This window comes from Brucella daejeonensis (genome assembly GCF_014199265.1).
Classification (GTDB): domain Bacteria; phylum Pseudomonadota; class Alphaproteobacteria; order Rhizobiales; family Rhizobiaceae; genus Brucella; species Brucella daejeonensis.
Map to the genome: position 1 here is coordinate 57,672 of NZ_JACIJG010000014.1, position 46,018 is coordinate 103,689.

A 46,018-nucleotide genomic window follows, 5' to 3' on the forward strand; every position below is an offset into this window, starting at 1 on the left:
CAGTTCTTTCGGTAAGCCATAATGCAGGCCATGCGCCTGCCAGTGCAGCGCGAAAGCACCTTCGCTTGCCGCCTTCGAAAACGCTGTCTCATCGAGGCTGTCGTGATCCTCGGTGCCGGGCATTTGCGGGCGCGTGATGACACGGCGCACAAAATGAAAACGCGCGTCGCCTGCAAGGGCGGCGCGCGCTGCGTCCATGATCGTGTCCTTGCCGGCCCCGCTGGGGCCGACAACCGCGACGAAACAGCCTTTCGGCTCCTGATTTTGCACTTGCATCACAGCACCCGCTCGCCTTCGCGCCAGACGGTACGCACCACCGGGATCGCGCCATTGGTGCGCACGCGCACCAGATCGGCGCGCTTGCCGAGAGCGATTTCGCCGCGATCGTCCATGCTCACGGCATCGGCCGGGTTCTTGGTTACAAAGCGGATCGCGTCCGGCAGGGCAACCGGGCGTTCGCCCGAAGCAAGACCGAAAGCCGACTGGATCAGGCTGAACGGAATATAGTCCGATGACAATATGTCGAGGCTGCCATTGTCCACCAGATCGCGGGCGGCGATATTGCCGGAATGCGATCCGCCGCGCACGATATTCGGCGCGCCCATCAGAATCGAAAGGCCAGCTCCCTTGGAGGCAACGGCTGCTTCCATCGTGGTCGGGAATTCAGCGATGCGCACGCCATGATCGAGCGATTCATCGACATGGGTGCTCGTGGCGTCGTCATGGCTTGCCAGAACGATGCCGCGCGTTGCAGCGAGATCGGCAATGGCGCGGCGATGCCTGGAGGCATAGGCATCCGAATCCGCCATACGCTTGTCGCAATGCACCCGGAATTCCTCGTCGGTGAGTTTCATCTTGCGCATGTAATAGGTGCGATATGTATCAAGATCAACGAATTGACGCTGACCGGGCGCATGATCCATGAGCGAGGCAAGCTTGACCCGGTCGTCATTCTCGAACAGCGCAAAACTTTCCAGACAGTCGGCGGCGGAAACCTCACAGCGCAGGTGCAGGAAATGGTCGGCGCGCAGCCGGTTTTCACGCACGCCGCTTTCAATCGCATCCGCCAGAAGGCGCATGTCACGTCCGTCGAAATCCTTGTCATAATCCGAACCGACGCGCATGGCATCGAAGACAGTCGTGATGCCCGAAGCGGCAACCTGCGCGTCATGCGCCTGCACGGCGGCATCGACATTCCAGCGTACTTTCGGGCGCGGCGCATAATGGCTTTCGAGTTGATCTGTGTGCAACTCGATCAGGCCCGGAATGACGTAATCGCCATCCATGTCGTCGCCAACGTGGGTGTTGCCCTGATCGATTGCCGCGATCTTGCCGTCGCGGATCAGGATCGAGCCGGAGACAACATCGTCGGCAAGCACGATGCGTGCGTTTTTCAGAACGATTTCATTAGCCATTGGATAGCTCTTTCAGGACCGCATTGGCATTGGCGGGTGTTTCATATTTCGCGAGGAAGGCTTCGATATCGAGCGCACGGAAATCATCGAGCGCATCGCGCAGGCGCTCGTGGCTCCAGTCCCACCAAGCGAGCCGGTCGAGACGGTTGCCGGTCGCGGCATCGAAACGCTCGCGGATGAGGCGCGCAGGCACGCCGCCGACAATCGTATAGGGCGCGACGTCCCGGCTGACCACCGCACCGGCCCCGATAACGGCGCCGTTTCCAACGGTCACGCCCGGCAGAATCGTGGAACCGTGGCCGAGCCAGGTATCGTGGCCGATCACCACCTTGTTGCCGCGCCGCCAGTCGAAAAATTCAGCCTCGTGCTCGGCATCCGGCCAGTAGTCCCCTGCCCGGTAGGTGAAATGATGAAGCGTGGCGCGCCACATAGGGTGCTTGGTCGCATTGATGCGCACATGGCTGGCGATGTTGGAGAATTTTCCGATCTCCGCGCACCACATCTCGCAATCGATGCCGAGATAGGAATAATCGTCCAGCGTCACTTCGGAAATGCGGCTGCGTGCCCCCACTTCCGTATAACGGCCAAGCTGGCAGTCGCGGACTTCTGCCGTGGCATGAACCAGAGGTTCGACGGAGAGTTTGGTCATGCGTGCCCCCTCGGAGAAAATGCCGTGACATCGATGATGCGATCCGCCACTTCTTCGCGCACATCCTCGTCGTGGAAGATGCCCAGCATGGCGACGCCTTCGGCCTTTTTGGCCCGGATGAGTTCGACCACGACGGCGCGGTTTTTCGCGTCGAGCGAAGCGGTCGGCTCGTCAAGAAGCAGCACCGGATGATCGGTGATGAAGCCGCGTGCAATATTGACGCGCTGCTGTTCGCCGCCGGAGAAAGTCGCGGGCGGCAAGGCCCAGAGCCGTTCCGGCAGGTTGAGCATGGCGAGCAGTTCGCGCGCCCGCTTCAGGGCCGCTTCATGGTCGGTCCCACGCGCGATCAGTGGTTCGGCAACCACATCGATGGCCGCGACACGCGGCAGCGTGCGCAGGAACTGGCTGACATAGCCGATCGTGTCGCGCCGTACCGCCAGAACCTCACGCGGGTCGGCAATGGCGAGATCCACCATTTCGTCGCCGTGGCGGATCAGGATCGTGCCGCTATTCACGGCATAATTGCCATAGACCATTTTCAGGATCGAGCTTTTGCCCGCACCCGATGGCCCGCCAAGCACCGCGCATTCACCGGCCTTGAGTTCAAAGTTCACGCCACGCACGACCGGCAGTTCGATACCGCCCTGCAAATGCATGGTGAAGGTTTTCGCGACATCCGATACAGTCAGCGGAGAGGATGAGAGAGACATTTTTCACCTCGTGCATGTTTCATTGATTCATCAAGAACATACGGTAATTATCTGTTTATACTTGGAGAATTGAAGACACGAGCAATTGCGTGTATGGCGCCTGCGGATCATCGAGAACACGGTCGGTCAGCCCCTGTTCGATAATATGGCCGTCTTTCATGACCATGATGCGATGGGACAGAAGACGCGCCACGGCCAGATCGTGCGTGACAATGATGACCGAAAGGCCAAGATCGTGAACCAGACTGCGCAAGAGATCGAGAAGACGCGCCTGCACCGACACATCAAGACCGCCGGTCGGTTCATCCATGAACACAAGTCGCGGTGCGGTGACGAGATTGCGGGCAATCTGTAAACGCTGGCGCATGCCGCCCGAAAAGGCGCGCGGCTGATCGTCGATACGGTCGGCGGCAATTTCAACGCGGCCAAGCCATTGCGTGGCGTTTTCGCGGATATTGCCATAATGGCGCTCACCGACCGCCATCAGGCGTTCACCGACATTCGCGCCCGCCGAAACCGTCATGCGCAGGCCGTCCGCCGGGTTCTGGTGCACGAAACCCCAATCGGTGCGCATCAATAGACGCCGTTCCGCCTCGCCAATTCTGTAGAGGTCACGGAATTCGCCGTCGCGCATCCGGTATTCAACCGTGCCCGATGTCGGCTCCAGCCGTGTGGCAAGACTGTTGAGAAGCGTCGTCTTGCCGGAACCGGATTCACCGACGATGGCCAGCACTTCGCCCGGCCACAGATTGAAGGAAACATCCGCGCAGCCACGGCGATTGCCGTAGAATTTGGACAGGTTGTTGACACGCAGCAGAGGTTGCTCGTTCATTTTACAATTTCCTTGGCTGCGGCCTGATTGTAATTGGCTGACAGATGGCCAAAATGGCCCGCAGCCTGACGTTCTTCACAAAAATCGGTGTCGGAGCAGACGAACATCGAGCCGCCGCGATCATCGAGCACGACTTCATCCAGATAGACGCCCTTGGCGGCGCACAGCGCGCAGGGTTCCTTGAACTTCTGCACCTCGAACGGATGATCCTCGAAATCGAGGCTGACGACCTGCGTATAGGGCGGCACGGCGTAGATGCGCTTTTCGCGCCCCGCGCCGAAAAGCTGCAAGGCTGGCGACATATGCATTTTCGGATTGTCGAATTTCGGCGTCGGCGACGGGGCCATGACATAGCGCCCTTCGATCATCACCGGATAATCATAGGTCTTGGCGATATGGCCGTGACGCGCAATGTCTTCATACAGCTTCACATGCATGAGGCCATATTCGGCGAGCGCATGCATCTTGCGCGTTTCCGTTTCACGCGGTTCCAGAAAGCGCAAGGGTTCGGGGATCGGCACCTGATAGACGATCACCTGCCCCTCGGTCATGGGATATTCTGGAATGCGGTGGCGGGTCTGGATAACCGTTGCCTCGCCGGTATGGGTCGTGACGGCGACATTGGCGGTCTTCTGGAAAAAGGCGCGGATCGAGACGGCATTGGTGGTGTCGTCCGCACCCTGATCGATGACCTTCAGCACATCGTCGGGCCCAAGGATCGAAGCCGTGACCTGCACGCCGCCTGTGCCCCAGCCATAGGGCATCGGCATTTCGCGGCTTGCGAAAGGCACCTGATAGCCGGGAACCGCAATGGCCTTCAAAATGGCGCGGCGGATCATCCGCTTGGTCTGTTCGTCCAGATAGGCGAAATTGTAATGGGCCAGATCGCTCATTCTGCGGCTTCCTTTGTCTCTGCCTCAGCGTGCGTTTGTTCATATTCCGCGCGCATGCGGCGGATGAGTTCGAGTTCAGCCTGGAAATCCACGTAATGCGGCAGTTTCAGATGTTCGACGAAACCGGTTGCCTGCACATTGTCGGAATGCGAGATGACAAATTCTTCGTCCTGCGCGGGCGCGGTCACGTCGGTATCGAATTCACGCACGCGCAGCGCGCGATCAACGAGCGACATGGACATGGCCTTGCGTTCGCTCTGGCCAAAAACCAGACCGTAACCGCGTGTAAACTGCGGCGGCTGCTTGGCCGAGCCCTTGAACTGGTTGACCATCTGGCATTCGGTCAGTTGCACCCGGCCAAGAGAAATCGCAAAGCCCAGTTCCGGCACGTCGAATTCAACCTCGACCTCGCCAATGCGTATCTCGCCGACGAAGGGGTGGTTGTTGCCGTAGCCGCGCTGCGTGGAATAGCCGAGCGCCAGCAAAAAGCCTTCATCGCCACGCGCCAGCGCCTGCAAGCGCAGATCGCGTTCCATGGGATAAGTCCACGGCTCGCGGGTCAGATCACCCGGTTCGTGGCCTTCCGGCAGCGAGCCATCGTCTTCGATCATGCCGTTGACGCCCAGAATATCGGTCACGCGGGGCGTTTCTTCCTTCTCGGCTTCGCGCAGTTCCGGTTCGGGAACGGCGACATCGCCAGCCAATGCCGGATCGAGAAGACGATGCGTATAGTCGAAGGTTGGCCCGAGCAATTGTCCGCCCGGCAGATCCTTGTAGGTCGCGGAAATACGCCGTTCGATCAGCATATTCGCGGTTTCCATCGGACGCGAATAGCCAAAGCGCGGCAAAGTCGTGCGATAGGCACGCACGAGGAAGATCGATTCGATCAGATCGCCACGCGACTGGCGCACGGCAAGCGCCGCCAGTTCGCGATCAAAAAGCGAACCTTCGGCCATGACGCGATCAACGGCCAGTGCCAGTTGCTCTGCAATCTGATCAAGACGAAGGGCGGGGACCGCACGGTCACCCCGGCGACGATCATCGAGAAGACGGTGGGCATTGCGGATGGCCGTTTCGCCACCCTTTACGGCAACATACATTTTCAGCCCTCTCTCTTTACTTGCGCATGATCTCTTCCGAAAACCGGTTCCCACTTTTCGGGATCATGCTTCTGAAGGGTAATGCGCGTCGTGCGCGGCAGGGCCGCGACGGCGCGATCGCAAACCAGAACAAGATCAACGCCAAGCGGATATTGCGCGCCGTTTTCACGCCATTGCCCGGCAAAATCCTGCGGCAGACCGGTCACATGCAGGCTGCGTTCGCCGTCGATGCCGGGGCCTTTGAGTACAAAGCCCTGCCCGTCGGTCAGCGAGCTGACCGCAAGAACCACCGTAGTCGAACGGTCGGGAAACTCCGGCTCGCCTTGCGAAAAATCCGCGAAAGCCGGCAGCAACGATACGTCGCTTACCAGTGCGAATTGTGCGATTGTCGAATTGTCGATGCGCGGCGCGCCGGTATGGAATGTCAGCCAGGCGGTTGCATTTTCATCCGCAGCAATGGTGCTGTCGCACCAGAAAGTCGCGTCGTGATCGAGAAGCGTCACTGCTACCACGCCCAGTTCCTGTGTCAGCGGCTTTGGCGGATTGGCGGTACGTTCCAGCGGATAAATGCGGCCCGGATTGGCCATGGCGTGCATGATGGCATGAAATGCCGCTTGTGCATCCGTCACCGGATTGGCGAACCCGCCCTCGAATGCAGGAGTAGTATGGAGCATCAGTTGTCTCCCCGAACCATTGTGAAGAAATCGACCTTGGTGGCGGCCGCTTCGCTGCGTATCGTGTTGTCGGCTTTGTCGATGCGCTGGCGCAGGACGTTCAGTACCTTTGTCTCCACCGCCTCGCGATGCGCATCATTCAGCCAGAGCGCATCGAAAAGAGCAGCAAGCCGTGCCTTTTCCTGATCGCGGCCAAGCGCATAGGAATGTCCGACCGAACCGTCGGCCAGTCGCACCGTGGCGCGTGTAACTGTCGCTTCACCGACATTGAAAGGAGAACCGCCGCCGCCGATGCGCCCGCGCAGCATCACCAGCCCCGTTTCCGGGCCGCGCAGGATCTCGAATTCGGGCTTGTCAGCCCAATCCTGCCAGAACGCTTTCAGTTCCTCGCCGCTTGCCTGCGCCAGAGCCGCCATGCTGGACTGACGCGCCGTCTCCATCGCATTTCCGTTATGCAAGGCAGTTGCTCCGCCTTTTCCCGTACTTTGCCCTATAGTGTGCATGCGTTTGCCTGCCCTGTTTGATCGCGTTGATTTGGTTATCCGTATTGTCTATTTATATAGACAACTATACAATAATGATATAGTTATACCCTGCCAGTGACAGGATGATGACAATTGACGACAAAGGCATTGATGAAAAAGATTGGACGACTTGAGAGAAATAGCGGCGTGGCGATCTGGCGGCAGATTGCCGATGAGATACGCGGCGACATCATGGCCGGAAAGCTACAGTCGGGCGCACGGATGCCAGCCGAGATGGAACTGGCGACACGTTTCGGCGTCAATCGGCACACGGTGCGCAGCGCTATCGCCGCCCTGACGCAGGAAGGTGTATTGCGCGCAGAACAGGGGCGCGGAACCTTCGTCGCCAATGCGAAGCGCCTCACCTATCAGATTGGACGCCGCACCCGCATTTCGCAGGCGCTTGCCCTGCAAGTCGGCGAAATGAAGGGCATACTGCTTGGTTCCCATATGGAAAAGGCGCCCGCCGAGGTGGCGCTGGCGCTGGCAATCGACCCCGGTTCGGAAGCGTTGCGGCTGGAAACCATGCACAGCGCGGACGGGAATCCCATATCCATCGCGACACATTGGGTGGACCCGGCAGCTTTTCCTTCATTCAAGGAAGACTATGCCGCCAGCGGTTCGATAACGTCCGCCTTCAAGGCTGCGGGCGTCGGGGATTATCTTCGAAAATCGACTGTCATATCCGCCCGCCATGCAGACCCTTATGACCTGAAACATCTCAAGCTTTCACCCGGCGCCATCGTGCTGACGGCCCGCGCCGTCAATATCGATACGTCAGGAAAGCCCATCCAGTATTCATTGACGCGGTTTTCGGCCGACCGGATGGAATTCGTGATTGAAAACGACTCCATGGAATAATAAATTAAAACAAATAGTTATTAAAGAATTCCAACTATTCGGTATAACTAAAAAAGCGGGCGTTTGATGCGCCCGCTTTTTTCAATCAAAATGGAATTTCGTCGTCGAGATCGCGGGAGAAACCGCCGCCACCGCCGCCCTGATTGGACGGGCCGGACGAACCGAAATCACCGCCGCCACCGGAATAATCCGACATCTGGTTACGATTGCCGCCGCCACCGAAGGAGCGGCCCTCACCGCCGCCTTCGCCGCGGCTGTCGAGCATCTGCAATTCACCGCGGAATTTTTGCAGTACGACTTCCGTCGAATAGCGGTCATTGCCGTTCTGGTCCTGCCATTTGCGGGTCTGGAGCGCGCCTTCGATATAGACCTTGGCGCCCTTCTTCAGATATTGCTCGGCCACCTTGGCGAGGTTTTCATTGAAGATGACGACGCTGTGCCATTCCGTGCGGTCCCTGCGTTCGCCGGTCTGGCGGTCGCGCCAGCTTTCCGACGTCGCAATACGCAGATTGGCGACCATATCGCCTGAATTCAGGCGGCGAATTTCCGGATCGGCACCAAGATTGCCGACCAGAATGACCTTGTTGACGCTACCAGCCATCGAAAACTTACTCCGGGTCTCACATGCACGCTCCCGTCGCGACATCCTTTCGCGGACAAGAGGTGCTTTCCAAAAGAAAGGTCTGGCGCAAGAACGCGCCAGCACCAGAAACTCGATATTTACCTTACAGGACTGGCTCGACAAGCGCTCAGCCCGACACAGCGAATTCATCAATGTCCACAGAGTTTATGTTCCTGTTTTGTTCAAAATGCAAGCTTTCGCCATGAAAAAGTCTGTCCTTTGCCATAATTCAAATGGGGTTTTGCACTCTCTGAGGTGCGAATAATGCGCTTTGCCTTATTTGAGGGCCTGAAACCGCATTTGCCTTAATTGGCGAAAGCCGTTTTCGAGCGCATTTTTTACGACATCCGCGCAAAGGGGATCGGGACGCGATGACGGATAAGGAATAGCCCTCTTGAAACCCGTCCGCCCGACATGAAAAGCCCCGCCGCTCACTGTTTCTTTGGCGCGCGGGGCTTGGGGTTGAGCAATGCTCGGATGTCGGCACTAATTCGTCGACAAAATCTTTCGGAAATCGAAGGCGCACGGCCATTCGCTCTCCGCGCATGTCTAAATTTTCGGCAATCGCAGTTTCAATCAACGAGGCATCGTTCCTTGCGAAAAGATGCTGCCGCGACGGAACCCGATTGTCCTTTCATTTCCATGAAAGCGACATAACCTAGTCAGGTGGACTCATGCTCCTTTACCTCCCTACTGGGTTTCTCGCTTCCTGCGGACCTCTTGCCGATGTCGCGTCATCCCACCGCGTCACCTCTCCGCCATCAGCGAGCAGGATCAGTCTGCTCCTGTCAGTAGTGACAGTCAACGCTCTTGCGTTCACATTTCGTATCGCCTATCAGAAGGCTGGTTGTTCGATATTTGTTCTCCGATAGCAGGAGTTCATACGAACGATTGACAGGAGACCCCTTCTTCTTGGAAGGTCCCACCCCATATAATGGAGCGGCGCGACGTATCCTCACAATCGGCGCCCGACTATCCATGGCACCATGATCAGGCAGGACGCGGAATGAGCGATCAGAAATTCATTTCCATACGTGGCGCGCGCGAACACAATCTGAAAAATGTCGATCTCGATCTGCCTCGCGACAAGCTGATCGTGATGACGGGGCTTTCCGGCTCTGGCAAATCCTCGCTCGCCTTCGACACGATCTATGCGGAAGGCCAGCGCCGTTATGTCGAAAGCCTTTCGGCCTATGCGCGCCAGTTCCTGGAAATGATGCAGAAGCCGGACGTGGACCAGATCGACGGCCTGTCGCCCGCGATTTCCATTGAGCAGAAGACGACGAGCCGCAATCCGCGTTCGACGGTCGGCACCGTCACCGAAATCTACGACTATATGCGCCTGCTCTTCGCGCGTGTCGGCGTGCCTTATTCGCCTGCGACCGGCCTTCCCATCGAAAGCCAGACGGTGAGCCAGATGGTCGACCGCGTCCTGACGCTGGAGGAAGGCACGCGCCTTTACATCCTCGCGCCCATCGTGCGCGGCCGCAAGGGCGAGTACAGGAAGGAACTGGCCGAACTCCAGAAGAAGGGCTTTCAGCGCGTCAAGGTGGACGGCACCTTCTACGAGATCGCCGACGTCCCCGCGCTGGACAAGAAATACAAGCACGACATCGACGTAGTGGTCGATCGTGTCGTGGTGCGCCCCGACCTTTCGACGCGCCTGGCGGACAGTCTCGAAACCTGTCTCAAACTTGCCGAAGGTCTGGCGGTTGCCGAATTTGCCGACAAGCCACTGCCGCTGGAAGAAACAGCCGGAGGCGGCTCGGCCAACAAGTCGGCCAACGAAACGCACGAACGCATTCTGTTCTCGGAAAAGTTTGCCTGCCCGGTTTCCGGCTTCACCATTCCGGAAATCGAGCCGCGCCTGTTTTCGTTCAACAATCCGTTCGGCGCCTGCCCGACCTGCGACGGCCTGGGCACGCAGCAGGCCATCGATCCGAACCTCATCATTCCCGATGAAACCGCCGCCCTGAAAGACGGCGCCATCGCGCCATGGGCGCGGTCTTCGTCGCCCTATTACAACCAGACGCTGGAAGCGCTCGGCAAGGCCTATGGCTTCAAGACCGGCGCGCGCTGGGCCGATCTTTCGCAGGAAGCCCGCGACGCCATTCTTTATGGCACCAAGGGCAGGGAAATCACTTTCCAGTACGATGACGGCCTGCGCTCCTACCAGACGACGAAGCCTTTCGAGGGCGTCATCCCCAATCTGGAACGCCGCTGGAAGGAGACGGACTCCGCCTGGTCGCGCGAAGAGATCGAGCGCTTCATGTCCTCGACGCCCTGCCCCGCCTGCAACGGCTATCGCCTCAAGCCGGAAGCGCTGGCGGTCAAGGTCGGAATGAAGCATATCGGCGAGATCACCGAAATGTCGATCCGCAAGGCCGATAGCTGGTTCCGCGATATTGACGGCAGTTTCAACGAGAAGCAGCGCGAGATCGCCGCGCGCATTCTCAAGGAAATCCGCGAGCGCCTGGAATTCCTCAACGATGTTGGCCTCGATTATCTTACGCTTGCGCGCAATTCCGGCACGCTGTCGGGCGGCGAAAGCCAGCGCATCCGCCTCGCCTCGCAGATCGGTTCCGGCCTGACGGGCGTGCTTTACGTGCTGGATGAACCATCCATCGGTTTGCATCAGCGCGACAATGCCCGCCTGCTCGACACGCTGCGCCACCTGCGCGACCTCGGCAATACGGTCATCGTCGTGGAGCATGACGAGGACGCAATCCTGACCGCCGACTACGTGGTCGATATCGGCCCCGCAGCGGGCGTTCATGGCGGCAAGGTTATCGCCCAAGGGTCGCCGCAGGATGTGATGGCCAACGCCAATTCGCTGACCGGCAAATATCTGTCGGGCGCGATGGAGGTCGCCGTGCCGGCGGAACGTCGCAAGATTTCCAAGTCCAGGCGTATCCGGGTCGTCGGCGCGCGCGGCAACAACCTGAAAAACGTCTCGGCGGATATTCCGCTTGGCACATTCACGGCCGTCACCGGCGTGTCGGGCGGCGGCAAGTCCACCTTCCTGATCGAGACGCTGTTCAAGGCCGCGTCACGCCGCATCATGGGTTCGCGCGAACATCCGGCGGAACATGACCGCATCGAGGGGCTGGAATTCCTCGACAAGGTGATCGATATCGACCAGTCGCCGATCGGACGCACGCCGCGGTCCAATCCGGCCACCTATACCGGCGCCTTCACGCCGATCCGCGACTGGTTCGCGGGTCTGCCGGAGGCCAAGGCGCGCGGCTATCAGCCGGGCCGCTTCTCGTTCAACGTGAAGGGCGGACGCTGCGAGGCCTGCCAGGGCGACGGCGTCATCAAGATCGAGATGCACTTCCTGCCCGATGTCTATGTGACCTGCGACGTCTGCCACGGCCAGCGCTATAATCGCGAAACGCTGGAAGTGCTGTTCAAGGGCAAGTCCATCGCCGATGTGCTGGACATGACGGTGGAGGAAGGCGCTGAGTTCTTCTCCGCCGTGCCTGCGGTCCGCGACAAGCTGGAAACGCTGGTCAAGGTCGGACTTGGTTATATCAAGGTCGGCCAGCAGGCGACGACGCTTTCGGGCGGTGAAGCGCAGCGTGTAAAGCTTGCCAAGGAATTGTCGCGCCGCGCTACGGGCCGTACGCTCTATATTCTGGACGAGCCGACCACCGGCCTGCATTTCCATGACGTGGCAAAGCTGCTTGAAGTGCTGCACGAACTGGTTGAACAGGGCAATACGGTCGTGGTGATCGAACACAATCTGGAAGTCATCAAGACGGCTGACTGGGTGATCGATCTTGGACCGGAAGGCGGCGACGGCGGCGGCGAAATCGTTGCGGTGGGACGCCCGGAAGACATTGTCACGGAAAAGCGCTCCTATACCGGACAGTTCCTCAGGGAACTGCTGGAACGCCGTCCGAAGCGGAGTTCGGAAGCCGCCGAATAAGATAGTGCGATTGCGGATGAAGCCGGGCCAAGCCTAGTCGGGTTTGAAGTTCCGGTAGATATCATCCCGTGTCTGCGGCACGGCAGATATGCCACGCTTGCGCCTTGAGGCCAGTGTCTGGTTGATCTGCACCGTGCCGCGTTCGAAGGCCAGCGCACAACCGCTTAGATAAAGCAGCCACAACCGTGCTTTTCGATAGCCGACTTCTGCTATGGCCTTCTCGAAATTTGCATGAAGGCGTTCGGCCCACAGACGGCAGGTCCGGCCATAATGTTCGCGCAGATTTTCCACATCGTGGACCTCGAAGCCGTGGCCTTCGAGATTACCGACGGTCATGCCGAGATGGTCAAGCTCGCCGCCGGGAAAAATATATTTGACCAGTGCGAGATGTTCGGCACTCTTGCGTTTGAACGCCTTCTTGTCGCGCTTCATCCGCCGCGTAATTGCATGATGGAGATAGAGCCCGCCGGGCTTGAGCAGCTTGTTCACCGTGCTGAAATATGTATCGTAATTGGCGATGCCGACATGCTCGAACATGCCGATCGAGCTGATCTTGTCGAACTGTTCATCCAGCTCGGTATAGGACTTGACGTGGATGGTAATCCTGTCCTCCAGACCTGCGGCCTTGATCCGCTCACGCGCCAGTCTGGTTTGTTCCTCCGACAATGAAACACCGACGCCGGTGACGCCGAAATTCTTCGCGGCATAAATCAGCATCGCGCCCCAGCCGCAACCAATGTCCAGAAGCCTGTCACCCGGCTGCAAGCGCAGTTTGCGGCAAATCAGCTCCAGCTTGTCGGCCTGCGCCTGATCGAGACTGTTCGACCAATCGGTGAAATAACCGCACGTATAAACCATACGCTCATCAAGAAAGAGGTTATAGAACGCGTTGGAGACGTCGTAATGGTGCGTTATGGCTTCCTTGTCAGAGCCGCTGACGAAAGGCGATTTGCCGTCGATGCGCTCATCCTGCTTCTGCTTGCCTGCCAAAAGCAGGGCGGGAACGTCTTTCAGCAATTGCCATTTGGGCAATGCCTTGATGCGTTGTTTCAGATTCCCATCCGTGCGGAGTTCCGCCAGATCGAAGATCGTGCCGTTCTTGATGTCGATCCTGCCCGACGTCCAAACGTCAATCAGTGAATCGTAATTGGGCTTCAGCACGATCTGCCGAACAATCGAGGGATCCTTGATTTGAAGTGTCGGACCGTTGAAAGCGCCGATCACGCTGCCGTCCCATAATTCAACGTTGAACTGCGGGCGAAGCGTTTCAACGATGGTTCGAATGATGCGCACCGATTTCGACTCTGCGGTCATTGGCCCTCACGGTTTCGATCTGAATTTCCGCAAGGCTATATGACCCAACCATCCGTTGTATAGGGTCATCAAGTAGATTTGAGCGCATCGCGAACAGTGCATAACGCCTTCACAACGAAAAAAGCCCGGCTGAACCGGGCCTTCTCGACAGCCATTCGCGGCGGAGCCGCGATGGCCGGAATTTTATCGTCACGATCCGTTCGAAGAGCTTGCACCCTTCGGATCGTGATTAGCCGTTTACGGCGTCCTTCAGGCCCTTGCCGGCCGAGAACTTCGGCACGTTGCGCGCCGGGATAGCGACTTCCTTGCCGGTCGACGGATTGCGGCCGGTCGAAGCAGCGCGGTGCGAAACGGAGAAAACGCCGAAGCCAGGCAGGCGGACTTCTTCGCCAGCCTTCAGTGCGCCGGAGACAGCAGCGAGCACAGCGTCAACTGCCGTGCCGGCATCAGCCTTCGTCAAACCGCCCTTTTCCGCAACTGCGGCAACCAATTCGTTCTTGTTCATTGGCATTTCCTTTCTTTGTCTACCGGAACGGATAACGTGACCGGATTGGGGGGAGTTTATTCAAAACGATTTACAAACCAAGCCTGTCAATGCGAAAAAACCCCGGAAAACCGGGGTTAAACACAGAAATGCCGGGCAAATTGCCCGGCATTTCGTTTGTCAGAACCGTATTGGCCTTTTAGTGGGCCATCGGAGCGCCTGCGTCCTCGTCGACCGAAGGCACTGCTGCCGGGGTTTCCGGTTCGGTCCATTCGATCGGTTCGGGCTCGCGAACCAGAGCGTGCTTCAGCACTTCGCCGACCCGCGAGACAGGCACGATTTCGAGACTGTTCTTCACATTGTCCGGAATGTCCGCCAGATCCTTGGCGTTTTCTTCCGGGATCAGAACCTTCTTGATACCGCCGCGCAGTGCCGCGAGGAGCTTCTCCTTCAGTCCGCCGATCGGCAGAACCCGACCGCGCAGCGTAACCTCGCCCGTCATCGCGATATCCTTGCGGACCGGAATACCGGTCAGCACGGACACGATGGCCGTGACCATGGCGATACCGGCGGACGGACCGTCCTTCGGCGTCGCGCCTTCCGGCACGTGCACGTGGATGTCGCGCTTGTCGAACAGCGGAGGCTCGATGCCGAAATCGATTGCCCTGCTGCGGACATAGGATGCCGCAGCCGAGATCGATTCCTTCATCACGTCGCGGAGGTTGCCCGTGACGGTCATGCGGCCCTTGCCGGGCATCATGACGCCTTCGATGGTCAGAAGCTCGCCGCCGACTTCCGTCCAGGCAAGACCCGTGACGACGCCGACCTGATCTTCGCCTTCGGCCTGACCGTAACGGTACCGTTCGACACCCAGATAGTCGGAGAGGTTCTTGTCGGTGACATTCACCGACTTCTTCTTCGACTTCAGGATTTCCGTGACGGCCTTGCGGGCAAGGGTCATCAGTTCGCGCTCGAGGCTACGAACGCCCGCTTCCCGCGTATAAAGGCGGATGACGTTGCGCAGCGCTTCGTCCGTGACCGAAAATTCCTTCGGTTGCAGGGCGTGGTCCTTGATCGCCTTGGGCAACAGGTGCCGCTTGGCTATTTCCAGCTTCTCGTCCTCGGTGTAACCGGCGATACGGATGATTTCCATACGGTCCAGAAGCGGGCCGGGAATGTTCAGCGTATTGGCGGTCGTGACGAACATCACGTTCGACAGATCGTATTCGACCTCAAGGTAGTGATCCATGAAGGTCGCGTTCTGTTCGGGATCGAGCACCTCAAGCATGGCCGACGACGGATCGCCACGGAAATCCTGCCCCATCTTGTCGATCTCGTCGAGCAGGAAGAGCGGGTTGGACTTCTTCGCCTTCTTCATCGACTGGATGACCTTGCCGGGCATCGAGCCGATATAGGTACGGCGGTGACCGCGGATTTCAGCCTCGTCACGCACGCCGCCGAGCGACATGCGGACATATTCGCGGCCCGTCGCCTTGGCGATCGAACGCGCAAGCGAGGTCTTGCCGACGCCGGGAGGGCCGACGAGGCAGATGATCGGGCCCTTGATCTTGGACGAGCGAGCCTGAACCGCCAGATATTCGACGATACGCTCCTTGACCTTGTCGAGACCGAAATGATCGTCGTTCAGCACCTCTTCGGCGAAATTCAGATCCTGCTTGATCTTGGACTTCCTGCCCCACGGCAGCGAGAGCAGCCAGTCGAGATAGTTGCGAACAACCGTCGCTTCGGCCGACATCGGGCTCATGGAACGCAGCTTCTTCAATTCGGCCTGCGCCTTTTCGCGGGCTTCCTTGGAAAGCTTGGTCTTGGTGATGCGCTCTTCCAGTTCGGCTGCCTCGTCGCGGCCATCCTCGCCGTCGCCAAGCTCCTTCTGGATCGCCTTCATCTGCTCGTTGAGATAATATTCGCGCTGCGTCTTCTCCATCTGGCGCTTGACGCGGCTGCGGATGCGCTTCTCGACCTGGAGAACCGAAATCTCGGCTTCCATGAAGGACAGCGCCTTTTCGAGCCGCTCGCGAATGGAGAGGATCGACAGCATTTCCTGCTTTTCAGGAATCTTGATCGCGAGATGCGATGCAACCGTGTCGGCAAGCTTGGAATAATCGTCGTTCTGGCTGGCGGCGCCAACCACTTCCGGCGAAATCTTCTTGTTCAGCTTGACGTAGTTCTCGAAGTCCGAAACCACCGAGCGGGCCAGCGCCTCGATCTCGACGGCATCCTCTTCAGGCTCCGGCAGGGCCGCAGCATAGGCTTCGTGATAATCCTCACGGTCGGTGAACCTGGAAACCCTGGCGCGCGCGGTGCCCTCGACCAGCACCTTGACGGTGCCGTCCGGCAGCTTGAGAAGCTGCAGCACATTGGCGATCGTGCCGATTTCGTAAATCGCATCCGGCGCCGGATCGTCATCGGCGGCATTTTTCTGGGTGGCAAGCAGAATCTGCTTGTCCACGCCCATCACTTCCTCCAGCGCGCGAATGGATTTTTCGCGGCCGACAAAAAGCGGAACGATCATATGCGGGAAAACGACGATGTCACGCAACGGCAAAACGGCATAGAGCCCGTCCGAACCGCCCGCTTCAGAACCACCCAGTGGGGTCTTCTGTTCAGTACCCGTCATAACTCAAGTCCTTTCTCAGGTCTTGCGACCTGACTGCCACATCCGCGCCCCCTTTCATCACGAGGCAGGTCACGAATGTGCTTCAGTCCATAATTGGAGACCCCATCCCGGCAATTCAATAGGCCGTGCCGGGGGCCTCTCATAGAATCGTCACCTATCCTGCGCTGTCGCGCGCATTAGTACAATATCCAGCTTGTCCTGTACCCCGGTTGCTGCGCCTGCAATAGTGGCGGGATAGGCCCGACGCAAGCCTGGCACATAAAAAAGGCCGCTTTCGCGGCCTTTTTGGAAGAAAATCGCGACCGCTTATGCGGAAACGTTACCCTTTTCATCCTGCCGCTCGGCATAGATATAGAGCGGACGGGCGCTGCCATCCACAACATCGCCCGAAATCACGACTTCGCGAACGCCTTCCAGCGTCGGAAGCTCGAACATCGTGTCGAGCAGGATCTTCTCCATGATCGACCGCAGGCCGCGCGCGCCTGTCTTGCGTTCCACCGCCTTGTTGGCGATGGCGCGCAGGGCGTCGTCATGGAAGCTCAATTCGACATTCTCCATGTCGAACAGGCGCTGATACTGCTTCACGAGCGCGTTCTTCGGCTCGGTCAGAATCTGGACCAGGGCGTCGACGTCGAGGTCTTCGAGCGTCGCGATCACCGGCAGACGGCCGACAAATTCCGGAATGAGGCCGAATTTCAGCAGGTCTTCCGGCTCCAGTTCCTTGAACACGTCGCCGATGCGGCGTTCATCGACCGACCTGACGGTCGCGCCGAAGCCGATCGAGGTCTTTTCGCCGCGAGCGGAGATGATCTTGTCGAGACCGGCAAAAGCGCCACCGCAGATGAAGAGGATGTTCGTCGTATCCACCTGCAGGAACTCCTGCTGCGGATGCTTGCGGCCACCCTGCGGCGGCACGGAAGCGACGGTGCCTTCCATGATCTTCAAAAGCGCCTGCTGCACACCCTCGCCCGACACGTCGCGCGTGATGGACGGGTTGTCCGACTTGCGGCTGATCTTGTCGACTTCGTCGATATAGACGATGCCGCGCTGCGCACGTTCCACGTTGTAATCGGCGGACTGAAGCAGCTTCAGGATGATGTTCTCGACGTCTTCGCCGACATAACCGGCTTCCGTCAGCGTCGTCGCGTCGGCCATGGTGAACGGCACGTCGATGATACGGGCGAGCGTCTGGGCAAGATAGGTCTTGCCGCAGCCCGTCGGACCAACGAGAAGAATGTTCGACTTGGCAAGTTCGATATCGCCGCTCTTCGACTGATGGGCGAGACGCTTGTAGTGATTGTGCACCGCAACCGACAGAACGCGCTTGGCGTCCTGCTGACCGATGACGTAGTCGTCAAGAACGGTCATGATCTCCTGCGGCGTCGGTACGCCCTCGCGCGACTTCACCATGGAGGACTTGTTTTCCTCACGGATGATGTCCATGCAGAGTTCGACGCATTCGTCGCAGATAAAGACGGTCGGGCCTGCAATCAGCTTGCGCACTTCATGCTGACTTTTGCCGCAGAACGAGCAATAGAGCGTATTCTTGGAATCGCCGCCGCCGCCGTTGCTGACTTTGCTCATTGCAGTTTCCTTTCAATTAACCGAAACGAAACCCGTATGGCTCGCTCCGATCGTTTCTTCCGGTTCGGACCCGGCGCGGGCTTTGGAACACGCCGTCCGCCGATCAGGGCAACAAATACGCCTTGCCCTTTTATCGGGTCCTGTCGTCTCAGGTTGCCTGTTACCGCATGGTTCCCCGACCGCAGGAACCATTCGGCGACTTTTGCAGAACCTTCATCGACGGACAAACGAAAAATAGGTCCACGATAAAGATTCGGCATAATCTGGCCAAGTTTAGCGCCCCGAACCCCAACAGATGCTTAACGCAGGGCGTTAACCATCACGTAGGTGCAAGAAATGGGCCCCTTTTGTGGCGAGGAGCGCCAAAAATGGAAGCGAACCGGAAAATCCGGCTTACTTCGATTCGTCCTCGCTCACATCGCGGGCTTCGACCACCTTGTCGATGAGGCCGAATTCCAGCGCTTCCTGAGCGGTCATGAAATGGTCGCGGTCGAGCGTGCGCTCGATGGTGTCGTAATCGCGACCGGTGTGCTTGACGTAGATTTCGTTCAGGCGGCGCTTCATCTTGATGATGTCCTGCGCGTGGCGTTCGATGTCCGAAGCCTGGCCCTGGAAGCCGCCCGAAGGCTGGTGAACCATGATGCGGGCGTTCGGCAGCGCATAACGCTGGCCGGTGGCGCCTGCCGTCAGGAGCAAGGAGCCCATCGACGCGGCCTGTCCCATGCAAAGCGTGGAAACCGGCGGACGGATGAACTGCATCGTGTCGTAGATCGCCATGCCCGACGTCACCACGCCGCCCGGCGAGTTGATGTACATGTTGATCTCTTTCTTGGGGTTTTCGGCCTCAAGGAAAAGAAGCTGTGCACAGATCAGCATCGACATGCCGTCTTCAACCGGTCCGTTCACGAAAATGATGCGCTCTTTCAGAAGGCGCGAGAAAATATCATAGGCCCGCTCGCCACGGTTGGTCTGCTCAACCACCATCGGCACGAGGTTCATGACGGTTTCGATCGGATCTCTCATTATGGGCCTCTGGATATATTTTTGGCGAAGTGAATAGAGTTGAATCGTGAGTGTTCCATACATAGGGCGTTGCGCCCCTGTTTCGCAAGTGGCGCCGCACTCCGGTTCTCAGTCCCAGTCGGACTCCGGTTTTTCCGGCCTGATGCCGCGCTTTTCGTCCAGTGTCCTGCGGGCGACTTCCGTCAGCCTCGCCTCGATGTGGACCGAACCGTCTTCGAGGTTCTCGCGCTTTACATCGCTGCCATGCTGGTAGATCCAGTCGAGAAGATGCAGTTCGAAAGGCGAAAGCACGAGATCGACTGTGCCGAGAGCGCCTGCTATCCGCGTTTCGATCAGTGAAAGCAACCTGTCAACACCCTCGCCGGTGATGGCCGAAAGCGGGATCGGGCGCCCCTCCTCGCTGCCGGCCGCAGCAAGGCGAAGGGCGGCTTCCCGCGCGCTTTCATCGAGATTGTCGATCTTGTTCCAGATTTCGACCACGCGTTTGCGATCCTGCGGCTCGATGCCGAGCCCCGCCAGAATGCTCTCCACATCTTCGGCCTGCGCTGCGTTGTCCGGGTCGGAGATATCGCGAACATGCAGGATAAGGTCGGCTTCCACCACTTCTTCGAGCGTGGCGCGGAAGGCGGCGACCAGATGGTGCGGCAGGTTGGAAATGAATCCCACCGTATCCGACAGGATGACGGTTTCGCCATGCGGCAGGCGGATGCGGCGCAGCGTCGGGTCGAGCGTGGCGAAAAGCATGTCTTCCGCCAGGACCTCGGCTCCGGTCATGCGGTTGAAAAGCGTGGACTTTCCGGCATTGGTATAGCCGACGAGCGCAACGATCGGATGCGGCACCTTGCGCCGTTTCTGGCGATGCAGCGTGCGGGTGCGAACGACCGTTTCAAGCTCGCGCTTGATCTTCAGGATCTTGTCCTGCAACAAGCGGCGGTCCGCTTCGATCTGCGTTTCACCGGGGCCACCCAGAAAGCCGCCGCCGCCGCGCTGGCGCTCAAGGTGGGTCCAGCTTCGGACGAGGCGGCCCTTCTGATAGTTCAGATGCGCCAGTTCGACCTGCAACGCGCCTTCCTTGGTGCGCGCGCGCTCGCCGAAAATTTCGAGGATCAAGCCCGTGCGGTCGATGACCTTGACGTTCCATTCCTTTTCGAGATTGCGCTGCTGGACCGGCGTGAGGGCGTGATCGACGATGACCAGCCCTATCGCCTTCTCCTCCACCATGTCGGCGATCGATTCCACCTTGCCCGTACCCAAAAGGGTCGCCGGGCGCGGATTGGCAACGATGGCGATCTCGGCATGTTCGATATCGAGGCTGATCGCGCGGGCAAGCCCGGTGGCTTCCTCCAGGCGCGCCTCGCTGGAGCGCTGGAACTGGGGACGAGCGCCATCCTCGGCGGGGGCGCCGGCATTATATCGTTCCGGCAGGATGGGAACGATGACGGCTGCCCTCGTGGGTTCCGGTTCTAAATGTTCGAAACCCTTGCCGCCACCCGCTGGCATAGGGTCTTTATCCCTGGATTTGGACAATGTTTACTCCGAGGCGCGGAAATGCGTTATCTGCCATTGCAGATAAGTTGCCGCTAAAGCTGTTTCAAATGAAGACGCCCCGGATCGTTTTGAACATGACGGTTCAGACGGACAATATAAGTCCGAATGCCGTCAGGCATAAACAAGGCTGGAGCGTCATGACAGGCCGCCATCACGCTCCAACGGCAGTCGGAAAGCGTCAGGCTTCCTCGCCTTCGAACATCTGTACGGGCTGGCTTGGCATGATCGTCGAAATGGCATGCTTGTAGACAAGCTGCGAATGGCCATCGCGGCGCAGAAGCACGCAGAAATTATCGAACGACGTCACAATGCCCGTCAGCTTCACGCCGTTGATCAGGAAAATCGTCAGCGAAATTTTCTGCTTGCGGACAGAATTCAGAAAGAGGTCTTGCAAATTTTGCGATCGTTCAGCCATTGTTTTTATTCCTTTAATCGATCAGCAGCCAGCTCGCGGTGGGTTAAACGAACACGCGCATGTGCATAAATCAAGCACCGGCGCGCGCAAAACCGTTATCCGACCGCAATTGCTGTGGAAAGACAACTGCTTCGCCTTCCAGCTTCGGTTAACAGGATGGGAATCTTTGTGCAACCGGCAATTTCATGAGCGCCCCGCCGTTTCTTGGCCGCAAAGCCTGCGGCAATTCATTATATAGCGGCTGCAAGTATTTCATTTTCCTCATTTTTCATGAATGGAGCTACGCGATCCCGCGCCCACATGTAAAAACTGCCGGGCTGGAGAGACACGACTTCCTTATGCTTTTTATGTATATGGAAGCCGATGAAATCGGGATGATCCATCGGTTCGAGACCATAGGACGGGTCGTAGATCCGCGCCGCATCCTTGCCGACCCAGTAATAGAAATTCTCTCGCGGCGCCGCGCTCCCGAATATCCCGTATTTGCGGGCAAGGCGCGAGATACCGTCATTGCCGAAAACCGTGATGCCGATGGATGCAGGCGTTATTTCCTTGCCGATCAACCGATATTGAAGCGGGCGCAGCTTCCCCCGCCGGATTCCGAGCCAGCGCGGCAACGGATATGTTGCCGCCATATAGGCCTCGAACTCGCGAATGATCGGGTGGTCGTGCGGAAGATACAGCGCCGATACGCCGACGCGGAACCGATTCTCGCGAGCGAGATAGGGTTTGTCGGGATCGGGATGAAACTGCTTGAGCAGATAGACATCCGTATCCAGCCAGACACCCTGGCGATGCTTCATCAGCATGATGCGGAAAATATCGCTGAACTGGACGATGGTACGGCGCGAACGGAAGTCGGGATAGGCCGGATCGAGCCGCTTGAACGCCGCTTCGGGCAGGATTTCGGCCGCATCACGCAGTTCGACACCCGGCGGCACGTTCTCGACCGGCGCATAGGAAAACAGCTTGACCCTCTGCCCCGTCATGACCATCGACGCCAGACAGATGCAGTCGACCTCGCGCAGGCGAGGCCCATACCAGAAGGTGCAGATGTCCATGCTAGCCCTTTTGTGCCGGAATTTCAGCACAAGCTAACACAAGACTGTGATCAGAAAAATTCCAGACTGACGCGGAACATCTGTTCAACATGCTTTACTGCATCAGATGTTGCGAAAATGACGACACGATCCTTCGGCTTGATGCGCACATCGCCGTTCGGACGGATCACCTGTCCGTCCCGATAGATCGCACCGATTCGCAACCCCTCCGGCAGATCGAGATCGCGCAGCGGCGCGCCGACGAGCGAGGATGTCTCCAGGGCCTCGGCTTCGATCAGTTCGGCCTTGTCGCGATAGACGCTATAAACTTCCCGAATGCGACCGCGACGCACATGCTGCAAAATCTTGGAGATGGTGACGGCCTTCGGATTGATATGGGCGTCGATCCCCACCATGTGGGTAAAATCCTGATAGGCGACGGTGTTGAGCAGCGCCATGTTGGATTTGCAGCCCAGCCGCTTTGCCATGATGCTCGACAGGATATTGACCTGGTCCTGATTGGTCAGTGCGACCATCAGGTCGGCATCCTGGATATCGGCTTCCAGCAGCAGGTTCTGGTCGAGCGCGCTGCCGTGCAGCACCATGGTCCGCTTAAGCTGGTCGGCAATCGCGAAGGCGCGCTCATGCTCGCTTTCGATCATCTTGACGCGTGTGTTCCATTTGCGCTTCTCGATGGCCTTGGCCACGTAGAGACCGATATTGCCGCCGCCGGCAATCACGATGCGGCTGGCCTCCGGCTTTTCGTGGCCGAAGAGGGAGAGCGTGCGGCGGACCTGCTCGCGTGTCGTGACCACATAGGCAAGGTCGCCCGCATTCAGTTCGTCGGACGAATGCGGGACGAACAGGCTGTCATTGCGCACGATGCCGACGACGGTCGCGGCAAGGTCCGGGAAGAGATCGGTCAACTGCTTCAGGGGCGTGTTGATGACCGGGCATTCCTCAAGGCATTCGATGGCGAGGCCGATGATCTTGTCGTCGGCAAAGCGCAGCACGTCGGTCGCGCCCTGTAGCGCGATGCGGCGCAGGACCACCTCACCCACTTCGAGTTCGGGCGAGATGATAACGTCGATCGGCAGGTTTTCCCGCAGGAACAGGTCCTGATACTCGGCCCTCAGATAGGATTGGGCGCGGATGCGGGCGATCTTCGTGGGAACGTTGAACACCGAATGCGCAACCTGACAGGCCACCATATTGACCTCGTCGGACAATGTGACGGCGATGATCATGTCCGCTTCGTTGGCGCCGGCCGCGGCAAGGACGTCTGGTTGCGATCCGTGGCCGACAAATCCGCGCACATCGAGCGTGTCCCGCACGATCTCGACATGGCGCGGGGATGTATCGATGACGGAAACGTCGTTTTCTTCCGATGCGAGGCGCTCGGCGATACCGTAACCGACCTGCCCCGCTCCACATATAATTACCCGCATGACTGCTCCGTCCGCCCAAATTTAAATTTCATCATACGCCGAGCGACTTCAGTTTGCGATGAAGCGCGGAACGCTCCATGCCGACGAACTCCGCCGTGCGGGAAATATTGCCGCCAAAACGATTGATCTGCGCGATCAGGTATTCCTTCTCGAAACGCTCGCGCGCTTCGCGAAGCGGCAACGCCATGATGTGCTGATCGGATTCCGTCGGCGCGCGCGGCAGCGTATCGCCGATTTCCGACGGCAGGAGGTCCGCCGTTACCGGCGCTTCCGGGTCGTCGCCCCGCGCCAGGATCATCAGGCGCTCGACATTGTTGCGCAACTGGCGAAGATTGCCCGGCCAGCTATGGGCCTGCAGAACCGCCATCGCGTCGGAGCCGATCCTGCGCGGCTTGATGCCCGCCTGTTCCGCGATCTGGTTCATGAAATATTCGACCAGCGCCGGAATGTCCTCGCGCCGCGCGGCGAGCGGCGGAACCTGCACCGGAACGACGGAAAGGCGATGGAAAAGATCCTCGCGGAAGGCGCCTTCCGCGATCATGCCTTCAAGGTTCTGCGCGGTGGAGGAAATGATGCGCACATCCACCTTCACACGCTTGGTGCCGCCCACGCGCTCGAACTGCTGATCGACCAGAACGCGCAGGATCTTGTTCTGCGTCTCGCGCGGCATGTCGGCCACTTCGTCCAGATAGAGAATGCCGCCATGGGCTTCTTCCAGCGCGCCGACCTTGCGCTCGCCGCCGTCCATTTCCGTGCCGAAAAGCTCGATCTCCATACGCTCGGGCGTAATGGTCGCCGCATTCACCGTCACGAACGGCCCGCTCGCGCGGGTCGATTGTGCATGAATGGCGCGGGCGGCGAGCTCCTTGCCCGCACCCGACGGGCCGGTGATCATGATCCGGCTGTTGGTCGGCGCCACGCGCTCGATGGTCTGGCGCAACTGGTTCATGGCCAGCGACGCGCCTATCAGTTCCAGATGATCGCCCGTCCGCTTGCGCAGGTTCGACACTTCGCGCTTCAGCTTGGAGGTTTCCAGCGCCCGTTCCGCAACGAGGATCAGACGGTCGGCCTTGAACGGCTTCTCGATGAAATCATAAGCGCCGCGCCGGATCGCCGAAACCGCGGTCTCGATATTGCCGTGGCCGGAAATCATCACCACGGGAAGTTCGGGATGCTGCTTCTTGATCTCGTCGAGCAGGGCGAGGCCGTCCAGACGGCTGCCCTGCAACCAGATATCGAGAAATACGAGACGGGGAACGCGGTCGTTGATGGCCGCGAGCGCGCTATCGGCATCGAATGCAGTGCGCGTTTCATGGCCCTCGTCGCTGAGAATACCAGCCACCAGCTCCCGGATATCCGCTTCGTCATCAACAACAAGAATATCGGCTGCCATATCAAATCACCTGTCCAGCTATCTTTTTTCCGTCATTTCCCGCATCCCCGCCGGCATGACCGCCAGCGTCTTCGGGAAAGACCATACGAATCATCGCGCCCCGGCCTCCGTGAAAATCCACGGGCGCATCGTGCAGTTCGAGATGTCCGCCGTGATCCTCAACAATCTTGCGGACGATTGCGAGACCGAGGCCGGTGCCCTTCTCGCGCGTGGTCATGTAGGGTTCGAGCAGCTTCTGGCGGTCGTCCCCCGGCAGGCCCTTGCCGTTATCGATGACATCAACGACCAGTTGCTCCTGCGAACGGTAGGAACGAATGAGGATATGCCCCTCGCCGCGATTTTCCTTTGGAACCGCATCGATAGCCTCGCTGGCATTCTTGATGACGTTTCCGAAAGCCTGCCCGATAAGCCGGCTATCGAAGGAACCGATCAGCTTTTCGGCCCCGAAATCGTTCTCGAAGCGGATATCGCTGCGGCTCACTTCGACGAGGAATGACGATTCACGCAGCGCCTCACGCATATCCATATGCCGCATTTCCGGCTTCGGCATACGGGCAAACGCCGAAAACTCGTCAACCATGCGCCCGATATCGCCGACCTGACGGATAATCGTGTCGGTGCACTGGTCGAAAACCTCGCGATCCTCGGTGATCACCTTGCCGTAACGGCGACGGATACGCTCGGCGGAAAGCTGGATCGGCGTCAGCGGATTCTTGATTTCATGCGCAATGCGACGCGCCACATCGGCCCAGGCCGACGACCGCTGCGCCTGGACCAGATCGGTAATGTCATCGACCGTGACAACATAGGAATGATCCTCGGATTCCACATCTTCGACAGTCACCTGCACATTGAAGGTGCGCGCCACGCCGCCGCGCGTCATGCCGACCTGTTCGCGGTGCACGGTTTTCCCGGTGGAGCGGGCGACTTCGAATGCCTGTCCGATCTCCGGCGCGATGGCGCTCAACGACTTGCCGATCGCCTTGTCGGAAGCAACGCAGAACATATGCTCGGCGGAACGGTTCAGGATGGAAATGGACCCATCGGTCTCGATGCCGATGACGCCCGCCGTCACGCCCGAAAGCACCGCTTCGGAGAAGCGGCGGCGCTCATCGATCTGGTCCTTGGCCGAAATCAGCTCGTTGCGCTGGCTCTTCAGTTCCGCAACCATGTTGTTGAACGTGCCGGACAGCGCGCCCACGTCGCCATCCGACGAACGAACCGGAACGGAGACGTCGAGATTGCCCGCAGCCACATCGTCCGATGCGCCGATCAAAAGCCGGATCGGCCGCACGAGCCGGTCGGCAACGGCAATGCCGGTCCAGATGGCGGACAGAAGCACGATCAGCGTCAGGCCGAAATAGAGCAGCGCGAAGGCGATCTGCGTCGGAATGCGGTTCGCGTCCATCTCCTGATAACGCTGCGTATTCGCTTCCATCAGGTGCATGGCGTCGATGATCTGTGCGTCCACGGCCCGGATCGTATAGAGATAGACATCCGGTATTTCACGCATACGGATGATCGCGCCGACGAACTTGCTGTTGCCCGGAGGGATCACGACCGGCTTTCCGTCCGAAGCCGTCTTCAGGGCGTCTGCGGGCGCTGGCGGCAATCCTCTTTCGGTGCCGACATTGCTGGCGACGACCACTTCTCCGTCTTCGCGCACGAGAAATGCGCCGAGCAGGCCGCGTCCGCGTGCTTGCAGGGACATGAGCTGGATGAACCCGCCCCGGTCAAGACTGTAGATCGTCCGCTGTCCGTCGAGGTCCTGCAACATGGAATAGGACGTGCTTTGCAGATTGCGCCCGGTTTCGAGAATGTAGGATTGCGACAGGCTGCGCGATGAATTGACGATGTCTCGCGTGTTGGTGTCGAACCAGCGATCGAGGCCGAGATTGAGCGTGACCGAGGCGACGATCGCGACAACGATGGCAGGCACTGCGGCGATCAGCGAGAACAGCGCGACAATGCGGACATGGAGACGCGACGCGGCCTTGCCGAGCCTTCGCGCGGTGACGATGCGATAGACTTCGCGGCAGATCAGCAGGATCAGGAACAGGATCAGCGCCACATTGACGATGACAAGCGCCAGCGTGACCGTGCGGTCGGGCGTGATCGGCGTGATGCCTATGAGGATGGCGAATGAAATCGATGCCGTAATCAGTGCCGACACGACGGTGATGATGCCCGGCAAGGCGAGAAGCCTGCGCCCCTCGCCTCCCCGCGATGACCGGTTCCGCGACCCAAGGTCCTGTGATTGGTTCTCGCTATCCATATCCGCCGTCAGAATCGCTGCGTTCATGTTAACCATGCTACCCAATAGCGTTGCATCTATGCAACGCAATGTGGCGAAAATGCAACGTTATTGTGTGTGCCGTTACTGGCGGAAGGCGGTATCGTCTGGGCGAGCTTCAGAAATATCGGAGCGATAACGGCCGTTGGTCTCAGAGACTGTTCCAAAAGTTGCCATAAGCGGCTGCGAATGGCAATTTCTTGCGTTCCGATACTCGAAAAGCACTCGTTTCGCCACGGCCTGACGAATTTGCAACTGTAGTGTCAGGCGCGTTCCAGCGCGACGGCGATGCCCTGCCCGACGCCGATGCACATGGTGGCGAGTGCGTATTTGCCGCCATTGAGCGTCAGTTCCAGCGCAGCCGTACCGGCAATACGCGCGCCCGACATGCCGAGCGGATGGCCGAGCGCAATCGCGCCGCCATTCGAATTGACGCGGGCGTCATCGTCGGCAATGCCAAGCTCGCGCAGCACCGCAAGACCTTGCGAAGCAAAGGCTTCGTTCAGTTCGATCACGTCAAAAGCGTCGGGCGCAATGCCGATACGGGCGCAAAGCTTTCGGGTCGCGGGAACAGGTCCCATACCCATGATACGCGGCGGAACGCCAGCCGCAGCACCGCCGAGGACGCGGGCGATAGGCGTAAGGCCGTATTTCTTGACGGCAGCTTCCGAAGCGACGATCAGCGCTGCCGCGCCGTCATTGACGCCCGACGCATTGCCCGCCGTTACCGTACCGCCTTCGCGAAACGGGGTCGGCAGCTTGGCCAGCGTCTCGATGGTCGTGGCGCGCGGATGCTCATCCTTATCGACGATGACCGGATCGCCCTTGCGCTGCGGGATCGTGACGGGCGTGATTTCCCTTGCCAGACGTCCATTGGTTTGCGCAGCGGCAGCTTTCGCCTGGCTGCGGACGGCAAAGGCGTCCTGATCGGCGCGGGAGACATTATAGTCTGCGGCAACGTTTTCACCGGTTTCCGGCATGGAATCGACGCCATATTGCTTCTTCATCAGCGGATTGATGAAACGCCAGCCGATGGTGGTGTCAAAGATTTCTGCCTTGCGCGAAAAGGCGCTGTCCGCTTTCGGCATGACGAAAGGCGCGCGGCTCATGCTTTCCACGCCGCCGGCTATCATCAGTTCCGCTTCGCCAGCCTTGATGGCGCGGGCAGCGGCGATGAGCGCGTCCATGCCGGAGCCGCACAGGCGGTTGATCGTGGTGCCGGAAACATTGACCGGCAGGCCAGCCAGCAACAGCGACATGCGCGCGACGTTGCGGTTGTCTTCGCCAGCCTGATTGGCCGAGCCGTAGATCACGTCATCGACGGCTTCCCAATCGACGGACGTGTTGCGTTCCATCAGCGCCTTGAGCGGGATTGCGCCGAGATCGTCGGCGCGGACGGAAGAAAGCGCGCCGCCATACCGACCGATGGGCGTGCGGATAAAGTCGCAGATATAAGCTTCAGTCACGGCAGTTCTCACGATTCTGGCCTCACAATTCTGGAACAACGAGATCGGCCACGGGGCCATCGATATGCAGCGTTGCGCCGGTCATGGCCTGTAACTCTTCCAGTGTCATGGCCGCAAGCTTTTCGCGCAGGACAAAGCGGCCTTTGTCGATATTGATAACGGCGTGGCTGGTATAAATGCGCGTGATGCAGCCGACGCCGGTCAGCGGAAAGGTGCATTTTTCCACCAGTTTTGGCTCACCTTTTCTGGTGACGTGCTCGGTGATGACCACGACCTGTTTCGCGCCGTGGACCAGATCCATCGCGCCGCCGACGGCGGGCACACCCTTCGCACCGACCCGCCAGTTAGCCAGATCGCCATTCCGGGCAACCTGATAGGCACCGAGGATCGCCACGTCGAGATGGCCACCGCGCACCATGGCGAAGCTGTCGGCATGGTGGAAGAAGGAGGCGCCGGGCTTCAACGTCACGGCCTTCTTGCCGGCATTGATCAGGTCCCAGTCTTCCTCGCCTTCCGCCGGAGCCTTGCCGAAATCGAGAATGCCGTTTTCGGTGTGGAAAATGGCTTCGCGGCCTTCCGGCTGATAGCGGGCGACCATTTCGGGAAAACCGATGCCGAGATTCACATAGGCGCCATCGGCAATATCCTGCGCGGCGCGCCATGCAATCTGGGCGTTGGAAAGTTTTATATCCTCATGGGTGTTGATCGTCGTCATGCGTAGGTCACTCCCGCCCGAACGAGTTCCTCTTCCTGCTGCGGATTTGCAACTTCGATGATGCTGTCGACGAAGATGCCCGGCGTGATGACATTTTCCGGCTCGATGCCGCCAAGCGGCAGAATCTTCGAAGCCTGCACGATGGTCCTCGCCGCAGCCATGCACATCAGCGGATTGAAGTTGCGCGCCGCCATGCGGTAGGTCAGATTGCCGTGAACGTCCGCGACATGCGCCTTGATCAGCGCGAAATCCGCCTTGAGCCAGCGTTCCTGCACGTAAGGCCGACCGTCGAATTCGGCGATCACCTTGCCTTCGGCAAGCTCGGTGCCATAGGCCGTGGGCGTATAAAATGCCGGGATACCGGCACCGCCCGCGCGGATGCGCTCGGCCAGCGTTCCCTGCGGTACGAGTTCAAGCTCTATTTCGTCCGCCAGATAGCGGTCGGTGAAAGCGCGCGGATCGGACGAACGCGGGAACGAGCAGACCATCTTCCTGACCATGCCCGCATCGATCATCGCGGCGATGCCAATGCGGCCGTTGCCTGCATTGTTGTTGATGACAGTCAGGTTCTTCGTCCCCTTGTCGATCAGGGCATGAATGAGTTCGATCGGCGCACCGGAGCCGCCAAATCCCCCGATCATGACAGTTGCGCCGTCTCCTATCCCGGCAACGGCCTCCGCCAGACTTCCGATTGTCTTGTCCATATCTCCTCCGGTCTCAATCGCGGTGGAGTTAGCCATCGGATCGGCAAAGGGTCAAACGGTTTGTGCGATATTTGACATTTGTTCATATATCGCACAAACTGAATTTTCACATTGAGGAAATTTCATGCGCGAAACCGATTTCGTTGGAGGCTTTGCCAAAGGATTGAAGGTCATCGAGGCGTTCGGTGAAGACCGGCCACGTCTTTCGATAGCTGACGTTTCAAAAATTACGGGCCTTGATCGCGCGACGGCGCGGCGATGCCTTTTGACGCTCGCCGAACTCGGTTATGCCGAATATGACGGCAAATTCTTTATGCTCCAGCCCAAAATCCTGCGGCTCGGGCACGCATATCTTTCTTCGACACCTTTGCCGACGATCATCCAGCCGCATCTGGACCGGCTCTCCGATACGGTCGGCGAAAGTGCGTCCGCATCCGTTCTCGACGGCACCGAAATCGTTTATATCGCGCGCGCTTCGCAAATGCGCGTGATGTCCATCAACCTGATGGCCGGGAGCAGGCTACTGGCCTACTGCGCCTCGATGGGCCGCGTGCTTCTGGCCTGGCTTTTCGACGCTGACGCAAGGGCCCTGCTCGAACGGACGGAACGAAAAAGCCTGACGCCGTTCACAAAAACGGAAATTAGCCAGTTAATGACTGAGCTCGCTCTTATTCGCGATCAGGGTTATGCAATCAACGATCAGGAACTGGAGCTTGGGCTACGCTCCATTGCCGTTCCTGTCTTCAATCATCGCGGCAGCGTTGTCGCAGCACTCAACATCGGAGCGCCCGTGGCCCATGTCGAGACAGGCGATCTGGTTAAACGCTTCCTGCCTGCCATGCTACAGCTACAGTCGGAACTGCGCGGCTTGCTGAGATGAATTGCCGAGGATGAAAAGTCCAATTCAGCTTTGTGGTGACGCGGTCCGATCCGCCAGATGTTCACGCTCCCTCAAGCGAAACGAACGGGGTGTCTCCCCAGTCATTTTCAGAAAGAACCGCGAAAAATAAGCGGGATCCGAAAAACCGAGACTGTAGGCGATATGCTGCACAGACGATGGCATGGCGATCAAATCGCGCCTAGCCGCCTCAATCAGCCTGTTTGCAACCATGTCTTGTGTCGTTCTCCCCGTAAGCTGTTTGACAGTCCGGTTGAGATGCGTCGGCGAAACCCCCAGCAGTTTCGCGTAGAATGAAACAGGCTTGTGTTCCCGGTAATAGCGGTCGATCAGTTCCTGCAAGCGCTCCATACGGGGATGTCCGTACATCTGACGCTCGTCCTGCATCGCCGGATTCGAAGAAAACGCATATCGTAGAATATAAATGAACGCTGTCTTGATAAGAGAGTCCAACAAACTGTTTTTATATGGTTTTCTTGCATGGAACTCTTCCTGCATTTGCCTTAGGAGAGAAGAAAGCAATGCGAGATTTTCTTCGCCTGCGCCTGCCATCGATATCAGTTGCGGCTGCATGAGCCACTCCGACATCACGCCCCCGGCGCTTCCGCCGGTAAATGGAATATGCGGGCTCAAGATCGTCACGATATGCCCCACAATATCCCTGGAGAATGCAAACCCGTGATTGAATCCGGGCGGCACCAGAATGGCGCATGGTGTCTGGAAGGGGCAAACGACGCTATCGAAACGCGCATGTCCCGCGCCGCCTTCGATATAAAGGAGTTGAAAAAAGCTGTCGTGACGATGCAGCGCAATCTCGAAATTGTGCAGGCTCGATCGCGAAAAAAGCGTCTCGCAATGCAGCCAGAAATCCGGCTTGTGCTCGCTCTCTTCTCCGTAAAGCTCATATGTTGGAACGAAATTGCCCGACATTTCTCTTCCTTCTATGTTCGATCTGTACAATAAATTGCCGGAAATATCCATTGTCAGCATGGAGGTTCCCTCAAGAATAAAAGGACATGCATTGGGAGGAACATATGCGCACTCAGGTCGCAATCATCGGATCAGGCCCTTCCGGCCTGCTTCTCGGCCAGCTTCTGACAAAAGCCGGGATAGACAACATTGTGCTGGACCGCGTCAGCGAGAATTACATTCTGGGGCGTGTTCGCGCTGGCGTATTGGAAGAAGGCACCGTCAATCTGATGGATGAAGCCGGAGCATCGGCGCGCCTCCACAGAGAAGGATTGCCGCATGACGGTTTCTCGCTCGCTTTCGACGGACGCGATCACCGTATCGACCTGCACAGGCTGACCGGCAAGCGGGTTACCGTTTACGGCCAGACCGAACTGACGCACGATCTCATGGATGAACGCAAGAAATCCAACACGCCCGGCATTTACGAAGCCGGCAACGTAACGCCGCATGATTTTGATACGGCGGCGCCATATGTCACTTACGAAAAAGACGGCAAAACCCATCGCATCGATTGCGATTTCATCGCCGGATGCGACGGTTATCACGGTGTAAGCCGGAAATCCGTGCCGGAAAAGGCAATCGATATCTTTGAAAAGGTCTATCCGTTCGGCTGGCTCGGCGTGCTGGCAGATATTCCGCCGGTCGATCACGAACTGGTCTATGCGAACCATGAACGCGGTTTTGCGCTATGCTCCATGCGCTCCCTCACGCGCAGCCGTTATTATATTCAATGTTCGCTCGACGAGAAAATCGAAGACTGGAGCGACCAGCGTTTTTACGATGAATTGCGCCGACGGCTTCCGGCACATCACGCCGAAGCCATGGTGACCGGACCGTCTTTCGAAAAATCCATTGCGCCTTTGCGCTCTTTCGTGGCCGAACCGATGCGCTTCGGACGGTTGTTCCTCGTCGGCGACGCTGCCCATATCGTTCCCCCGACAGGCGCGAAGGGACTGAACCTGGCCGCGAGCGACGTGCACTATCTTTACGAAGGACTGAGGGAGTTTTACCTCGACAAGTCGAATGCCGGCATCGACGCCTATTCCGCCCATGCGCTCGCACGCATCTGGAAGGCTGAACGCTTTTCGTGGTCCATGACCAAGATGCTGCACCGCTTCCCGGATATGGTTCCATTCGATCAGAAGGTGCAGGAAGCGGAACTCGATTATTTCTGCACGTCTGAAGCCGCTTCGACCGCGCTTGCCGAAAACTATGTCGGACTGCCATTCTGATGGCATATATCCGGTGCCTTTCCAGCAAAAGCGTGAAATGCCCACACGGAGAAATCAGTCCACCGGACTGATTTCCATCCCGCCTCGATAAGATTTGGAACCTGCCGCCTCACGCACTGTCTGAACCAGAATTTGCATGGCGGCCGTTTGAACCATGTCCGTGCGCATGGTCAGCCCCACCGGGCCCGTCGTCTCGCTTGTATCGATTGGAAGCGCGACGAGCTTGCCTTCCGACACGTCTCTGGCCGCAACCCCTTCCGAAATGATCCATACGGCATCGCTGTCGCGGACAAAGGCGCGTCCGAACGCATCGGATACAGTCTCGATCTGGATCGGCAGGGCGCCTATGCCGTTTGTGATCAGCAACCGGTCTACAAAGGGGCGAATGATCGAATTGCGTGTCGGCATCAAGACCGGATAATCAGCCAGATTTTCAAAAATCGCGTGTCCATGTGCCAGGGGGTGCCCTGCCCGCACCAGAAACCGGACCTGTTCCGAATAAAGATGCTCGAATGAAAAGCCGGTCATCTTTTCCGGCGCGGCAAGCCGCCCGACCACGAGATCGAGATCGCCGACCCGCAACTGTTCCAGAAGCACGGCATTTTCTCCCGTAACGATTTTGACCCGGCTGGACGTTCTTTCCGCAAGGAACAGGCTCATCGCTTTCGGCATGATGCGCGTCGACACTGTCGGCAAGGCGCCGATGCGGATAGGCGGTCCCGATCCATCGAGTTCCTGAGAAACCGAATCCAGTCCCTGCCGCAAGGCCGTCAAAGCTGTCCCGGCGTGACGAAGAAACACTTCGCCATACCGGGTTATCCTTATGCCGCGGCCGTCCCGCTCCACCACCGGAACGCCCAGAATCTCTTCCAGCTCGCGCATCGTCTTGGTCACGGCCGGCTGGCTGACGCTCAGAATTTCGGAGGCCTTCACGACGCTCTTCTGCCGCGCGACCTCGACGAATGTGTGCAGATGGCGAAACTTGATCCTGTTCCCGATCACTCTTGTATAACCTTATAGTTATGATTTTAGCTGATAATATCATTTTACTTAACCACTTTAAAGAAGGACAGTGCTGCACGAGAGGAGAAAGCCGTGCAATTCGCGTTCCTAAACGACGTCGTCATCCATTATGATTTTCGGCCGGTAACGGAAGAAAAGCCCGTTCTGGTTTTTATCAATTCGCTTGGAACCGATTTCCGCATATGGGATGACGTTCGCACGCGCCTGCATGACGATGTGTCGACGCTCGTTTATGACAAGCGCGGTCACGGTCTTTCGGATATCGGAACTACTCCCTACACGATCGAACTGCTTGCATCCGATCTCGTCGCCCTGCTCGATGAACTTTCGATAAAGCAGGCCATCATCTGCGGCCTTTCCGTCGGCGGCCTGATTGCACAAGGCGTTTATGCGTCCCGGCCCGATCTGGTGGCCGGGCTTGTCCTGTCGAATACAGCGCACAAGATCGGCACGGCGGAAATGTGGAATGCCCGTATTGCTGCAATTATGCAGGACGGACTTGCAAGCATCCTCGACGCGACCATGCCGCGCTGGTTCACGCCGAACTATCGACGCCCCGACAATCCTGCCTTTCGCGCCTATTGCAATATGTTCGAGCGGCAGCCGCTTGACGGTTATGCGGCAACATGCGCCGCGCTGCGCGACGCCGATCTGACCGAAACGGCGAAAGGAATTTCGGTCCCCGCACTTTGTCTGGTCGGAGATCAGGATGGCTCCACGCCACCTGCCCTTGTGCGCGAACTGGCAAGCCTCATTGCAGAAGCGGATTTCTCCGAAATCGCGGCCAGTGGCCATATCCCCTGCGTCGAACAACCCGACGCCTATGTCGCGCTGTTGCGTAATTTTCTTTCAAACAGATTCTAGCATGGAGAATAACCATGGCTGACAATGCCGTACGGTCGGAACACTACAGGATCGGCATGAATGTACGCCGTTCGGTTCTGGGCGATACGCATGTGGATCGCGCTTCGAACGGCGCGACCGACTTCGATGCCCCGTTCCAGGAGCTTATAACGGAAGCCGCCTGGGGGACTGTCTGGTCACGGCCCGGCTGGACCATGCGCGAGCGTTCCATCGTCACGATTGCGCTTCTTGCAGCACTGGGACAAGACGAGGAAGTTGCCATGCATATACGCGCCACGAAAAATACAGGCGCGACAAAGGAGGACATCTGCGAAGCATTGATGCATGTCGCTATCTATGCGGGGGTTCCGGCTTCGAACCACGCATTCAAGATCGCCAAGCAGACCTATGCGCAGATGGAAACGGAGGAAGCTGAAAAATGAAGAACAGTCTGCCGGAGGCAACTCCATTCTTTGCCCGCGATCTATCCATGCATCCACCGGCCTATACGCCGTGGTACAAGACCTCCGTCCTTCGCTCACCGACCCGCGCCCTGCTTTCGCTCGAAGGCACCAGGAGCGAAATCACCGGCCCGGTATTCGGGCACAACATGCTGCATGAACTGGATAACGACCTCATCCTCAATTATGCGCGTCCCGGCGAAATGCCGATAGGCCCGCGCATTCTGGTGCATGGACGTGTTCTCGACGAGAGTAACCGGCCGGTTCCGGGCGCGCTGCTGGAATTCTGGCAGGCCAATGCCGGTGGGCGTTATCGCCACAAGAAGGAAACCTATCTCGCCGCCATCGATCCCAATTTCGGCGGCGTCGGCCGCACGATTACGGATGAGAACGGCTATTACTGGTTCAAGACCATAAAGCCCGGTCCCTATCCCTGGCCGAACGGCGTGAACGACTGGCGCCCCGCGCACATCCATTTTTCGGTTTTCGGTCATGGTTTCGCGCAGCGCCTTATCACACAGATGTATTTCGAGGGCGACCCGATGATCTGGATATGCCCGATCGTCAAGACCATCCCGGACAAATCGGCTATCGAACGACTTGTTGCGCCGCTGGACATGAACGCCGGTTTGCCGATGGATATGCTCGCCTACAAGTTCGACATCGTGTTGCGCGGACGCCGTTCCACATTCTTTGAAAATCGCCCGGAGGGTAACTGATATGGTTCAGTCTTTAGGTTATCTGAAGGAAACCGCGTCGCAGACCGCCGGACCCTACGTTCATATCGGACTGACACCCAATTTCGTCGGCATAAATGGCGTCTTCGGGGAGGATCTCGGTTCAGGTCCTCTCTATACGGAGAGTGCGGCTGGCGAACGCATTACGATCAAGGGCCATGTCATCGATGGCATGGGCGCGCCGCTTCGCGATGCGCTTGTCGAAATATGGCAGGCCGATGCAGCGGGGCTTTACAACAGCCCATATGAGGCCGGCGGGACGGCCGATCCCGGTTTTCGCGGCTGGGGCCGATGCGCAAGCCATATGGATACCGGCGAATTTGCATTCGAGACGATAAAGCCCGGCCGTGTTCCTTTCAGGGACGGACGCCTGATGGCGCCGCACGTCACCTTGTGGATCGTCGCGCGCGGTATTAATCTCGGTTTGCAAACACGGATGTATTTTTCCGATGAAGCCGAGGCCAATGCGGAAGATCCCGTCCTTGCCCGCATCGAACATCGCAGCCGGGTACAAACCCTGATCGGTGGGCGCGAGGGTAACGTCTATCATTTCGACATTCACTTGCAGGGCGAGAAAGAAACCGTCTTTTTCGATATTTGACCTATGAGCATTTCGGTCTTCGAACACCCTTTTCTTGCGCAGCTTTTCGGCGATGACGAAGAGATATTGAGCCTGTTCACGGCAGCGGCCGATATTTCCGAAATGTTGCGTTTCGAAACGGCCCTGGCCGAAGCGCAAGCCGATCTCGGTCTCATACCGGTCGAGGCAGGACAGGCGATCAGGCAAGCCGCCGAAACGTTTGAGCCCAACCTGTCCGAACTGGCGAAAGCGACAGCGCGTGACGGGGTGGTCGTTCCTTCATTCGTAAATGAACTGCGCAAAACCGTGGGAAACGGCCACGGCGAATACGTCCATTTTGGCGCGACAAGCCAGGACGTCATCGACACGAGCCTGATCCTGCGCCTGAAGCGCGCAGCCGCGATCCTCTCCGGGCGACTGCAACAACTCGCACAACGTTTCGACTGGCTCGATGCGGCATTCGGAAAGAACAGGCTGACCGGTTATACGCGTATGCAGGCGGCTATCCCGATCACCGTTTCGGACAGGATCGCGAGCTGGCGGCAGCCGCTTGGCGATTACGAAGCAAGACTGAATGCCGTCGTCTTTCCCGTGCAGTTTGGAGGTGCGGCCGGAACGCTGGAAAAATTCGCGGACGATGGAGCGGCCCTGCGCAAGTTGCTGGCGGATAGACTTGAACTGCATGACGGTCCGCAATGGCACAGCCAGCGCGCCTTCCCTGTCGAGTTCGGCAACCTGCTTTCCCTTGTCACGGGAACGCTTGGAAAATTTGGACAGGATATCGCGCTCATGGCTGAACTGGGCGCGGAACTGTCGCTGACCGGCGGCGGCGGATCGTCCGCCATGCCACATAAACAGAACCCCATAGCAGCGGAAACACTGGTCGGCCTTGCCCGTTTCAACGCCGCCCAGATGGGCGGGCTGCATCAGGCCATGCTGCATGAACAGGAGCGTTCCGGCGCAGCCTGGATGGTTGAATGGATGATACTGCCGCAAATCGTGGCATCGACGGGCAGCGTTCTCAACATAGCATCCGCACTGATCGACAAGATCGCACGGATCGGAAACGAACAGCCACCCAACATATAACCACGCGATTATCGTTCATGGGAAATTTTTCATTTTACATGACCAATTAGATAGGCATTCTGAAATCAGGACATTCCCTGATGCGACAAGACGGTCACGCACGGGAATGTTGGGCAATCGGGAGGAGAACATGAAGAAAATCACATTAACCGCACTTGCGGTCTTTTCACTCGCAACATCAGCGGCTTACGCCGATGTCGTGAAAGTTGGCGTCATCGGTCCTTTCTCAGGTCCATTTGCCCTTCAAGGCAAAAACTTCAAGGCTGGCATCGACGCCTATATGACGGAACATGGCGACAAGATCGGCGATGACACCGTGGAAATCGTCTATCGCGATGTGCCGCAAGCCGATCCGGCGCAATCCAAGGCGCTGGCGCAGGAACTCGTGGTCAAGGAAGGCGTGCAGTATCTCGCCGGCTTCTATTTCACCCCCGACGCCATGGCGGTTACGCCCATTCTCAAGCAGGGCAATGTGCCGATGGTGGTCATGAATGCCGCCACCTCCTCCATCGTTACGAAGAGCCCCTATGTGGTGCGCACTTCGTTCACAACCTGGCAGACTTCGACCCCGATCGCAAAGGTCGTGCTGGACAAAGGTGTCAAGAAGGTCATCTCGGTTGTAAGCGACTACGGTCCCGGCGTGGATGCGGAAAACGCTTTCAAGGCCGCGTTCACAGAAGTCGGCGGCGAAGTGGTCGAAGCCATTCGCATGCCGCTCGCCACGAACGATTTCAGCCCGATCATGCAGCGTATCAAGGATTCCGGCGCGCAGGGCGTATTTGCTTTTCTGCCGTCCGGTCCAACGACGCTCGGTTTCATGAAATCCTATGTCGACAATGGATTGAAGGGTTCCGGCGTCCAGCTTTTCGCGCCGGGTGACCTGACCCAGGAATCCGACCTTCCCGCACTGGGAGAGAATGCGCTTGGCGTTCTGACGACATTCCATTACGCGATCTCGCATGACTCGCCAGAGAACAAGAAGTTTGTCGAGGAAGCCCGAAAAGCCATCGGCAACCCTGTGGAACTTTCCTTCCCGTCGGTCGGGGCCTATGACGGCATGCATGTCGTCTACAAGATGATCGAAGCGACCGGCGGCGAAAAAGATGCGGAAAAGGCCGTCGAATCCGTCAAGGGAATGGAATGGATCAGCCCGCGCGGCCCCGTATCCATCGACCCGGAAAGCCGCCACATGACGCAGAACATCTATCTGCGCGAAGTCGCCAAGGCTGACGACGGCACCTATTACAACAAGGAAATCCAGACCTTCGAGAAGCAGGGCGACCCTGGCCTGAAAGCCCAATAATCGGCATTCAGGAGTTCAATCGCCTCGATGCCTGAATAGGGCAAGGCGCATTCGCTCCCGGTTCGCAACTGCATATTTCAACGCGTATCCCGAAAATCGTTCAAACGCTTCGGGATGCGCTCCAACAGGACCCCTCAATGCAGACTGTGCTCAGCATTGCTGTCGATGCCCTCGCCTATGGCATGGTGCTTTTCGTCATTTCCATAGGCCTTTCGGTCACCATGGGCTTGATGCGTGTCGTCAATCTCGCTCACGGCGCATTTGCAATGATCGGCGGCTATTTCGCATCCTATGCCGCCCAGCAGCTTGGCCTCAATTACGGCTTCGCGATCATCATTGCCGTCATCGGTACGATGATCATCGCCGTTCCGGTGGAAAAGCTACTCTATCGGCGCATTTATGGAGCCCCCGAACTGACTCAGGTGCTGATGACCATCGGCATCACCTTCTGCATAATCGGCCTTACCAATTACATATTCGGGCCGACGCTGAAGACCATTCCCCTGCCCGAAATGTTTCGCGGATCGGTCGATCTCGGATTTCGATCCATTGCAAAACACCGCGTATTCGCAATCGGATGCGGCTTGGCCGTCGCTCTCGGTCTCTGGTACATCATCGAACGCACAGCCTTCGGCGTAAAGCTGCGCGCCGCCGTCGACAATGCCAACATGGCGGCAGCGCTCGGCGTGCGAACGCAAATCGTCTACGCGATCAGCTTTGCGCTTGCCATCGGGCTTGCTGCTTTCGGCGGTGTCGTGGGAGCCGAACTTCTGCCCGTGGAACCCTATTATGCGCTCCGCTACATGGTGACATTTCTGGTCGTGGTCTCCGTTGGCGGCGCGGGCTCCATACCCGGCGCGCTGATAGCCTGCCTCCTGCTCGGTGCCATCGACACAACGGGTCGTTATCTGGCACCGGAATATGGCGAGTTCTTCTTTTATCTCGCGGTGATTGTAATTGTAACATTGTTCCCGCGCGGTCTCGCGGGAAGGCTGGCCAGGAAATGACCGACATGGCGCACCCCCTCCCCCAAATCCGTCATTCTTATGCGGGCCTCATTGGCATCGGCGCCATTATTGCAGCCGGTATCGTCGGCTGGTTTCTGTTCCCCGACAATCTGGCGCTGCTGACACGCATCGTCGCGATCGCTCTCCTCGTCCTGTCGCTCGACCTGGTGACGGGCTATTGCGGCATCGCCACGCTCGGTCATGCCGCCCTGTTCGGCGCCGGCGCATATGGCGCGGGCATCGCCGCCGCCCATTTCGGCATTACCGACCCGATCCTGATGACGCTTGCGGGTCTTGCCGCAGGGGCTGTCACCGGGCTTGTTTCCGGCACTGTCATCCTGCGCGCTCATGGTCTCGCACAGCTTGTTCTATCGATTGCCGTCGTACATCTGTTCCACGAAGCCGCCAACAAGGCATCCGGCTGGACCGGCGGCAGCGATGGCCTTAGCGGCATTTCCCCCGATCCCATATTCGGCATGTTCGAGTTCGACCTCTACGGGCAGACAGTCTACGTCTATGCCATCGTTCTGCTGCTCGTTTCCTTCATCTTCCTGCGCTATGTCGTGCGTTCGCCATTCGGTATGCTTTGCCGTGGCGTGAGGGAGGACCCGATCCGCATTCACGCAATGGGCGCGTCGGTTCAGTCCGCACAGCTTCGCATGTATGTCATATCCGGTGCCGTCGCCGGCATCGGGGGCGCGCTGAACGCCATCTCCACACAGGTCGTCGGGCTTGACAGTTTGAGTTTCACAATGTCGGCGGAAGCCCTGGTAATGCTGGTTCTCGGCGGGACGGGATCGCTGTTCGGCGGACTGATCGGCACGGTGGTTTTCATGTGGTTCGAGGACCTCGTCTCCGCCGCAAACCCCTTCCATTGGCTCACAATGGTCGGAGCGCTGCTGATCGCGGTCGTGCTGTTTGCGCCGCGCGGTCTCTATGGAACCGTGGCTTACCATTTCGAAAAGCAGAGAGCGCATAGCAAATGAGTACCGTGTTTGAAGTTAGCAAGCTGCGCAAGAATTTCGGCGGTTTGGCGGTCACGAACGATGTTTCGCTCAGCATCGCCAAAGGCGACCGTGTCGCCCTCATCGGCCCGAATGGCGCGGGCAAGACCACTTTCGTCAATCTGGTTACGGGCAATCTCGCAGCAACCTCCGGCACCGTGACGCTGGACGGCGAAAACATATCGAGATTCAACGCGATGCGACGCGTCCGGCGCGGGCTGGTGCGCTCATTTCAGGTTACACGCCTCTTCTTTGACATGACGCCGGAAGAACACGTCGCGCTTGCCATCCTGCAGCGCGAAGGCAAAACAGGTCGCATTCTTGGCAATTATCGCAAAATGCCGGACGTCATGGACGAAGTTCGCGACATTCTCGATACGCTTGGCCTGCTGCCTCTCGGTCGGTTGCGGGTGAGTGAAATCGCTTATGGCCAGCAGCGACTTCTGGAAATCGCCCTTGCATTGGCGCTTCGACCCAAAGTTCTACTGCTCGACGAGCCTGCCGCCGGTGTTCCGCAAAGCGATACGGGTCGCATTGAGGAAGCGCTGGACCGGCTGCCCGCCGATCTGGCGATACTCATGATCGAGCATGATATGGATCTCGTTTTTCGCTTTGCAAAACGGGTTATCGTGCTGGCTGCCGGTACGGTCATTTTTGACGGACTGCCGGAAGATGTCGTGCAGGATGCCCGCGTCCGTGAAGCCTATCTCGGGAGCTATGCGCAATGAGTGCCGCCTCGCTTGAAGTTCGCAACCTTTCCTCGGGTTACGGCCCCACACGCGTCATCGACGATGTGTCGTTCAAAGCTGAACCGGGATCGCGGCTTGCCATTCTCGGCCGCAACGGCGTCGGAAAAACCAGTCTGTTTGCCACCATAGCCGGACAGACGCGCCGTTATGGCGGCGAAATTCTGCTGGATGGGAAAAATATCGCCACGCTTCCATCGGCGGCCCGCGCAATTGCCGGTCTTGGCTACGTGCCGCAAACCCGCGATATCTTTCCGACCCTCACAGTCGAAGAAAACCTTTTTGTCGGCCTTAAAAGCCGTCCGAAAGATGCACTCGAAGAAGCCTATGCCATGTTTCCGCGCCTGAAGGAGCGGCGACGCAATCTTGGATCGCAGCTTTCCGGTGGCGAGCAGCAGATGCTCTCAACGGCTCGCAGCATTCTCGGGCAGCCAACAGTATTGTTGCTCGACGAACCGCTGGAGGGCCTTGCACCCGTCATCTGCGAAGAGTTGATGGCTGCATTCTCGACACTGGCGCAGAAAGGCGACATGACGATCCTGCTTGTCGAACAACGTATCCAGAGCGCGCTCGATTTTGCCGATCATGTCATCATTCTCGAACGCGGCAGGGTCGCCTGGCTAGGCGAAACAGGAGAGCTTGCAAACAACAACGGCGTCATTGAAAAATTTCTTGGCGTCGCTGCCGTGTGACCGATCTCACCATGCTCCGGCTTGATTGCGCCGACGACGTGCCAAGGCGTTTTTTTTAAAAGTAAAAAGCCCCGCAATGCAGTACATGGGGCGGAACCGCCATGCCCGAAGGCGATCTGGACGCTTGACGAATGGCCGTCATTCCAATTCGGTCAGATCAATAGCGGAAATACAGCCGTAACAAGGAATCAAGACAGCCCAAAGCGGAGGCCATTTTGTTTCCGACGACTCGCCCCGCTTAACATCAGCGGCGAGTATTCTGCGCGTTGAATGTCGGATATAATCTGAAATGGCGGCTAAATGCCTGATTTTATGGCGCACCCGACAGGATTCGAACCTGTGACCTCTGCCTTCGGAGGGCAGAAACGCAACTTTTCCTAAAATTGAAATCAATTACATCACATTGATTTTAATACCTATTTCAATAGACCACGATTACCCACTATTGCCACGAATTGCCCATTTGTGCTACCTATTAGCTACCTAGGAAGCAAACTCAAAGGGCATCCCATGGCGCAGTCAAAGAAACGCATTGGTATTCGGGACATAGCGGCCTTGCCGGTTAACTCGGTTGTGTGGGATAGCACTGTGACAGGTTTCGGGGCACGACGGCAACGTGGCGAGTCTGTTTCCTACATTCTCTTTTTCCGCACCAAGGACGGACGCCAGCACAAGATCACCATAGGACGGCACGGAGCGCCGTGGACACCGGATACTGCTAGGGCCGAAGCGCAGCGCCTCCTCGGCGAGGTAGTCGTGAAAGGTAAAAGCCCGACTGCCGCGCGCCTCTCGGTGCAGACCGTGGCCGAACTATGTGACCAATACCTCAAGGATGCAGGGTCAACGATGCGTCGCCCGAAGAAAGCTTCGACCCTTGCCACGGATGCAGGCCGCATCGAACGCCATATCAAACCGCTCCTTGGTCGTAAGTCAGTTGCTCAAGTCACCCGCCAAGATATCGAGGATTTTATGAACGATGTGGCGAAGGGAAAAACTGCGAAGATCGAGAAGACAAAGAAGCCGAGGGGCAAGTCGGTGGTGCGAGGCGGAACTGGCACGGCGAGCCGAACGGTTGGCCTGCTCGGCGGCATCTTCACTTACGCTGTCCGGCTGGGCTTGCGGCCCGACAATCCAGTCCATGGAGTCATGCGGCCAGCGGACGCTCGCAAGATGCGCCGCCTTAACGACGAGGAATACAAAGAGCTTGGCAAAGCACTGGCCCGTGAAGACATGTGCCCCCCCGCGCTGGCAGCAATCCGCTTCCTCGCCCTTACGGGATGGAGGCGGAGCGAAGCCAGCCTGCTCCGTTGGGAAGAAGTAAACCTCGAACGTCGTACCGCTACGCTGGGGGATACCAAGACAGGTTTCAGCATCCGCCCGCTTTCCAAGGCAGCTTGCGATGCGCTTGGCCCGGCGAAATCCTCCGGCTTGGTTTTCATCCCCGCACGAGGCGAAACCTTGGCACTGCAAACGCATTGGGAGAAGCTGAAGCTTCCAGCGGGCATCACGCTCCACACACTTCGGCACAGCTTCGCAAGCCTTGCTGCCGATCTGGGCTATAGTGAGCCGACTATCGGAGCATTGCTCGGTCACAAAAGTACAACGATCACGGCGAGGTACGTTCACTTTGCTGACGCGGTGTTGGTGGCAGCGGCTGACGCAGTAGCGGATGAAACATCTCGAAGGTTATCACCCTTCGGAGCTGGGCATATATAACTCAATAACTCATAAAAATTGTAACGTTGTTACCGAAACTAAAAAACGATGCGCCGCAGCATAGCGACTCGCAGTAAAATTGCACTGGCTTAAACGCGCGCGTAAGTTATGCAGTACCAACTCCGTCAGCGCCAACTCATTCCCCTATGCAAAGGTGTGCACACCTAATGCGCCATTATACACCAACAGTGCGTCACTCGGGAGCACCTGTTAGAACCCACAGTTTGCTTAAAGCTATTGACAGAATGCATGGTCATCTTGACTCTGTTGGCGAACATTACGTTTAAAGGGGGCATGAGATATGGCAGAGACTGAGACGTCCGTTTATATTGGAACCATTAGTTACTTAATTTCAAATAGAAGTTATCATGATTTTATCGTCGGGGGAATGAATGTAAATCAGCTGCCTCTCCTCTCAGATTCTGTCGCCAGATTGCAAAATTCTCTCGACTTACTTCCAGCCGTTCAGATGGCGTATGACCGAAAAACCATAAATTATTCTGGAAGAACGTCAAAGAACTTTAGGCACTATGAGAATATAGAACCATTTCTATTTGAAATTCAGAATTTCTTTATCGAGTCAGTCTCATTTGAGAGTGGATCAGTTTATGCGAAGGTAAAAATCGGTGCATTTATAGCATTCACAGCATACAATGGGCTCGCTGATTATAATGATGTCAAAGCGGGGTTTACGGAGCTGCGTTCCGATATCATTCAGATCGTAAGTGATGCATTCGGGGTTGATGGAGCCGGTCCGATTCAAGGTCAACAGCCGGTAGACGATGCAGATATACGATATTATTTTATTCAGCCTAGCAGGTTAGAAGACGAAGTTCTCAAACGACGAGCCGCTGAACAGTGAGATTCGCTTTCTTTTCGTTCTACGTTGAACTCCAATAGGATTTCATTTCGCTAGGACAACACCGACACGACGTGTCTCAACTTGCTCCAGTATCGTGGCATTACGGTGCCCACAATTTCCAACCCGCCTGCATAGCCAGATTTTGGGGCAGCTAATATAGCGATATTGCGATGAAACACAGGCTTAATGCTTTCATGACCGTTGAAGTTGCAACGCAAATCTGGGGATTTGTGCCCACGACTGAGCCTTACAACTAAAATAGCACCACATAATTTGTCGAGGCTACAGTTCACGACAAAACCGCGTCGGCATAGTATATTGTCGTTGTGAGCTAAAGGATAGCTGATGAACTCTGAAACTTGGCAAAACTTACTCCATTTGGAGAGCCGAGATATCGTTAGTAATTGGTTTGAAAAGATTCATAACCGGAAGTTGAGCGCACGTCGGGCAAAAGAAATTATTTCTTCCGCACGACAAGGACGTGAACCGCGCCGGGTTTGCCGGAGACCGTTTGGTTTAAGTTATGCGGCCATGGGTGGCGCGTCCAGCATGGCGTGATATCGTTCTTCGGCCTCGG

The 46,018-nt window shown here is 57.8% G+C and carries 42 protein-coding genes and 2 pseudogenes (1 of these 44 running past the window's edge); 17 read left to right on the forward strand and 27 right to left on the reverse strand.

Annotated elements, in window-relative coordinates; translation table 11 throughout:
• The 9 genes in view from phnN to phnG are tightly spaced (at most 55 nt apart) and all read right to left on the reverse strand, a layout consistent with a single transcriptional unit that may run on beyond the window.
• A protein-coding gene (phnN, locus tag FHS76_RS16690; RefSeq protein WP_183655420.1) for a phosphonate metabolism protein/1,5-bisphosphokinase (PRPP-forming) PhnN crosses the window boundary here: on the reverse strand, positions 1 to 270 show its 5' end (the start). Its footprint begins 309 nt before the window's first position; the window shows 270 of its 579 coding nt (coding positions 1-270); it begins with the start codon at positions 268 to 270; the stop codon falls past the left edge of the window.
• A 5-nt stretch (positions 271 to 275) separates the two neighbouring features.
• Positions 276 to 1,415, reverse strand: coding sequence for an alpha-D-ribose 1-methylphosphonate 5-triphosphate diphosphatase (locus tag FHS76_RS16695; RefSeq protein ID WP_183655291.1), 1,140 nt, complete (start codon positions 1,413 to 1,415; stop codon positions 276 to 278).
• Complete coding sequence (locus FHS76_RS16700) at positions 1,408 to 2,064, reverse strand: DapH/DapD/GlmU-related protein (RefSeq protein WP_183655295.1); 657 nt, start codon at positions 2,062 to 2,064, stop codon at positions 1,408 to 1,410. The genes FHS76_RS16695 and FHS76_RS16700 overlap by 8 nt, the downstream gene beginning before the upstream one ends.
• Positions 2,061 to 2,774, reverse strand: coding sequence for a phosphonate C-P lyase system protein PhnL (phnL, locus tag FHS76_RS16705; protein WP_183655298.1), 714 nt, complete (start codon positions 2,772 to 2,774; stop codon positions 2,061 to 2,063). Before phnL ends, FHS76_RS16700 begins: the two co-directional genes overlap by 4 nt.
• A 55-nt stretch (positions 2,775 to 2,829) precedes the next feature.
• A complete protein-coding gene (gene phnK / locus FHS76_RS16710; protein WP_183655300.1) occupies positions 2,830 to 3,606 on the reverse strand; it encodes a phosphonate C-P lyase system protein PhnK in 777 nt (258 codons plus the stop codon).
• Positions 3,603 to 4,499 carry an alpha-D-ribose 1-methylphosphonate 5-phosphate C-P-lyase PhnJ gene (locus tag FHS76_RS16715; protein WP_183655303.1) on the reverse strand — a complete coding sequence of 299 codons (897 nt, stop codon included), beginning with the start codon at positions 4,497 to 4,499 and terminating at the stop codon, positions 3,603 to 3,605. The genes phnK and FHS76_RS16715 overlap by 4 nt, the downstream gene beginning before the upstream one ends.
• A complete protein-coding gene (locus FHS76_RS16720; protein ID WP_183655306.1) occupies positions 4,496 to 5,599 on the reverse strand; it encodes a carbon-phosphorus lyase complex subunit PhnI in 1,104 nt (367 codons plus the stop codon). The genes FHS76_RS16715 and FHS76_RS16720 overlap by 4 nt, the downstream gene beginning before the upstream one ends.
• 2 nt (positions 5,600 to 5,601) lie before the next feature.
• Positions 5,602 to 6,273 (reverse strand): phosphonate C-P lyase system protein PhnH, encoded by a 672-nt coding sequence (gene phnH / locus FHS76_RS16725; protein WP_183655309.1) that lies wholly within the window; start codon positions 6,271 to 6,273, stop codon positions 5,602 to 5,604.
• Positions 6,273 to 6,713 (reverse strand): phosphonate C-P lyase system protein PhnG, encoded by a 441-nt coding sequence (gene phnG, locus FHS76_RS16730; RefSeq protein WP_374828635.1) that lies wholly within the window; start codon positions 6,711 to 6,713, stop codon positions 6,273 to 6,275. The genes phnH and phnG overlap by 1 nt, the downstream gene beginning before the upstream one ends.
• Positions 6,714 to 6,905: 192 nt before the next feature.
• Between phnG and phnF the strand changes: the two genes are divergently transcribed.
• A complete protein-coding gene (gene phnF / locus FHS76_RS16735; RefSeq protein WP_374828634.1) occupies positions 6,906 to 7,658 on the forward strand; it encodes a phosphonate metabolism transcriptional regulator PhnF in 753 nt (250 codons plus the stop codon).
• An 85-nt stretch (positions 7,659 to 7,743) separates the two neighbouring features.
• Here the strand turns inward: phnF and ssb are convergent, their stop codons facing one another.
• Positions 7,744 to 8,259 (reverse strand): single-stranded DNA-binding protein, encoded by a 516-nt coding sequence (gene ssb, locus FHS76_RS16740; RefSeq protein ID WP_183655319.1) that lies wholly within the window; start codon positions 8,257 to 8,259, stop codon positions 7,744 to 7,746.
• A 687-nt stretch (positions 8,260 to 8,946) separates the two neighbouring features.
• Here ssb and FHS76_RS22910 point away from each other — a divergent pair.
• A pseudogene (locus FHS76_RS22910) lies at positions 8,947 to 9,152 on the forward strand (hypothetical protein).
• A gap of 134 nt (positions 9,153 to 9,286) precedes the next feature.
• Positions 9,287 to 12,211, forward strand: coding sequence for an excinuclease ABC subunit UvrA (gene uvrA / locus FHS76_RS16745; protein ID WP_183655322.1), 2,925 nt, complete (start codon positions 9,287 to 9,289; stop codon positions 12,209 to 12,211).
• Positions 12,212 to 12,244: 33 nt separating this feature from the next.
• Here uvrA and FHS76_RS16750 read toward each other — a convergent pair whose 3' ends face one another.
• From FHS76_RS16750 to FHS76_RS16820, 15 genes and pseudogenes are all read right to left on the reverse strand, one after another.
• Positions 12,245 to 13,525, reverse strand: a complete 1,281-nt coding sequence (locus FHS76_RS16750; RefSeq protein ID WP_183655324.1) for an SAM-dependent methyltransferase — start codon at positions 13,523 to 13,525, stop codon at positions 12,245 to 12,247.
• Between the two features lie 229 nt (positions 13,526 to 13,754).
• Positions 13,755 to 14,030: an HU family DNA-binding protein gene (locus tag FHS76_RS16755; protein WP_183655327.1), complete on the reverse strand. Its 276-nt coding sequence runs from the start codon at positions 14,028 to 14,030 to the stop codon at positions 13,755 to 13,757.
• Positions 14,031 to 14,208: 178 nt separating this feature from the next.
• On the reverse strand, positions 14,209 to 16,647 hold the full coding sequence (gene lon / locus FHS76_RS16760) for an endopeptidase La (RefSeq protein WP_183655330.1): 2,439 nt from the start codon (positions 16,645 to 16,647) through the stop codon (positions 14,209 to 14,211).
• A gap of 306 nt (positions 16,648 to 16,953) precedes the next feature.
• Positions 16,954 to 18,231 carry an ATP-dependent Clp protease ATP-binding subunit ClpX gene (gene clpX / locus FHS76_RS16765; protein ID WP_183655333.1) on the reverse strand — a complete coding sequence of 426 codons (1,278 nt, stop codon included), beginning with the start codon at positions 18,229 to 18,231 and terminating at the stop codon, positions 16,954 to 16,956.
• Between the two features lie 393 nt (positions 18,232 to 18,624).
• On the reverse strand, positions 18,625 to 19,254 hold the full coding sequence (locus tag FHS76_RS16770) for an ATP-dependent Clp protease proteolytic subunit (protein WP_183655336.1): 630 nt from the start codon (positions 19,252 to 19,254) through the stop codon (positions 18,625 to 18,627).
• Positions 19,255 to 19,362: 108 nt separating this feature from the next.
• Positions 19,363 to 20,754, reverse strand: a complete 1,392-nt coding sequence (hflX, locus tag FHS76_RS16775; RefSeq protein ID WP_235992724.1) for a GTPase HflX — start codon at positions 20,752 to 20,754, stop codon at positions 19,363 to 19,365.
• A gap of 226 nt (positions 20,755 to 20,980) precedes the next feature.
• Positions 20,981 to 21,217 carry an RNA chaperone Hfq gene (gene hfq / locus FHS76_RS16780; protein WP_002964239.1) on the reverse strand — a complete coding sequence of 79 codons (237 nt, stop codon included), beginning with the start codon at positions 21,215 to 21,217 and terminating at the stop codon, positions 20,981 to 20,983.
• A 5-nt stretch (positions 21,218 to 21,222) separates the two neighbouring features.
• A pseudogene (locus FHS76_RS16785) lies at positions 21,223 to 21,444 on the reverse strand (hypothetical protein).
• A 3-nt stretch (positions 21,445 to 21,447) separates the two neighbouring features.
• Positions 21,448 to 22,278 carry a glycosyltransferase family 32 protein gene (locus FHS76_RS16790; RefSeq protein ID WP_183655342.1) on the reverse strand — a complete coding sequence of 277 codons (831 nt, stop codon included), beginning with the start codon at positions 22,276 to 22,278 and terminating at the stop codon, positions 21,448 to 21,450.
• Positions 22,279 to 22,328: 50 nt separating this feature from the next.
• Positions 22,329 to 23,705 (reverse strand): Trk system potassium transporter TrkA, encoded by a 1,377-nt coding sequence (gene trkA, locus FHS76_RS16795; protein WP_183655345.1) that lies wholly within the window; start codon positions 23,703 to 23,705, stop codon positions 22,329 to 22,331.
• A gap of 31 nt (positions 23,706 to 23,736) precedes the next feature.
• The gene (gene ntrX / locus FHS76_RS16800; RefSeq protein ID WP_183655348.1) at positions 23,737 to 25,098 is read right to left on the reverse strand and encodes a nitrogen assimilation response regulator NtrX; all 1,362 of its coding nucleotides are present in this window, start codon (positions 25,096 to 25,098) and stop codon (positions 23,737 to 23,739) included.
• Position 25,099: 1 nt separating this feature from the next.
• On the reverse strand, positions 25,100 to 27,442 hold the full coding sequence (locus tag FHS76_RS16805; protein ID WP_374828633.1) for a sensor histidine kinase NtrY-like: 2,343 nt from the start codon (positions 27,440 to 27,442) through the stop codon (positions 25,100 to 25,102).
• Positions 27,443 to 27,654: 212 nt separating this feature from the next.
• On the reverse strand, positions 27,655 to 28,857 hold the full coding sequence (pcaF, locus tag FHS76_RS16810) for a 3-oxoadipyl-CoA thiolase (RefSeq protein WP_183655355.1): 1,203 nt from the start codon (positions 28,855 to 28,857) through the stop codon (positions 27,655 to 27,657).
• Positions 28,858 to 28,879: 22 nt separating this feature from the next.
• Positions 28,880 to 29,572, reverse strand: a complete 693-nt coding sequence (locus FHS76_RS16815; RefSeq protein ID WP_183655358.1) for a CoA transferase subunit B — start codon at positions 29,570 to 29,572, stop codon at positions 28,880 to 28,882.
• Positions 29,569 to 30,276 carry a 3-oxoacid CoA-transferase subunit A gene (locus FHS76_RS16820; protein ID WP_183655362.1) on the reverse strand — a complete coding sequence of 236 codons (708 nt, stop codon included), beginning with the start codon at positions 30,274 to 30,276 and terminating at the stop codon, positions 29,569 to 29,571. Before FHS76_RS16820 ends, FHS76_RS16815 begins: the two co-directional genes overlap by 4 nt.
• A gap of 124 nt (positions 30,277 to 30,400) precedes the next feature.
• On the opposite strand from FHS76_RS16820, the gene FHS76_RS16825 reads away from it, so the two are divergent.
• On the forward strand, positions 30,401 to 31,156 hold the full coding sequence (locus tag FHS76_RS16825) for an IclR family transcriptional regulator (protein WP_183655365.1): 756 nt from the start codon (positions 30,401 to 30,403) through the stop codon (positions 31,154 to 31,156).
• A 24-nt stretch (positions 31,157 to 31,180) separates the two neighbouring features.
• Here the strand turns inward: FHS76_RS16825 and FHS76_RS16830 are convergent, their stop codons facing one another.
• Positions 31,181 to 32,104: a helix-turn-helix domain-containing protein gene (locus FHS76_RS16830; RefSeq protein WP_183655423.1), complete on the reverse strand. Its 924-nt coding sequence runs from the start codon at positions 32,102 to 32,104 to the stop codon at positions 31,181 to 31,183.
• Positions 32,105 to 32,208: 104 nt separating this feature from the next.
• Here FHS76_RS16830 and pobA point away from each other — a divergent pair, with 104 nt between their 5' ends.
• Complete coding sequence (gene pobA, locus FHS76_RS16835) at positions 32,209 to 33,378, forward strand: 4-hydroxybenzoate 3-monooxygenase (RefSeq protein ID WP_183655368.1); 1,170 nt, start codon at positions 32,209 to 32,211, stop codon at positions 33,376 to 33,378.
• Between the two features lie 54 nt (positions 33,379 to 33,432).
• On the opposite strand, the gene pcaQ is transcribed toward pobA, so the two are convergent.
• Entirely contained in the window at positions 33,433 to 34,380 is a 948-nt protein-coding gene (pcaQ, locus tag FHS76_RS16840) for a pca operon transcription factor PcaQ (protein ID WP_183655371.1), read from the reverse strand.
• Between the two features lie 93 nt (positions 34,381 to 34,473).
• Between pcaQ and pcaD the strand changes: the two genes are divergently transcribed.
• The 12 genes from pcaD (at position 34,474) to FHS76_RS16900 (ending at position 45,441) form a co-directional block, all read left to right on the forward strand.
• A complete protein-coding gene (gene pcaD, locus FHS76_RS16845) occupies positions 34,474 to 35,265 on the forward strand; it encodes a 3-oxoadipate enol-lactonase (protein ID WP_183655374.1) in 792 nt (263 codons plus the stop codon).
• 14 nt (positions 35,266 to 35,279) lie between these two features.
• A complete protein-coding gene (gene pcaC, locus FHS76_RS16850) occupies positions 35,280 to 35,687 on the forward strand; it encodes a 4-carboxymuconolactone decarboxylase (protein ID WP_183655376.1) in 408 nt (135 codons plus the stop codon).
• On the forward strand, positions 35,684 to 36,424 hold the full coding sequence (gene pcaH, locus FHS76_RS16855) for a protocatechuate 3,4-dioxygenase subunit beta (protein ID WP_183655379.1): 741 nt from the start codon (positions 35,684 to 35,686) through the stop codon (positions 36,422 to 36,424). The genes pcaC and pcaH overlap by 4 nt, the downstream gene beginning before the upstream one ends.
• 1 nt (position 36,425) lies before the next feature.
• Positions 36,426 to 37,043 carry a protocatechuate 3,4-dioxygenase subunit alpha gene (gene pcaG / locus FHS76_RS16860; protein ID WP_183655382.1) on the forward strand — a complete coding sequence of 206 codons (618 nt, stop codon included), beginning with the start codon at positions 36,426 to 36,428 and terminating at the stop codon, positions 37,041 to 37,043.
• 3 nt (positions 37,044 to 37,046) lie between these two features.
• On the forward strand, positions 37,047 to 38,111 hold the full coding sequence (locus FHS76_RS16865; protein ID WP_183655385.1) for a 3-carboxy-cis,cis-muconate cycloisomerase: 1,065 nt from the start codon (positions 37,047 to 37,049) through the stop codon (positions 38,109 to 38,111).
• A gap of 130 nt (positions 38,112 to 38,241) precedes the next feature.
• Positions 38,242 to 39,414 (forward strand): ABC transporter substrate-binding protein, encoded by a 1,173-nt coding sequence (locus tag FHS76_RS16870; protein WP_183655388.1) that lies wholly within the window; start codon positions 38,242 to 38,244, stop codon positions 39,412 to 39,414.
• 137 nt (positions 39,415 to 39,551) lie between these two features.
• Positions 39,552 to 40,421 carry a branched-chain amino acid ABC transporter permease gene (locus tag FHS76_RS16875; protein ID WP_183655391.1) on the forward strand — a complete coding sequence of 290 codons (870 nt, stop codon included), beginning with the start codon at positions 39,552 to 39,554 and terminating at the stop codon, positions 40,419 to 40,421.
• Entirely contained in the window at positions 40,418 to 41,407 is a 990-nt protein-coding gene (locus FHS76_RS16880) for a branched-chain amino acid ABC transporter permease (RefSeq protein ID WP_183655395.1), read from the forward strand. The genes FHS76_RS16875 and FHS76_RS16880 overlap by 4 nt, the downstream gene beginning before the upstream one ends.
• Positions 41,404 to 42,153 carry an ABC transporter ATP-binding protein gene (locus FHS76_RS16885; protein WP_183655398.1) on the forward strand — a complete coding sequence of 250 codons (750 nt, stop codon included), beginning with the start codon at positions 41,404 to 41,406 and terminating at the stop codon, positions 42,151 to 42,153. The genes FHS76_RS16880 and FHS76_RS16885 overlap by 4 nt, the downstream gene beginning before the upstream one ends.
• Positions 42,150 to 42,863, forward strand: a complete 714-nt coding sequence (locus FHS76_RS16890; protein ID WP_183655401.1) for an ABC transporter ATP-binding protein — start codon at positions 42,150 to 42,152, stop codon at positions 42,861 to 42,863. Before FHS76_RS16885 ends, FHS76_RS16890 begins: the two co-directional genes overlap by 4 nt.
• 510 nt (positions 42,864 to 43,373) lie before the next feature.
• Positions 43,374 to 44,579, forward strand: a complete 1,206-nt coding sequence (locus tag FHS76_RS16895) for a tyrosine-type recombinase/integrase (protein WP_183655404.1) — start codon at positions 43,374 to 43,376, stop codon at positions 44,577 to 44,579.
• Between the two features lie 301 nt (positions 44,580 to 44,880).
• Positions 44,881 to 45,441 (forward strand): hypothetical protein, encoded by a 561-nt coding sequence (locus FHS76_RS16900; RefSeq protein WP_183655407.1) that lies wholly within the window; start codon positions 44,881 to 44,883, stop codon positions 45,439 to 45,441.
• Positions 45,442 to 46,018: the final 577 nt, after the last annotated feature.

Bases quoted from the DNA above. Each gene is read 5' to 3' on its own strand.
- FHS76_RS16695 (WP_183655291.1), bottom strand. From the start codon at position 1,415: ATGGCTAATGAAATCGTTCTGAAAAACGCACGCATCGTGCTTGCCGAC.
- FHS76_RS16700 (WP_183655295.1), bottom strand. From the start codon at position 2,064: ATGACCAAACTCTCCGTCGAACCTCTGGTTCATGCCACGGCAGAAGTC.
- phnL (WP_183655298.1), bottom strand. From the start codon at position 2,774: ATGTCTCTCTCATCCTCTCCGCTGACTGTATCGGATGTCGCGAAAACC.
- phnK (WP_183655300.1), bottom strand. From the start codon at position 3,606: ATGAACGAGCAACCTCTGCTGCGTGTCAACAACCTGTCCAAATTCTAC.
- FHS76_RS16715 (WP_183655303.1), bottom strand. From the start codon at position 4,499: ATGAGCGATCTGGCCCATTACAATTTCGCCTATCTGGACGAACAGACC.
- FHS76_RS16720 (WP_183655306.1), bottom strand. From the start codon at position 5,599: ATGTATGTTGCCGTAAAGGGTGGCGAAACGGCCATCCGCAATGCCCAC.
- phnH (WP_183655309.1), bottom strand. From the start codon at position 6,273: ATGCTCCATACTACTCCTGCATTCGAGGGCGGGTTCGCCAATCCGGTG.
- phnG (WP_374828635.1), bottom strand. From the start codon at position 6,713: ATGGAGACGGCGCGTCAGTCCAGCATGGCGGCTCTGGCGCAGGCAAGC.
- ssb (WP_183655319.1), bottom strand. From the start codon at position 8,259: ATGGCTGGTAGCGTCAACAAGGTCATTCTGGTCGGCAATCTTGGTGCC.
- uvrA (WP_183655322.1), top strand. From the start codon at position 9,287: ATGAGCGATCAGAAATTCATTTCCATACGTGGCGCGCGCGAACACAAT.
- FHS76_RS16750 (WP_183655324.1), bottom strand. From the start codon at position 13,525: ATGACCGCAGAGTCGAAATCGGTGCGCATCATTCGAACCATCGTTGAA.
- FHS76_RS16755 (WP_183655327.1), bottom strand. From the start codon at position 14,030: ATGAACAAGAACGAATTGGTTGCCGCAGTTGCGGAAAAGGGCGGTTTG.
- lon (WP_183655330.1), bottom strand. From the start codon at position 16,647: ATGACGGGTACTGAACAGAAGACCCCACTGGGTGGTTCTGAAGCGGGC.
- clpX (WP_183655333.1), bottom strand. From the start codon at position 18,231: ATGAGCAAAGTCAGCAACGGCGGCGGCGGCGATTCCAAGAATACGCTC.
- FHS76_RS16770 (WP_183655336.1), bottom strand. From the start codon at position 19,254: ATGAGAGATCCGATCGAAACCGTCATGAACCTCGTGCCGATGGTGGTT.
- hflX (WP_235992724.1), bottom strand. From the start codon at position 20,754: ATGCCAGCGGGTGGCGGCAAGGGTTTCGAACATTTAGAACCGGAACCC.
- hfq (WP_002964239.1), bottom strand. From the start codon at position 21,217: ATGGCTGAACGATCGCAAAATTTGCAAGACCTCTTTCTGAATTCTGTC.
- FHS76_RS16790 (WP_183655342.1), bottom strand. From the start codon at position 22,278: ATGGACATCTGCACCTTCTGGTATGGGCCTCGCCTGCGCGAGGTCGAC.
- trkA (WP_183655345.1), bottom strand. From the start codon at position 23,705: ATGCGGGTAATTATATGTGGAGCGGGGCAGGTCGGTTACGGTATCGCC.
- ntrX (WP_183655348.1), bottom strand. From the start codon at position 25,098: ATGGCAGCCGATATTCTTGTTGTTGATGACGAAGCGGATATCCGGGAG.
- FHS76_RS16815 (WP_183655358.1), bottom strand. From the start codon at position 29,572: ATGACGACGATCAACACCCATGAGGATATAAAACTTTCCAACGCCCAG.
- FHS76_RS16820 (WP_183655362.1), bottom strand. From the start codon at position 30,276: ATGGACAAGACAATCGGAAGTCTGGCGGAGGCCGTTGCCGGGATAGGA.
- FHS76_RS16825 (WP_183655365.1), top strand. From the start codon at position 30,401: ATGCGCGAAACCGATTTCGTTGGAGGCTTTGCCAAAGGATTGAAGGTC.
- FHS76_RS16830 (WP_183655423.1), bottom strand. From the start codon at position 32,104: ATGTCGGGCAATTTCGTTCCAACATATGAGCTTTACGGAGAAGAGAGC.
- pobA (WP_183655368.1), top strand. From the start codon at position 32,209: ATGCGCACTCAGGTCGCAATCATCGGATCAGGCCCTTCCGGCCTGCTT.
- pcaC (WP_183655376.1), top strand. From the start codon at position 35,280: ATGGCTGACAATGCCGTACGGTCGGAACACTACAGGATCGGCATGAAT.
- pcaH (WP_183655379.1), top strand. From the start codon at position 35,684: ATGAAGAACAGTCTGCCGGAGGCAACTCCATTCTTTGCCCGCGATCTA.
- pcaG (WP_183655382.1), top strand. From the start codon at position 36,426: ATGGTTCAGTCTTTAGGTTATCTGAAGGAAACCGCGTCGCAGACCGCC.
- FHS76_RS16865 (WP_183655385.1), top strand. From the start codon at position 37,047: ATGAGCATTTCGGTCTTCGAACACCCTTTTCTTGCGCAGCTTTTCGGC.
- FHS76_RS16870 (WP_183655388.1), top strand. From the start codon at position 38,242: ATGAAGAAAATCACATTAACCGCACTTGCGGTCTTTTCACTCGCAACA.
- FHS76_RS16875 (WP_183655391.1), top strand. From the start codon at position 39,552: ATGCAGACTGTGCTCAGCATTGCTGTCGATGCCCTCGCCTATGGCATG.
- FHS76_RS16880 (WP_183655395.1), top strand. From the start codon at position 40,418: ATGACCGACATGGCGCACCCCCTCCCCCAAATCCGTCATTCTTATGCG.
- FHS76_RS16885 (WP_183655398.1), top strand. From the start codon at position 41,404: ATGAGTACCGTGTTTGAAGTTAGCAAGCTGCGCAAGAATTTCGGCGGT.
- FHS76_RS16890 (WP_183655401.1), top strand. From the start codon at position 42,150: ATGAGTGCCGCCTCGCTTGAAGTTCGCAACCTTTCCTCGGGTTACGGC.
- FHS76_RS16895 (WP_183655404.1), top strand. From the start codon at position 43,374: ATGGCGCAGTCAAAGAAACGCATTGGTATTCGGGACATAGCGGCCTTG.
- FHS76_RS16900 (WP_183655407.1), top strand. From the start codon at position 44,881: ATGGCAGAGACTGAGACGTCCGTTTATATTGGAACCATTAGTTACTTA.